Raw genomic sequence first — 57,671 nt, forward strand, 5'->3', positions numbered from 1 at the left:
CGTTGGTCGGCACTGAGGCTGGCCCAGCCATCCACGCATGGCGTGGATCTACTGCCGAGCGGCTTCTACTGCCCGGCCTGCTTTGGTGGGTGCCGACCGTTGGTCGGCACTGAGGCTGGCCCAGCCATCCACGCATGGCGCGGATCTACTGCCGAGCCTGCCGCCGGGTGCTCTCCTGCACCCGGCGGCGCCGTGTCGGTGGTCCTCACCGCTGATGGCCGCTCCCTGCCTTCGGTGCCGTCCTGGCTGGGGCCGCTGCCGTTCCGTGGCGGCTGGCCCGATGCTGTTCGTTCTTTCGGCCCGGTCGCATCCACGCATGGCGTGGATCTACTGCCGACCTTGGTGGGCAGCAACGTGTGCCGACCAAGGACGGCACCTACCGGCGCTGCGTGCCCTCGTCGCGACTTGCCTGCGGGAACTGGAAGGCACTGTTGGCGTCATAGCCGCTGTTGGCAGTGTTGCCACGCGCCGGCGGATTGATGGCGCTGGTGCCACTGCCGAAGCCGAGGATCTGCACGCTGATCACCGACGGCTGGTTGCGCCGTGCCTCGTCCTGGCTCTTGCGCATCACATCCTGTGCCGCCTGGCTGGCGCTGTTGGCTGCCGCACTGGCCGAGGCCAGCGCATTGACGTTCACCGATGCCAGCACCGGCAGGCCCTTGCTCTCGCCCTGTACCTGGATGTTGGCGGCATTGAGCACCTGCAGCGCCGCCAGGTTGATGTTGCCCGAGACGCGGATACCGGCCTCGCCCGCGTCGATGGTGCCAAGCGGTGCGATCAGGTCGACGTCGCCCGGTCGTACTTCGGCGATGGGGTTCAAGGTCGCGATGCCGGCGCCACTGGCGGGAGCCTGCGGCGACAGGATCACATTGCCCCAGCCGTCATAGACGCGACGCGGTGGCGTGTACAGCAGCGTCGTCTGCGAACCGCGACCGGCATTGATGTCACCCTGCTCCGACCACGCCAGGATGTCGCCGCCGAACGTGGTCATCACCCGCGACAGGCCCAGCAGCACGCTGTCCTGGCTGAACAGGCGGATATCGCCCTGCCCCTGGGTGACAAGGCCGGCGCTGGCAGGTGGCACCACGCCCTGCACACCGATCACGATCTGCCCACCCGGTGCCATCAGCTCGATGTTGCCGCCCGCCTCGGTACGCACGCCGGAGCCACCGTACATCACGATGTCGCCGGTACGGTCGATCGTCGCACCGGCCGCATTCCTGTCCGGCATCAGCGTGGCGATGGCTTCGCGCCCACGCAGGTAGGAGCCGAAGCGGGGCCCTTCTGCATCGGTATATTCCCTTCCACCTTCGCGCAGCTCGGCGTAGTAGACCTGGCGCAGGAAGATGCGCTGCTGTTCCTGCGGCAACGCATCGAACGCAGCCAGCGCCGCGTCGCCATCGGCGGCCATGCCGAAGCGTTGCTGCAGCCACTGCTTCAGCTCTTGGTTGTAGACCTTGACTGCCTTGCCCGGCTGCGATGAAAGCGATTGCGCGGGATCGGCAAGGTTGACTGGGTCCAGATAACGGGCACGCAGGGCCGCGAAGTCGATCTGCTGGTTGCCGGCCGTCAGCGCGATGCTGTTGCCGGGACGGGTGTCGCCCTGCACGATGCCACCGAGGCTGACGATGCTGCCCGCATCCTCCTGGCGCAGCTGGCGGCCGGCACTGATCTCGGTGTTGCCGGGGCCAGCGATGGTCGCGTTCAGATGCACGATGTCGCGGCCTGCCGCCGCCACCGTGATGTCGGTGGGCGCGGTGTTCAACGCGGTCATCGACACCCCGAGGATGTCCCCGCCTGCCCGCAGTTGCACGGCGCCGGCGGCCTCGAACCAGTTCAACTGCGTGCGCTGCCCCGCGTTGGGATTCAGCGTGCGCCGGGCGCCGGTGGCCAGGCCGATAATGTCGCCCTGCACCGCGTAGAAACGGCTCGGCGCCAGGGCCGCAGACACGGAGGACAGCGGAGTATTCGGACCGAACGCAAACAGCGGAAGCGACGCGTCCGGCGATGCAATGTTGCCGTCGACCGACAGGTTGTGCCGCGTGCGGGCCACATTGCCTGCGGAATCCCCCTGCTCGGCCATGAATGCCGGGTCGAAGGGTCCCGGCAGGCGCGCGTCACTGGCCGAGCGCGCGATCTGGGTCGCGCCAGGCTGGGCGAAGATGCCGCCACCGGCCAGGACGTCCAACCGTCCTGTCGCCGAGGGTGCCAGCAGGATCACATCCTGCGTCCCCGGCGTGGTGCTGATCCGGTCCAGCTTGATGTCACCCTGCGCAGCAATCGCGCTGAAGCGCGAAGGATAGAGCCAGTAATTCAGCAGATCATCACCGCCACGCACAACAAGCTGGACCTGCTCGCGCCACAGATTGCTGCCCGTCACGTTTTCCGGCCCGGCGAGGCCTGGCGCGAGGTCACCACCGGCACTGAACAGATCCACGGCCGTGTTGGCGGTCCACAGCGAGAACCACGTACTGCCTGCAGCGCGCGCGCCATCATCCAGCAGCACCGCGCTGTAGTTGGCCAGCGGAACCCGGCCGGCATCGGCGACGCCGCCGAGCACCACATCGCCCCGCGCCTGCAGCTGCGCGACCGCATCGCCCAGCACCAGCACCGGCCCGCCCATCGGGCGAGCGGCGTCGGCGGCGAACAGATCGGCCGCACGCAGCTGGCCCAGCGTCGCGTAGCTTTCCAGGGTGACGCCCATTGCACCGATGCGTCCCGCATCCAGCTGCAGGCTGCCACGCAGATTGCTGAAGGTACCGTTGAGGTCGAGATTCTGTCCCGCCCTGGAGGCATTGAGGCTGGAGAACGTCGCCCGCAGATTCGGATTCAGTGCGCCACCGATACGCAGTTGCAGGTCGCCGCCGCCGGTCAGGTGCAGCTGGCCATCGCTGACCCGGCCGGTCGATCCCACCGCCGCGATGATCGCTCCCGAGCGCGGTGCGATCGTCGAATCCAGCGCGTCACCTATCGCATCGCGCACGCCGGCGTCACGCCCGGCCTCCAGCGTCAGGTTGCCGCCGCCCAATGTGCCGAAACCGGTGAAGCCGACCATCCGCGGAGAGGCGCCAGCAGCAGCGGACACGTTGGTGTAGGCGCCAAAGTTCACCCACCAGCTGGTCGGCACCGGCTCCACGCCGGTGGTGCTGCCGGTTCCCTGCCGCCACAGCCAATTGCCGACCGCGGCACTGGAGTACAGCGCCCAGTCGCGCTCGCTGGTGCCCGACTCTGCGCGCGCGGTCCAGACGTCACCGACGATATCGCGCCCGGCTTCGACGCGCAGGTTGCCACCATGATCGGGATACCAGGCCCGGTAGCCGGCCAACGCAGCATCATAGCTGCCCGGCACCAGGTTCGGCCCCAGCAGTGCGGTGTTCCTGGGGGCTGCTGCACGGGGCGAATTGAAGGCAGCGTCGCGGCCCTCGCCCAGCGTGGTGGGAGTGCCCGCCGTGTACACACCGAAGCCGGACTTCATCACGACATCACCGGCAGCGAGCAGTTCCAGGTCACCCTTGCCGGTGCGCAGCACGCTCCACGCCGGCGTGCCCGCGCGCTTGCCGTAAGTGGTCACTTCGGTCTGCGTGCCGCCGCCGGCGCAGTAGGTGGGCGCGGTGCTGCAGAACTCGTCTTCGGTCATGCCAAACATCGCGGCGAAGTCCTTCGCAGGGGTGCCTACGTAGGACTCGTCGCCCCAGTAATCCAGCGAGCCCTGCGCGGCCACCTGGCGGGGGGCCGGGCCGCAGTAGTCGGCCGACATCGCGCAGAACTCGTCTTCGGTGAAGCCGAACATGTCGGCCAGCTCCGCGATCGGACGGCCTGCATAGGAGGTGTCGCCGATCCAGTCCAGCGATGCCCGCTCAGTCAACGCACGATCACCCACCCAGATGATTTCGGTCTTGACCGTACCGATCGAGCCCTGGTGGGTGTCGGCCAGCACCACGCTGCCTTCACTGCCCCAGCGCCGGCTGCGTGGGTCGGCTGCCCCGGTATCGGCACCGGCAACAACGGTCAGGTCCCAGGAGGTGGTGCCCTCGGCCAGCATCGGCGCCAGCGCCCAGTTGCGCCCCTGGTTGCCGCCGGCATCGGCCGGCCGCAGATTCACCGGCCCGTTGCCGGGCAACTCCACCTTGGTCAACGATGGGATGTACGCGCCCACCTTGAGCTCGACTTCCCGTGCCAGGCGCAACGCAACCGGCAGCGTCGCGCCGGCGGGCCATTCCTGTGCCGCCATCTGTACGGCACTGCGCAGGCGGAAGCCGGCCCCCAGGCGCGCACCGGCCGCCAACACCAGCGGCTCCTGCAGCACGGTGCCCGCCGCCAGCGTCTGCCCGGAGTCGGTGGTCACCGCCGCACCCAGCACCGTGCCCGCTGGCAGGCGCAGGTTCTGCGAGATCACCATCGGCGCGGGCAGCACGGTACCGACCGGAAGCGTTACCGATTCGACCGGCACGTCATAGTTCAGGCGGGTGCCGGCCTGGAACTCGGTGCCGGGCTGCAGCTTCACTCCGTCCACCGGCACCACCAGGCCGCCGCCAAAGGGGGTTTGCCCCGCGCTGCCATTGCGACCCTCATACAGCTGCCAGCCACCCTCATCCGGCGTGGACGGCGGCGGTGCGAACCCATCGTTGATGCTGCCGTAGACGTTGATGTTGCCTTCGGCCCGCAGCACCAGCGAGGCCGATTCGCCGAAGCCACGCCGCGATGGATCGCCGCGGTTGGCTTCGGGCCCGTAGCGGTAGCCGGACAGATCGATGTCGCCGGCAATGGTCAGGTCGCCGTCCGGGTTGGCGTCGCTGCGCCGCGCCAGCACCTGCACGCCGGGACGAAGGCGGACATCGCCCAGCGCCCGCGTGCGCTGCTGCAGATCCGCGTTGTCCAGCGCAGCATCGATCCAGGCCACGCTGTGCGGATCGACCACCTGGTCCAGCCACTGCTGGGTGACCAGCTGCGCGCGGTTGCCGCGCACGTCAGCGGTGGCTGCCAGGGGCGCATCGTCGTAGCGGCGAACACCATTGAGCTGGATGTCGGCCGCGCCATCGATGCGCAGGCCGGTGGCCGCGGCAATCGCCGCGTCGTTGCTGCCCAGCCGCGGCACATCGATCTTCAGCGTGCCGCGCGGGGTGCCATCGTTCTGGCCAGGACGTCCACCGACGGTAACATCGCTGCCCGCACGCAGGTCCAGCTGCGCCGCGCTGCCCAGGCCGACGGCACCTTCGGCGCTGCCCAGCGTGATGGTGGCCCGGTTTGGACTGTCGATGATCTTGCCATGGCTGTCCACGCGCAGGCCGGTACCGTGCGCGTCCAGCGTGCCGTCCACCTGCAACTGATCGCGGGCGTACAGGCGGATGCTGCCGACCTGCTCGCCGCTGGCATCGATGCGGCCGGCCACGGTCAGGCTGCCCGCATCGACGCTGATATCGACCCGGCGCGCCTTCACTTCGTCGCCGATCCGCAGATCGCCCTCACCGATCTGGAAGCTGCGACCGCCGACGACGCCGCCGGCGGTCAATCGCTGGTTGAGGCCGGCGAAGTCCTGCAGCTGGCGTGCCCGCACCACCAGTTCGCCACCGTCGTAGGGCACCAGCGTGCCACCGGCATCGTAGCGACCAGTGGCGGCACCCTGCAGAACACCGGCCAGATCGGCTCGGCCGGCCATTGCGGTGACCGTCAGGCGTCCGCCGCGGTTGTTGCGGGCGGAAACATCGATGCGGGAGGCCGCATCGGCGCGGATGTCACCCGTGTCGCTGGACAGCAGGACATCGCCGCCCCAGCTGAACTTGTCCACGTCGTACAGCGAGACCTTGCGTCCGGCCAGATCCAACGCGGCCCGGCTGCCAAGCGTGATGCCCTGGCGTGCGTTCGCCGACAGCCGTCCGGACGCCAGCGCGATCGTGCTGTCCAGCGTGATCCGGTTGGCGTCGATGCTCAGCTCACTGCCCAGTGCATCGCCACCCGCCTTGCCGGTGCCCCCCTGCAGGCGGAAGTCGCCGCCGGTGCGCACGCGCAGCCGCGCGGCGGGATCGGCCGTCAACAGCGGTGTATCGATACCCAGGCTGCCACCGCTGTACTGCCAGCCCTTGTCGGCCAGACAGTCGCCGCGCTGCTGGAACACGTCCAGCGTGCCCTGCGCGGAGAACGACAGCTGCTCCGAAGCACTCAGGTTCAGCGCACTGAATCCGAGCACCTGCCGGTTCGCAGGTACTTCAGAACTGGGACGGCTTAATGGCGCCCGCCCCAGCTGCAGCTGGCGGGTAAAGATGTCCAGCTGCCCGGCGCCGAGCCGGTCCACCATCGGATCGGCCGGCGGCACCGACGCGTCACTGCCCGGCGCTTGGCTCGCCGCCAATGAGCCGTCCCAGACCAGCGTGTCCACCAGGATGCGCGCCCGGTCAGTCGCAGCACCGTAGCCGCGGATGGCCTGCGCACCAAGCACGAGCGTCTGCAGGCCACTGCGGCCGGTGGCACTGTCGCGCGCGTCCAGGTCGACGCTGCCGAACACGTTGACAGAGTCCCGCGCGACCAGGCTGAGCGTGTCCAGCGCCGGCGCGCCGGTGGCATCATTGCCGCGCAGCAGTTGCTGCAGCACGGACTGGTTCATGGTCATGCCACTGGGCAGCGCCCCTGCCGCAGCGGCCAGGGCGATCGCTTCGGCACTGCCGAGGTTCAGCGCCGCCATGCTCAGGCCGAGCTGACGGGTGCCATAGCTGGCCGAGTCGCGCATCTGCAGCGCGCCATCGGTCGCTACCGCGATGCTGCCATCGGAAACCAGCCGGGTCTGGCCGTCGCACGCCGTCTGGCACCCCCCGATGTCGATCGCCACTGGACCGGCCTCCACCCCGGTGGTGCCGGTGATCAGGTTCAGGCGCTGGTTGGACACCGCCAGCAGGCCGCCGGAGACCTGGTAAGGCACGGTCGCGCTGGCATTCGCGTTGGCGGATGCGAACGACAGTGTATCGAGGGTCGCACCGGCCTCGACCAGCACGCCGCTGCCACCGGAGGCCGCTGCCACCAGCACTTCCGGTGCGTTCAAGGTGACGCCGGAACGGATCGCCACGCTGCGCGCCTGGCCGGTCACCGCCACCTGCGAGGCCTCCTGGTTGAACTGCCCGCCGATCATCATCCGCGCCGGCAGGAAGGCATTGAGCGCGTCGTCGCTGAAGGTGGCACCGCGATCACGCGCCTGCGATTGCGCACCGCCGTCGACGATCTCCAGTGAACCGACCGCCGGGCTGGCCAACGTGGCTGTCAGCGTGCCGCCTCGCCCATTGTCGGTGGCGGCGCCGAACCGCGCGGTGCCGGCGAAGCGGATGGCAGGCGTGTCTGCACGACCTGCGCCTTCGCCCAACGCAAGGGTCAACCCGAGCGCATCGATGGTCTGCCAGCCACGCGACTCGCCGCGGCGGTCGGCCACCGATTGCGCGAAGCTGTTGTAGGAGGTTTCGTTGTAGCCCGAGTGCCGGCGTACTACTGCGGCGGGGGTCAGCAGGATGTCGGTGAGCAACGGCGAGATTGCCGTGCCCAGCGCCGTGCGCTGCTGCCCGGACACACGCCAGGTGCCGGTACCGGTCGCGATGGGTTGCGCGATGCCCGAGGTGCCGGTGGCGCCCAGCTCAACCCGGAATGCACCGGGCTGCAGCGCATAGCTTGCCGGCATCAGCGTGTAGGTGCCTGCTGCCAGGCCGGGCACGCCCGCCGGCACGGTGATCTGCTGGCCCACGGCCGGTGCGGCGAATCCTTCCTCGCCGCTGGGGGCAAATGTCCCGGCGCGTCCCGGCACGATCGCATACACCGGGTTGCCCGACGCACTGAATCCATAGCGCGGATTGGCGTCGGCCAACGCCGTTCGCAGCACGTCGACAGAGCCACCGCGTCCTGACACAAAGGCGGCACCGGTCAACTCACCACCGCCGGACATGTCCAGCAGGGCCCCCGGCGCCACCTCGATCTCATTCGCCTTCAGGGTCACCCCCATCGAGGAGATGCCGGCCGGCGTCAGCGAACCCAGGCTGCGCGTACCGACCCGCCAGTCGACACCATCGACGGTGCCACCATAGGGCAGCGACAAGCCGGCGCCACTGGTCGAGGTGACGCTGCCTGGCAGCAGTTCCACCCGGCTGCCGACGGTTCCGTTCTGGATAAGGCCACCCAGCTGCAGCGTGCCCATCGGCGCCTGTACGTTGCCGCCCTGCTGCACCGTGGCGGCCACCAGGCGAAGCGTACCCAGCGCCGATTCCGGCGCCGGCTTCGTGTCCGCACCGGTGCCGTGGATGCGCAGCACGGCATCCGGATCGGTCCAGTAATCAGCGGTCTGCACGGTCTGCGCCGACGCGCCGGCCACCAGCGTGCCGATCGCGCCTGTGGTGGGGTACAGGCGCGCAGCGGTCACGTCCATCGAACCAGCCGTCATCAACGCGCTGGTGTTGCCACTGCTGGCAATGCCGTTGGTCAGGCGCACGTCACTGCGGCTTTCCAGCGCCACATGCTTGAAACCCGGCAGCCAGGTGACGTCGCGGATGTCGATCAGCTCGGCCTGCACCGCCAGCGCGTGATCTTCCGGCCCGGACGAAGCGACCGCGGCGGTGCCCTGCAGGTTCTCGCCCGGCATCTGGCGCCAGCGTGCCTGCGCCAGGCGAACGTAGGGCGCACTCAGTCGCAGCCCAGACGATAGCCCGGCATCCACGGCCATGCCCAGGCTCGAAGTGCCCTGGCCGTGGATGCGCAGGCTCTGGGCCAGGCGCAGGTCGACGTCGCCGACCGCGCGGATGTCACCGAACACGGACAGGTTGTCGAAACCGCCGGCCTGCAGCTGCTCGACCGACAACGCGGCGTGGCCATATTCCAATGTGGCCGGCAGTGGCTGCGCCGGTGCGCTGTGCTGGCTGAGGCTGATCGCACGCGCTCGCAGTACCTCGTCGCTGGCGCCACGTGCATGGATGCTCCCGCCAAAGGCCAGGCCAAGCGTGCCCCCGCGTGCGCCGGCACCACCGGCGGCCGCGTCCATCCCGCCGTCCAGGTACAGCGCGTTGGCCGAACGCAGCACGATCTGCCCGCCGTCGCTGTCCACGCGCACGCGGCCCTGGCCATCGATGTCCAGTTCGGCCGACGCGCCCCGCGCCTGCAGGCGCGCACCGCGTTCGACCACCACGAAGGCTTCCGGTGGTCGGTTGTCGACGAATGCGGTGGTCTCCCAGTCCAGCGCCCCGCCAATCTCGATGCGCCCACCTGCGCGCACCTGCCCGCGCAGGCGGCCGCTGGAATCGGGCAGCGACATCGCGTCTGCATCGGCATCCAGCAGCGCGCCTTCGGCGAAACGCCAGGTGCGTTCGGTGCGCTGCCCGGCGTACAGCGCGTTCTCCGGGCGCACATCGTCGATCAGGATGCGGCCGCCCTTCGCGCGCAGCGTGCCTTCAACATCGATGTTGCCTGCACCGAGCAGCGAGATCGTCTGCCCTGGATCGACCGCCACCAGTGCATCCTTGCCAACCCGAAGGTCACCGCCCACGCTGTTGCGCTCCGAACGCAGGCTGATGCTCGCACCCGCGCGCTGGCTGACGCGCCCGCTCGACGGATCAGCGCTGTACAGTGGCGCGTCCCACGCTGCCAGTGCGGACGCCCGGTCGGTCGCCATCCGCGCGTCCTGGGTCAGGCGCAGGCCTGGCAGGGCAGCGACCAGCCGCGCGCCATCGGCCACCTCCACACCCTGGTGGCCATTGATGTCGTACTGCGCGAAGCCACTGCCGAACAGGCCGGGGTCCAGTCGCAGCGATGTGCCCGCCAGGTCCGCATCGCCCAGCCGCACCTGGCCACCGGTCCCCAGCGAGAAGGAACCACCCCCCTGTCCTCGACCACTGAACCGGCTTCCGTCGCCCAGTTGCACCCGGCCACTGCCGTCGGTCGTCACCGTACTGCTGTTCGCCTGCAGGCTGACGCTGCCGCCTTTGCCGATATGGGCCTTGCCGCGCAGGTCCAGCGCAGCACCGGCCTCGACGTCAACCGTTGAGTCGGCGCCCACGGCCACGTCATGACTATTGCCCAGGCTCAGGCGGCCGCCATCCGTCCAGGCACCGCTCGCGTCGCGCGGCGTCGCCAGTGACGCATTGCTCCATTCACCGGAGAGATCGATCCGCGTGCCGTCGGCGATGGCGGTGCGCGCGCGGCCATCATGCAGCAGCGCCGTCGGCCGGCCCTGCACATCCAGCAGGTTGCCCGCCGACAGCTGGCCGCCGGCGATGCCGATGTCGCCTGCCAGTTCCACCTCGCTGCCGGTCAGGTTGAGCTGTCCGCCTGCCTGAAGCCGAAGGCTGCCGTCGATGCGGATGCGATCAGCGGTCGCCAGGTCGATCCGTCCCCACTGCTGGGCACTCAGCTCTGCGATATCCAGCCACACGGTGCCACGCCGCACTTCGTTGACCGGGGCCAGCAGCGACCACGCGGCCTTCGTCCGAGCCTTGTCATCCAGGCGCACATCCGAGCCGAACACACCGCTGCGGCCCTGGCCGTCGTAGCGCCCCAGGTACAGCTGCGCATTGCGCGCGACCGCCGTCTGCGCCTGCGCATAACCCTCCAGCGCGGTATCCGGCCTGCGGTTCTGCTGCGCGCCCTGGAAGGTAGCCGTCTCAACCTTTCCATCCAGCACCGCGGTCGGTGCGGAGATGATCAGGCGTCCTGCATCGCGGCCGACCGTGTATCCGTTATCGACACGCTGCGCCGCGAATACAATCGGATCACGGAAGGTCTCGGTGATGCCCCAGCGCTCCTGCTTTACTTCATGGCCGCTGTACAGGCCATCGAAGAGCATCTCCGCCGGCGCGTCATCAAGGCGGTAGACCTGGCCATCGACGCCGCGCACCCAGCTCTGCCGGATCACGCCGCTCTGCACATCCAGGCTGCCACCGGCAAGGTTGATGCGTGAGCCGCCATGCGTGATCACTTCCCTGCCGCCCAGCAGGACGGTGCCTCCCTGCGCGGCCCATTCGCCGATCGAGTGCCCCTGATTGTCAAGGTAGCCGCCCACTTCCAGCAGGCCACCCGCCGCGTACCAGCGCTCACCCGCGTAGCCCCCGGTACCGGCCGGAACGTGGACCAGCCTGCGGCGGTCGACCCAGACCTCGCTGCTGGTCAGCTTGCCGCTGTCGCGGTTGTCCAGGGCATCGCGCAGTTCGTTGCCCTGCACCTTGACCTGGACATTGTTGCTTTCCATCGACACCTGTACGCCCACTGCGCCGGAAACATCCACGCGTGCCGCGTCGTCTACGTAGCTGCGGGCTGCCGCGTCGGCGATGATCTGGCCGCCCGTGGCAACCGTCAGCGAATCCGCACTGAAATGGATGTTGCCACCCGAGACGATCTCCACCCGCGACTGGTCCCGGCGATCATTGTGCTGGGACAGATTGTCGAAGGTTGCCGAGCGCGCGCCGGCGCGGATCGCGTCCTGCTCTGCCGACTCCTTGATGAGGCTGTTGCGCTGCGTATCCAGCACCGTGGCCTTGCCATCGTCCTCGACCAGCACCGCCGTGGTGGCTCCATCGGCAAGCGTGACGCTGCTGCCGGCATCACTGGTCGAAGCCAGAAGATGCACGGTGCCGCGCTGCGCCAGCGTGGTGCTGGCCACGGCCACACCGGCCTGCTCGACGTTGCGCCCGGCCAGGGTCACGTCACCCTCGCGGGCGCGTAGCAGACCGGTGTTGCGCACGCTGCCCGCCGTGCTGCCAGCGACGAAGCGCGGCGCGATTTCATTGCCGCGGGTGGTGGAGCTGGTATTGGTCGCCGTACCCACGCCGCGCCGGATCACGAAACTGTCACCGGCAGCGAGTTGCACCTGGCCCTTGCGCGCCTCGATATGGCCAGCATTCTCCACGCTGTGCCCGGCCAGCAGCACGTAGCCACCGCCGCGCGTCGCGCTGGTCGGCTCATGGGTCGCGATGCGGGCACCCTGCTCCACCATCACCTTGCCAAATGCATCGCTGAGCGCGCTGCTGCTGGCGTCGGGGCTGTACAGGCCGTTGTCACGGAACTGCGCATCGCTGATCCGTGCTGCAGCCGCCAGCAGATTGCGTACATTGACCTGGCTGTTGTTGCCGAACACCACCCCGTTGCGGTTGGCCACGAACACCGTGCCATTGGCCTTCAGCTGGCCCAGGATATGGCTGGGCCGCGCCTGCGGATCATTGACGCGGTTCAGGACTGCCCAGTCAGGGTTCTGCAGGAAGTTCAGCGTGGTGTTGCCGCCGATATTGAACGTCTCCCAGTTCAGGATCGCCTTGTCCGCGGTCTGCTCGACCGTAACCTGCACCCGCCCGTCGCTGCCCTGCGACTGGATCGCGTCGCGCGCATTGAGCCAGCCGCGGGTCAGCGGGTTCTGGTCGACGCTCAGGCCATCCTTACCCAGGCCATCAGCAACGATGAAGCCAGCCTCGCGGCGCGCCTGCCGCGCCTGTTCCTGCAGGCGCTGCTGCAGGGCAATCGCCTGCGCAGCCGTACCGAGGTTGTCGATCGACTGCTGCAGCTTCTGCCGTGCTGCATCCTGCTGCTGGGCCGGCAACTGGAACTGGATCGGCACCCCGTTGGGCATCCGGCCGCTCTGTGCCGCGCTGCCCTGGGCCGCGCCCCGCTCGGCGAACCAGCCCGGGCTGAACGCCTGCTGCGCCTGGCTGACCGGGGCCACCATGCTGCCCAAGGCGACCGCGATGGCCCACGCCATCGGATGATTGCGGCGCATCGGCGCGGCCGGATGAACAGCGGACGGGAGCGGGTGCGACATCGGAACCTCATCAACCTGGTGGGCCGCGGCTGCGGCGACGATCGGGGAGGCACGCGCAACGCATGCCCTGCCACTGATAGACGGTTCACGTGACACGAAGCCGACAGCGAAACACTGCGGCGGCCGCACCGTCGCGGAAATGGCGACGCCGGCCCAGGGGCCGGCGTCGGGTCAAGCAGGATTCAACCCGTGCTGCGGATTACAGCGGACGACCGATGCCGGCGCAGGTGCTGGGATTGTTCAGGCCGGCAGTGCTGCTGGCCAGCACGAAACGGTTGCGGATCGCATCGCGCCAGGCCTTGGTCAGCGGGATGAAGCCGTGGTCGGTGATCGACTTCTCATACGCGACGGTGTAGGTCGCCGGATAGTGGCGGGCCAGGAAGCCGCGCAGGCTGGTGGCGACGCTCGAATCCTTGTAGCACTGGCCGATCACCAGGTTGGTGTAGCCGGCGATCGGATAGCCGGCCGACGGGTTGCCGAACACCGGCACCCAGTTGGCGGGGTCCTCGGCAGCGGTACCGGTCGGCGGAGCGACGGTGTCCAGGGTCGCCTGCACACTCACCTGATCCGGCGAGAAGCCCTTGACCTTGGCGACCTTGGTCGCGTCGGTCACGCTCGGGATCACGTCCGGGCCAACGTAACCGATACGGCCTTCAGCAGCGTAGACAGCGTTGTACAGCGAGGTGCCACCGGTGGCCGGCGCGGCCACCAGGAACGCCGGCAGGTTGCCGTTGGCATCGCGCTTGTACAGGTCGGCGAAGGTCGACTTGATGGCGAACTTGCCACCCACCAGGTTCGAGGTACCAGCGTTCTCAGCCGCACAGGCCGCAGTCAGGAAGCGGCTGAACATTTCGCTGGTGCCGCTGCTTTCCGGGCGGTACACCACCTGGATCGGGCCGCTGCGGTTGGCATCGATGGTCGACCAGTCGCTGATCGCACCCGAGAACACGCCGCAGATCTGCGCCACGCTCAGGTCCACCGCCGAACCGGCCTTGTTGAACGGAATGGTGACCGACGTGGCCACCGACGGCACCTGGATCAGCGCGCCGTAGCGGTTGGCGTTGGTCGGCTGGTTGAAGTTGGTGGTGTAGGTGCTCAGCTCGGTGCTGCTCAGCACCGAATCGCTGCCGGCGAAGTGCACGGTGCCGGTGGTCGAGAACAGCAGCGAGTTGTTTTCCAGGAAGGCCTTCTTGCCGGTGCCCGAACCGGTCACGGCGTAGGTGAAGTTCGCTGGCAGGATGCTGTCGGACGAACCCTTGTAGAGGTCGGCCGGCAGCGAAGCGCCGCCGCCGGTAACGGTCTGCGCGGAGGCGGCGCCAACGGTAGCGAGCAGCGCGGTGGCAACCAGCGCGGCCAGGGTCTTGTACTTGATCATGATCTTCTCCTGAAGGGTTTACTGCGAAGGGAAACGCCAAGGGAGGAACGGTCACTACACGCCTGCTGCCGCCGAGGGCCTCCCAGCCCACTCTGCGGCGACGTGTCCATGCTGGTCCGCGCCGATGACACGCCGCTTAAGAAACCTGTGGAAGATCGAAAAAAGGTGTGGAGGATTGTGTGGAGAATCGACCCATGCCACATTCCGACGACGCCGCCCGATCAACTGAATTGAATCGACTGAATTGAATCGACTGAATTGAATCGACTGAATTGAATCGACTGAATTGAATCGACTGAATTGAATCGACTGAATTGAATCGACTGAATTGAATCGACCTGATGGGATCGACCCGATGGGATCGGCTGGGTAGAGTCGACTGTTAGTCGACTGCTTTTCGCACGCGGAAACGATCTGAATGCACTCGATCTCCGCGCTGGTCGACTAACAGTCGACTCTACCTGTGATGCGCGTTGCGCATCACTGCACCAACTGGTTCATTTCCATGATCGGCATCAGCACCGCCAACACGATCGTCAGCACCACGCCGCCCATCACCAGGATCATGGTCGGCTCCAGCAACGCAGTCAGTGCCATCGCGCGACGCTCGATCTCGCGCGAGATGGTCTGCGCGGCGCGATCCAGCAGCGGCGCCAGCGAACCGGTCTTCTCGCCACTGGCCACCAGATGCACCAGGATCGGCGGATACACCTTCTGTACCTTCAACGCAGCACCCAGCGCGGCACCTTCGCGCACGCGCGCGGACACATCGTCGGCACAGCGCGCCAGCAGCGCATTGCCCAGGGTCTGCCGCGCCGCCTCCAGTGCACGCAGCAGCGGCACGCCGGCATCCAGCAGGATCGCCAGTGTCGAGGCGAAGCGCGCACTGTTCACACCCAGCACGAATCGCCCGACCATCGGCACCCGCATGAGCATCGCGTCCCAGCGCAGGCGCAGCTCGGGCCTGCGCTGGGCCAACCGCCAGGCCACCACCAGCGCAGCGATGCCGAGCCCTGCCCACACGCCCCAGCTGCGCACGAACGCGCTGGCGCCCAGCATCATCTGCGTGAGCATCGGCAGCGTCTGCCGCGCCTGCACGAACGCGGTCACCACCTGCGGCACCACGTAGCTGAGCAGGAAGATCACGATCGCCACCGATACCAGGCTGATCGCCGCTGGGTAGATGAAGGCGGTCAGTACCTTGGCCTGCAGCGCGTTGCGTTCTTCGATGTAGTCGGCCAGGCGCTCCATCACCCGTGCCAGATCGCCGGAGTCTTCGCCTGCTCCCACCAGCGCCCGATAGATCGGCGGAAAATCGCGTGGCCGCGCTGCCAGCGCCACGGTCAAGCGCTGACCGGCACGCACGTCGGCACGTACTGCGGTGAGCGCCTGGGCCACGTGCGGGCGTTCTGCCTGCTCGATCACCGCACTCAATGCGCCTTCCAGCGGCAGGCTGGCCGCCAACAGGCTGGCCAGCTGGCGCGTAGCCCAGGCCAGCTCGCTGGCTGACAACCGGCGAGCGCCCCAGCCACCGCCGGCACTGCGCGCGGCGCTTACCTGCACAGGGGTCAGCCCGCGCCCGCGCAGCAGCTGGCGAGCACCGCGCGGGCTGTCGGCATCCAACTGGCCCTTCTCGATGCGGCCCTGCGCGTTGGCAGCCTGGTAGTCGAACAGTGCCATGCAGGCCTCAATCGTCGCCGGTGACGCGCAGGATCTCTTCCAGCGTGGTCACCCCGCTGTCGACCCAGCGCTGGCCGTCCTGCCGCAGGGTCCGCATGCCGGCCCGCCGGGCCGCCTCGCGCAGCGCAGACTCGCCCTGCCCTTCATGGATCAGTGCGCGCACGCGGTCGTCGACCACGAACAGTTCATGGATGCCGGTTCGCCCCCGATAGCCGCTGTTGGCGCAGGCCGCGCAGCCCACCGCGCGCCATACGGTGCGACCCTCGCCGTCCACCTCGGCACGACGGCACTGCGTGCACAGCCGCCGCACCAACCGCTGCGCCAGCACGCCGCGCAGCGACGAGGCCAGCAGGAAGGGCTCCACGCCCATGTCAGCCAGGCGGGTCACCGCCGAGATCGCATCGTTGGTGTGCAGCGAGGCCAGCACGCCATGCCCGGTCAGCGACGACTGCACCGCAATCTGCGCGGTCTCCAGGTCGCGGATCTCACCGATCATGATGGTGTCCGGATCCTGGCGCAGGATCGCACGCAGCGCGGTGCCAAAGCTCATGCCGATGCGCGCGTTGACCTGGATCTGGCCGATGCCGGCGAAGTCGTACTCCACCGGGTCTTCCACAGTGAGGATGTTGCTGGTGCTGCTGTCGAGCTGGCCCAGTGCGGCGTACAGCGACGTGGTCTTGCCGCTGCCGGTCGGCCCGGTGACCAGCACGATGCCGTGCGGCTGACGGATCAACCCGGTGAACGTGGCCAGCGTGTCATCGGCCATGCCGAGGCGCTGCAGCTGCAGGCGACCGGCATCCTTTTCCAGCAGGCGCAGCACAGCACGCTCGCCATGACCGGTCGGCACCGTGGAGACACGGATATCCAGCGGCCGCCCGCCCACGCGGATGGCGATGCGCCCGTCCTGCGGCAGGCGCTTCTCGGCAATGTCCAGGTGCGCCATGATCTTGATGCGTGATACCAGCGCCGCATGCAGTGCGCGCCGTGGCTGCACCATGTCGCGCAGCGTGCCGTCCACGCGGTAGCGCACAACCGAATGGGTCTCGAACGGTTCGATATGCAGATCGCTGGCGCCATCGCGTGCGGCCTGTGCCAGCAGCGCGTTGATCATGCGGATCACCGGCGCATCGTCCTGAGCATCCAGCAGATCGGTGACCTCCGGCATGTCCTGCATCAGCCGGTCCAGATCGACTTCGCTTTCGGCGGCACCCACCACGGCAGCGGCATCGCCGCCGTCACGGTACTGCTCACCCAACCGCTGTTGCCACGTCGCAGCGTCCAGCGCCTGGAACGGCAGCGGGCCATGCCGGCGGCGCAGCTCGGCCACAGCCCACGCTGCGGTGTCGGCGGTGCCCAGCAACACGGGCTCGCCGCCAACTTCGGACAGCATCACGCCATGGCTGCGCACCCAGGCGTACGGCAGCGGCGCGGAAGCGCTCACGGCCCGATCACCAGTTCCGGCGTGTAGCCCAGCCCGCGCAGCTGCTGCAGCGCAGGGTCCAGCGTCGCCGGATCGCGCGGCAATCGCACGCGCAGGCGTTGCCCGCTCTCGCCGGGCGTCGCTTCGGCATAGGCCTGCAGGCCCAGTGCACGCACCTGCGCCACGCCCTGGCTGGCACGCGCCGGGTCCAGCCCCTGCGCGAACTGCACCAGCTGCGCATCGCCGTCACCGGACGGGTACAGCGCCGCCAGGCTGCTGTTCTGCAGCGGCTGGCCCTGGTCATCGCGTGCATTGCCCTGGCCGAGGACAGACAGGTCCTGCGGTGGCAGCTGCGGTGCCGACAGCGCCGGCAAGGCCCAGCTCTGTGCCGGCTGCGCGCCCGCCTGCGCGTTGCGCATGTAGTCGTAGCGGTCGCGGGTCAGGCGCTGGCCGGCGGCCGGGTCACGCACCACGTGCGGGCGCAGGAACACCATCAGGTTGGTCTTGGCGCGCTTGCGCGTGTCGCTGCGGAACAAGGCGCCCAGGACCGGGATCTTTCCCAGCCCCGGCACCGCATCACGGCCATGGCTGACGCTGTCTTCCAGCAGGCCACCCAGCACCATGATCTGGCCATCGTCCAGCAGCACGCTGGTATCCAGGGCGCGCTTGTTGGTGATGATGCCGGCCGTGCTGTTCGCGCTCTGCGCGTCGATGCTGCTGACTTCCTGGTAGATGTCCAGCTTCACCGTGCCGCCCTCGGAGATCTGCGGGCGCACCCGCAGCTTCAGGCCGACGTCCTCGCGCACGATGGTCTGGAACGGGTTGTTGCTGCCGCCGCCGCCGTCGGTCACGTAGCGGCCACTGACGAACGGCACGGTCTGGCCGACCATGATGCTGGCCGCTTCGTTGTCCAGCGTCATCAGGTTCGGCGTGGACAGGATGTTGGCACCGCCCTTGCTCTGCAGCGCGTTGGCCAACGCCTTCATGTTGAGGATCTGGCCGACGCCGGGCAGGTTGATGGTGCCGTCGATCACACCGATCTTCAGGCCATCCTTGGGCAGCACGTCCAGGGTGGTGCGTGCGTTGGTGTTCAACCCGCTGCCACCGGTGGTGCCGCCGAAGTGGGTGCCGCCGAAGGTGCGGCCATTGCCCAGCATCCACTGCACGCCCAGTTCGGCCGCGTCGGTCTGGTTGACCTCCACGATCAGGCTTTCCACCAGCACCTGTGCACGGCGCTGGTCGAGCTGGTCGATCACCCGGCGCAGGTTGCGGTACACCGGCTCGGGGGCGGAGATCAGCAGCGTGTTGGTGGCCACGTCCGCCTGTACCGAGATGCCGTTCTGGCTGAAGCCGGTGCTTCCTGCATCGATCGGGTCACGGCGGCTCGGATCCAGGCGCTGCGATTCCAGCGCATTGCCTCCGGGCTTGGCCTGCTGCGGCTGCGACGGCTGCGCGGGGGTGGAGTGGCTGGCGTCGCCGGGCAGTGGTGTGATGCCTTCGTTGCTGCCCATCGCCGGTGCATCGCTCTGCCCGGCCACCACGCCACGCAGCACACCCGCGAGCTGGTTGGCCTGGGCATTGCGCAGGTAGACCACATGCAGGTTGCCGGATTCATCCTGGGCACGGTCCAGCTTCTCCACCAGCTGCCTAGCCAGGCGGGTGCGCCCGGGACTGCTCGACCGCAGCAGCACGCTGTTGCTGCGCGGGTCGGCCATCACCACTACCTTCTGGGTGGGCTCGGCGCCCTGCGCATCCAGCAGCGGCGCGACCATCGCCGCGACGTCAACGGCAATGCCCTGCTGCAGCTTCACCACATCGGTGTCCATGCCGGCCGGTGTATCCACGCTGGCGATCACCCGCGCGATGCGCTCCAGGTTGTCGGCATAGTCGGTGATCACCAGCGTGTTGTTGCCCGGATTGGCAGTGATCGGATTGTCCGGGCTGATCATCGGCCGCAGCACCGCCACCAGCGCGGCCGCGTTCTCGTAGCGCAGCGCGAACGTGCGCGTGGCGATCTCACCCCCCGCACCGCCACTGCCAACGCGGCCACCGAGCAGCTTGGCATCGGCCTGCGGCACCACCCGGCTGACGCCGCCGTTCTCGACCACGGCGAAGCCGCGCATGCGCAGTGCGCCCAGCAGCAACTGGTAGGCCTGGGTACGGCTGACCGGGCCATCGGAAACCACTGTCATCTTGCCGGTCACCCGTGGATCGACCAGGAACTGGCGCCCGGTGAAGCGCGCTGCCATGCGCAGTACGCCACCGATATCGGTGTCGACCAGGTTCAACTGCACCGGCTCATCACGGGTGTCCTGCGCCAGTACCAGCGCCGGTGCGTGGGCCATGCACACGATCAGGGCCAGTGCGGTACTGCAGGCAAGGCTGCGCATCGCCCTCATGGATGGGCACCCGCGGTGGCCACCATCACGATGTTTCCGGAAATCCGTGCCGCCGGCATGTTCGCATCCCCTGTGCGTGTCAGTTGCAGCTGACGCAGCTCGATGGCCGGGTCGGCCAGTAGCGGCAGCAGCCAGTTCCATAGCGCATCCGCGGGCACCGCCTGCACCTGCAGGTGCCAGCGCCCGCCGCGCGCTTCGATATGCAGGCCGGCGGCAAGGCCGGCGGTCTTGATGCCATCGCGCAGCCCGGCCAGTGTCGGGTGCTGGCCCTGCGCCAGCTGCTGGCGCTCACGGGCGCGCAGCAGCGGTGCCAGTGCGCGGGACTGCGCCTGCAGCCGCGGCAGCTCGGCCTGCCAATACGTGCGCTGCTTCAGCAGTGGCTCCAGCCACAATGACCACAGGCCCGCCACCAGCAGCGCCACCACCATCACCCACAGCATCAGCCGGTCGCGCGGTGGCAGGCGTTGCCAGCGCTGCTGCAGGCCCACCAGCCCCTCGCCCAGCCGTAGGGTGCGGGTCGTCACTGCCCAGCTCCGCTCACTCGCAGGTGTCCACCGGCTTCGCGCGCCAGCTGCAGGCCCTGTGCCTGAACTGCTTGCTGCCAGTGCTCAAGCCGCTGCGGATCGTCGGCCAATGCCTGGGCATCGGCATCCAGCTCCATGTCCAGCTGCCCGGGTTGGTAATGCAGGCTGCGCACTTGCCCGGCCAGCTCCGGAACAGCCTGCAGCGTGCTGGCAACCTGACGCTGCAGCGCCGGCAACGGCGGCGCCGGCAGCGGCACCGCAAGTGCTCGCCTTGCCTGCAACACCGGGTCCACCACATCGGTGATCTCCGGGAAGCGCGCGCTGAACTGGCGCGCCATGTCCTGTTGCAGGGCCTCGCCCTCGATCCGCCAACGCGAGACCTGCAGCTGCAGGCCGAGTGCAGCCAGCAGCACTGCTGCCAGTGCCAGGCCGATCGCCAGTCGTGGTGCTTGCCGGCCTGCGCCGAGCAGCGGCAATGACCAGCCTGGCAAGGGGCCAGAGGTCTGCCGTTCATGCGTGACTGCGGTGGCCGGCAGGCTGTCCGGCCACGTCGGCGGCACACTATCGATCCACTGCACGGCCTGCACGCCGGCCTGTTGCAGGCGCACGGCCAGCGCCTGCATCACCGCACAGGCGTCACGTCCGCCATGCCATTGAACGAAACCCCGATCGCGCCCGCTGCGTACCAGCAGGTGCTCGCCGCTGACCTGCAGCGTGGCATGGCCGTCCTGCCAGGGCAGCAGCAGTGGCGTCGGATACAGCGCCTGCAGCTGCAGCGCACACGAGGCCAGCAGCTGCTGCACCTGCGCGATGGCCTGCTGGCCAAGCCAGGCCACCGGAACCGTGCCGTCTGCTGCCTGCGCACCGTGGGCCAGCGCCACCTCCTGCAGGTCATCCAGCAGCATCGCCTCCACCTCACCCTGCAGCGCCGACTGCAGGCGGCGCCCGGACAATGGCGGCAGCTGCAGCTCCAGCAGGATCAGGTCGTTCGGATCGAGGCAGGCATGCACCGCAGCCTGCGGATGCCGCAGGCCAAGCGCCGCCAGCGTGTCGCGACCGTGAGCAAGTACATCGCCCTTGTGCAGTTGCGCCCAGTCCACCGCGCTGTCCGCGTGCAGGCGCTCCAGCGCCGGCAGGCGCACCCGAAGCTGCACGTTCATGCGCCGATCCTCGTCCACACCCGTTGCACACGCACCCCATCGTCGCGGTATTCGCGCCACAACAGCGCGCGAAAATCGACCGCACTGCCGTCAGCCTGCACCTGGCCGACGGCCAGGAACCATTCGCTATGGATACCCAGGGGAAGCACGGCCATCTGTTCGTTGCTCAGTTGGAGTCGGTTGGCGATGTCGCCGCGATTGAGCAGCCAATGGCCAGCATCGCGCTCACCGAGCAGCGCCTGCAGCCGTGCCGGCTCGACCACGGGCGTCACCGCCTGCAGAACGCGCAGGTCGCTGGTGTTGGCGTTGACCAGGGTCTGCGCCGGCAACACCACGGTGCGCCGCGCCAGCGCCTGCAACGCCACCGGATCGGCACCAGGTAGCGCTTGTTCGATCAGTGATTCGCGCGGCAGCGGCGCCTGCGCCTGCATGTCGCCATCGCGCAGGCGCGCCTGGATGTGGTCGGCGGCGGATGCGCAGGCGCCCTGGCCCAGCCCCTGCCCGGCACACAACGCGATGAACGCGCGCCGCGCCTCGGGGTCCGGCCTGCCATGCGCAAGAAGGTTGCGCAGGTTGAACATCGACTGCGCATCGACCAGCTGCAGCTGCACCGGCAACGGCGCCTGCAGCTCCAATGGGCGCGCCCAGCGCCCGCTGCGCACCGTGGTCAGCTGTTCCTTTACATCCTCACGCAGCTGTTGCGCCGCACGCTCCAGCGTTGCGTCCACCGCCATGCGTACCTGTGCGCGCAGCTGGTCGCCACGCAGCGCACGCAGCTGGGCCGACTGCCGGGTCAGCAGTGCCGTGGCAATCACCGCCACCAGCGCCACCACCATCAGGGCGACGATCACCGCCATGCCACGTTGGCGGACACTCGAAACAGAACGCATCCGGGCTGACATCGGCCTGCCTCACAGCTGCCAGGAGCCGATGTCCGCGTTCCCGGCGTCGCCACCGGGCTTGCTGTCCGCGCCCAGCGAGAACACATCGATGTCGCCATGGGTTCCGGGAATCTGGTACTGGTACGGATGGCCCCATGGATCATTGGGCAGGCGATCCAGATAGGGCGTGACCGGCATCGCGCCACCACCCTGCGGTGGCTTCACCAGCGCCTGCAGCCCCTGCTCGGCACTGGGATAGCGCCCGTTGTCCAGCTTGAACAGTTTCAACGCCTGCATCAATGCAGCGATGTCCTGGCGCGCGGCCACTACGCGCGCCTGGTCGGGGCGGTCCATCAACCGCGGCACGATCAATGCGGCGAGGATGCCGATGATCACCACCACCACCATGATCTCGATCAGGCTGAAACCCTGCTGCCGAGCCCTGCGACCACGAACCTGCCTTGCCATTGTTCCGCCCTCGTCATCCTGGAAGAGACCGCTGCGCCATGGTCAGCGGTGCATGTGTCAGTACGATAAACATCCGCTGGAAATCCGCTGCGCGTGTCCCAGTGCAGGCGCAATACGTGCAGCCGGGGCACATGCGGACTCGAACAGGTGCTGCGGCACGCTGGCCAGCGCATCGTCGATGCAGCCGCGCAGCAACGGGTGCGCGCAGGCCTGCAGCAGGCGCACGCACTGCATCGGCGACCATGCCGTTCCATGATCGAGGCCGATGAACATCCGATAGGCCTGGTGATAGCGCAGGTCGTCGTACACGCGCTGGGCACTGTTCAGATCGCGCACGACCACCAGCAGAGCCGCGCGCTGCAGCAGCCGCGCATCGCCTGCATCAAGCGGTAGCGGGCTCATCGCCGCCTCGGGCCAGGGCCGCAGCCGCAGGTCGAGGGCTTTTCGCAGCGCCGCCAGTGGGTGCGCACTACCATCCAGTGCCGCCCAGCGCGCCGCATCCGCCCAGGCGTCGCTGGACAGCACCCAGACCCACGAGCGCCCATAGCGCTGCACGTTCAATGGTGCATGCCGTGCCTGCTCCAGTGACTGGCTCAGGTGACGATCCAGCTCCAGCATGCTGATCCTGCGACTGTCTGCCATCGGCGCCGCCCGTGCTCCACGACGCGCGGTGCGTCGTACTCTGGAGAAGACGTCAGCAAGGCAGGTGAAGCGACAGCGCGCATGCAGCTCTGTGCACTGCGTGGCGCTTCATCGACAACGTCATCGCAGCGTCATCTGCCTGCAGGCTTCGCGTTCCAGCCGCGGCGCTTCGCCTCCACAACGGCGCGCCAGTATCGCCACGTCGCTGCGCGCGGCGAATGTTGCCAGCGCATTGGACATGTCCACGTCATCGAACCATGACGCCATCGCAACGCGCAGCGCCGGCAGCTGCCAACCGTCCATCACACCATGGGTGCCTGCTACGAACCAATGCCAGAGGCGATGGTGAAGCACCTGGTCGTGCAGCTGTGCGAGATCCTCAATGCCATGCATGTCCATCAACAGCAGTGCGCGTGCAACCGCCGCGGGCGGCAACGCACCGGCTTCAGGCAGCGGAAGCGACTGCTGCTGCAGGCGCAGCAGCATCGCCAGCGGGTGCGACTGCGGATCAAAGTCCAGCAGCACCGCCTGTTGCTGCCACTGTGCATCGGACACCACGCACACCCAAGGTGAGCCATAGCGATGCACCATCAATGGCCGTCGCTGCGTGGTTTCCAGCAGCGCCGACAGATTGCGACGCAGATCCAGCACACCGATGGTCTCGTTGCGCATCCTTGGCCTCTCCTCGCTTGCAACAGCCCTGCGCGGCGCGCAGGGCCAGCGTCTTCATCTATCCAAGGACGGCAATGCCACCCGGAAAGCGACGCAGATCCAGCGACATCGTCAGTCGCAGCTGCTCCAGTGCCGCGTCTGGATCATCAATACGGAAGCGACCGCTGACCGGCGCGCGCGCCAACGCCGATTCTCCCAGCAGCACCTTGCCGCGGCGATAACGGTTGATCTCGTCCACCACCTCACGCAGCGGTGCGCGGCGGAACACCAGCATGCCTTCGGTCCAGGCGCTCACCTCAGAAGCCACGGCTTGGGCCACCACGCCACTGAGGCGCTCGTCGTACTGGGTCTGCTGACCCGCCTGTAGCTGCAGCCGGCCCTGCGGATGCTCGATGCGGGCGCTGCCCTGCAGGCAGGTCACCCGTACCTGACCTTGGGTGTTGCGCACATCCAGGCGCACCGCGCCTTCATCGGCAATCACGCAACCCGGGCCCGCGAACAGCGCCAGGCGCAGGCCAGCCCCGGTTTCGATCGCGGCCTGGCCCTGCATCAGCTCGAAGCCTTCGCCCCGCGCGTCCGCGCGGCGGCGCAGGCTGCTCTGCGTATCCAGTTCGATCTTCAGCTGCGGCAAGGGTGCGATCTGCAGCCGTTCACCGGTGCCGGTGTGGAAATCGGCCGTCATCGCCGTCACCGAGGGCCACAATCCCAGCGGAGGGCGGATCGCCGCCACCACCACCAGGCTGGCCGGGGCGGCAATCGCCGCGCCCAGGAAGGCGCGCCGGCTCCAGCGCTGGGCCGGCGTCGGCGCCACCGGTTGGCGGGCGGCGGCGGGCAGCTGCTCGCCGGCCAGCCGTACCTGCTCCCATTGCCGGCGCGCACGGCCGAACGCCTCACGATGACGCGGATCCGACTCGCACCACGCACGGAACCTGCGCCCGTCGGCGGCGGTTGCCTCGCCCGAGGTCAGCCGCACCACCCACGCGTGCGCCTGACGCTCGACGGCATCCAGCGGGCGTTGCGGGCGATCGTCAGGATCCATGGGGGCTCATGCCGGACCCGCACGCTGCGGGGTTCTGCTCGGCGTCAAAGTGTAGACGGATGCCGCCGTTCAGAACCGCACCTGGCGCCCCTGCCCGCTGCGCTCGGCCAGGTAGTCCTGGGCCGCCTTCAGCTCACGCTGCACCAGCCGCAGCGACACACCGAGGCGATCGGCCACGTCGCGCTGCTGCAGGCCATCGACGCGGATCGCCAGCAGGATGCGGCGACGGCGCTCGGGCATGCGCTGCAGCAGGCCGACCATGTCTTCCAGCGCGAAGTCCAGTTCGGCCGCCTGCGCCGGGCCGGGTGCAGGGTCGGCCATGTCCATCAGCGTATCCACCTCCTCCAGGCTCAGCAGGCGGTGGTCTGCACGCTGGCGGTCGATCACGGTATTCATTGCCATGCGCAGCAGGTAGGCCGCGGGGTTCTGCACGGCATCCAGGCGGTCACGCCGCGCGCTCAGGCGCATCCACGTGTCCTGCAGCGCGTCGCCGGCCAGCTCCTCCGAGCCCAGCTTGCGCACCAGCCGGCGCTTCAGCTCATCGTAGGCACCCAGAAGGTGGTCCATCAGGTCAATTGCCCCAGCCGTACCGTTGCTCATGTTCGAATCCTTGAAGTCATGGAAGGGGCGCGCGCCGGCCACAGTCGTGGTCGGTGCCGGAAGGACGGATCTGCAGCGTCACCGGCTGCGGCAGCGCAGCGGCATCGGGCGCCAGCACCAAGCCCTGCAGTGCCTGCAGCAGGCGCGCATCGCGGCGGGCGCTGCCACTGCCTGACAGCAGCTCGGGCTCGCTCACCTGGCCCGCGCCGTCGATGCGGAAGCGCAGCGTCGCGGCATAGCGGCCGGGCGCGATCTCCGGGTCGTCACAGAACGCCGCACGCAACCGCTGCTGCAGGCCGCCGTAGCGACGCCGACGCTCGGCCTCGGGAAGTTCGGCGCCAACACCCGATTCAGCGGCCGAGGGCGCGCCCCGGCGCAGCACCACGCGCTGCTCGCCGATCACCTCGGCCTCGATACCGGAGTCCTGCAACAGCACCTGCAAGGCAGGCAGCGGCGCCAGGCTGCCGCGCAGCGCATGGCTGCTGCGGCCGGCGGCCAGGTCACCCGGGTACATCACTGACCACCCACTGATGACGCTGAAGCGCTCGACCGCCTGTTCCAGCGGCTGCGCAGGGATGTCGTAGGCATGAACAGCGTCCTGCGCGGCAGCGGCAAAGGACAGCAGCAGCCATGCGGCGATGGCCACCTTCCAGATTCTGACCGCATGGTGTCCATTCAGCCCCCTGACGTAGAACACATGACCCTCGGCAGCGACAGCAGCTGCAATGGACGCGCGCCACCACCGGAACCCCGGCCCGCGCGCGACCCGCAAGCGGGCTCAAACCGTACCGGCGCCACATGTCATTGCGATGACCGCCGCCCACGGCCTGGCATCGAGCCAGGCTCCGTAAAGCCAGTCACGCATCAGGAATCAATGAATCGAACAGACCTGTTCATTTGCTCACAGGGTCAGAGCCCGTTGCGCAGCAACGGGATCCGACCCGGTACCGACCCAAACGTGTCGACCAAGGTCGACACCCACCAGGAGCAGCTCATGCCGTTCCGGCAGATCGTGGAAATCTGTCGAAGGCGGGGTGGGTCCGGTTGCGGGGGCGTGAGCCGCATGGGCCCGAGGCATGCCTCGGGCGGGTTGGGCAGGACGCCCAACCCCGGTCTTGCCGTGTGCGCAGGACAGCGCACACGAGCAAGCCGCGACCGAGCTTACATGGACGTACTTGCAGCGTCCCCCGCAACCGGACCCACCCCGCCATCCCTCAGCAGGCCCGCTGTTGCTGTTGCTGTTGCTGTTGCTTCTGAGGTTGCCGGCCAGCGGCCGGCACTACCCGCGGGTGCCGGGTGCAACCCGGCCGCAAACCCCATCCCTCAAAGCGGCAGCTGGGTCGTCTGCTTGATCCGCTGCATCGGAATCTCGGTCTTGGTGTTCTGCACCCCGGCAATCCGGTTCAGGTGCTGCATCTGGAACTGCCGGTAGGCATCCAGGTCGGCCACCGCCACCCGCAGCAGGAAATCGCAGTCACCGGCCATCAGATGGCATTCAAGCACTTCCGGGAAAGACTTGATGCTGTTGATGAAATGATTGGTGGTGTCCTCGTCCTGCCCGCGCAGCCACACCCGCACGAACACCGTGAAGCCACGGCCCACCTTGGCCTCGTTCAACAAGGCCACATAGCGGTCGATGTAGCCGCCCTCCTCCAGCAGACGCACCCGGCGCAGGCAGGCCGACGGCGACAGCCCGACCAGGCGTGCCAGCTCCAGGTTCTGCAGGCGGCCGTCGCGCTGCAGGGCGTCGAGGATGCGCCGATCGAGGTTGTCCAGCTGGTACTGCATGGAATTTCACCTCTTCCACTTTTGACCGCATGAAATATCAATCATCCAGAATCAAGTGGTATCAACGCAACCCGATTTCGCGATTGGACCGCTAGCATGGGCCACCCCCACCTTGTTGTGCCGTTCGATGGACGCCCGTACCACCCTCCCCCTGCCCGATACCTGCGATACCGCGCCGCGTGCCGAGTTCCTGCGCGGCCTGCGCGCTGCCGTGCCGGTGATGATCGGCTTCATTCCGTTCGCCCTGGTGCTCGGTGCGCAGGCGGCCCAGAAGGGCCTGAGCGCACTGGAAGTACCGCTGATGACCGGCCTCAACTTCGCTGGCGGCTCGGAGTTCGCCGCCGTCGAACTGTGGACTTCGCCACCGCACATTGCACTGATCGTGGCCATCACCGCGCTGGTCAACAGCCGTCACCTGCTGATGGGCGCCAGCCTGGCCCCGCTGCTGCAGCACCTGCCGCGCCGCCGGGTGCTGCCGGCCCTGTTCTTCATGTGCGACGAAAGCTGGGCGATGGGCGTGGCCGATGCGCGCAGACGCGCGCTTGGCTTCAGCCTGGCCTACTACCTGGGCGTATCGGCAGGCCTGTACACGGTCTGGGTGGCCTGCACCACGCTCGGCGCGATCGTTGGCCCGATGCTGGGCGACATCCACGCCTATGGTTTCGACATGGCCTTCCCCGCCGTGTTCCTGGTGCTGCTGCGCGGCATGTGGCAGGGCATGAAGGCCGCGCGACCGTGGCTGGTCAGCCTGGCTGTAGCCGCTGCTACCTACCTGCTGGTGCCAGGTGCGTGGTACGTGGCCAGCGGCGCACTGGCCGGCCTGGCCGCAGCCTGGCTGCTGGCGGAGGACGCAGCATGATCTTCAATGGCCTGATCCACTGGACCTCGGTACTGACCATCGTGCTGATGGCCGCCGCCACCTACCTGACCCGCATCGTCGGCTTCCTCGCGCTGCGCAACCGCACACTGAGCAAACGCGCAGTGACGGTGATGGAAGCCGCGCCGGGCTGCGTGCTGATCTCGGTGATCGCCCCGGACTTCGTCGCCGACAAGCCGGCCGACCTGGCCGCGCTGGCGATCACCCTGCTGGCCGCCACGCGGCTGTCGATGCTGCCGACCGTGCTGATCGGCGTGGTCTCGGCGGGTGTGTTGCGCTATCTGATGGGGTAGCTACCGGTACGCCGGGCAATGCCCGGCGTACCGTAGTGGCGCAGCAGTGCAATCACGCGCTGCTGCTTGCCGCCAGCAGGCACAGGCTGCGCGGCGGCAGCGTCCAGGCGCCTTCCTCATCCGGCTCCAACGGCGTTTCGTCGGTCTGCAGGAGCACGCGCCGGAACGACAGGGCGTCGTCTGACACACAGAACCGCTGCGGCTGCTCCCCGGCGTTCAACAGCAGGGCCAGGCTGACATGCCGCCCGGGCTCGCGCAGGCCACTGTCCGGACTGCGACCGTCCAGCACGATCAGCAGCGCACGCAGCCCTGCGTCATGCCAGTCCGCTTCCTCCATGCCGCGACCATCGGGATGCCGCCAGTCGATATCGCGCAGGCCCAGCGCCTCATCGTACTCGCCGCGCAGGAACCGGTTCCGGCGCAGCAGGCCGTAGCGCCGGCGCAGCGACAGCGCCCGCCGCACGAACGCCACCTGCGCCTGTGCAGCCGGCAATGCTGCGCGCTCCCAGTCGATCCAGCTCAGTGGATTGTCCTGGCAGTAGGCGTTGTTGTTGCCCTGCTGCGAATGGCCGAACTCATCGCCCGCCAGCAGCATCGGCGTCCCCTGCGCCAGCAGCAGCGTGGCCAGCAGGTTGCGCATCTGCCGCGCACGCAACGAAAGGATCGCCGCATCATCGGTGTCTCCCTCCACGCCGTGGTTGCTGGAGAGGTTGTGCGAGTGGCCGTCACGGTTGTCCTCGCCGTTGGCCTCGTTGTGGCGATCGTTGTAGCTGACCAGATCGTGCAGGGTGAATCCATCATGCGCCGTCACCAGATTGATGCTGGCCGACGGTCGCCTGCCGTGGTGTTCGAACAGGTCGGCCGAGCCGGTGAAGCGCGTGGCAAACTCCGCCAGCTGCCCGCCATCGCCACGCCACAGCGCGCGCACCGTGTCGCGGAAGCGGTCGTTCCACTCGGCCCAGCCCGGCGGAAACTGGCCCAGCTGGTAGCCGCCCGGGCCGATGTCCCATGGCTCGGCAATCAGCTTCACCTGGCTCAGGATCGGGTCCTGGCGTACCGCATCGAGGAAGCTGCCCGAGGCGTCAAAGCCATGCCGTTCGCGGCCGAGGATGGTTGCCAGGTCGAAGCGGAACCCATCCACCCGCATCTCGGTCACCCAATACCGCAGGGAGTCCATGACCATGCGCAGCGCACCGGCATTGGTCAGGTCGAACGTATTGCCGGTACCCGTATCGTTGATGTAATAGCGGCGATCATCGGCCAAACGGTAGTAGCTGGCGTTGTCGATGCCCTTGAACGACAGCGTAGGGCCCAGCTCGTTGCCTTCGGCCGTGTGGTTGTAGACCACGTCCAGGATGACCTCGATGCCCGCGTTGTGCAGGCGCGCGACCATCTGCTTGAACTCGGCCACGGTGCCCAGCGACAGATAGCGTGCCTGCGGCGCGAAGAAGCCGATGGTGTTGTATCCCCAGTAGTTGCGTAGCCCGCGCTCGAGCAGCTGCTGGTCATCCACGTAGGCATGCACCGGCAGCAGCTCGATGGCGGTCACCCCCAGATGGCTGAGGTGGTCGACCACCGCATCGTGCCGCAACGCGGAGAAGGTACCGCGCTCGGCCTGCGGGACGTCGGGATGCTGCATGGTCAGTCCGCGCACGTGGGCTTCGTAGATCACGGTCCGGTCCCAGGGCGTGGCAGGTGCACGCTCGACGCCCCAGCTGAAGGCCGGATCGATCACGGCACAGCGTGGCATGTAACCGGCGCTGTCGCGGCGGTCGAAACTGAGATCGCCATCGCGGTGACCCAGGGTGTAGCCGAACAGGTGTGGGGCCCACTTCAGTTCGCCGACGATCTGCTTGGCGTAGGGGTCCAGCAGCAGCTTGTTGGGATTGAAGCGATGGCCCTCTTCCGGGGCATACGGGCCGTGCACCCGGTAGCCGTAACGTTGCCCGGGCCGCACGTCCGGCAGGTAGCCGTGCCAGATCTCGTTGGTGTACTCGGGCAGCGCGATACGCTCGACTTCACGGTTGCGCGCGTCGAACAGGCAGAGTTCCACCCGGGTGGCGTGCCGAGAGTACAGCGCGAAGTTCACACCCAAGCCGTCCCAGGTCGCCCCCAGCGGGAACGGCCGGCCTTCGCGCACCCGCGAGGTCTGCGTCCACTTACGGCTGGCCATGGGTTCCCTCCTCGTCGCGGGCAGCGGCAATCTCGGCTTCCACCAGGCGCTCGGCCATGTGCCAATGCCGCTGCTGCTGGTCGTCCGGCCGTCCTTCCGCTTCCCATATCTGGTGGGCCAATGCCTCAATCCGCTGCCGTCGTTCCCTGCTGTCCATTCCTGTCCGTCTCCTCGTTGATCCATACCGCCAACGGGCTGCCAGCCAGAAGCCGTGCCGCGTCCTCGGTTGCCTTGAAATGTTCGATGCGCCCGTCCAGCAGGTTGCGCATGGGGCCTGTCGGCAGCCCGTGCAGCATCACGCCAGTGCCGACGTCGTGTGCTGCGTGCAGGCCGGGCCCGGGCACGGCGGTGGGCGAACCACGCCGCACGATCATCAGCAGCACCTGCGCCTGATGCCTGCGCGCGAATGCCAGCCAGGGCGAACGGGCCGGTGAGGACAGCGCCTGCAGTTGGCCGTGCAGGAACAGCTGCGGGTGCCTGCGGCGGCACTCCAGCAAGCGCCTGAGCAGAAATGCCTTGATGCCACCGTCCCGCCAGTCCTCCAGCAGGGCGGGCCAACCGCGCGTATCGCGCAGCCACGCCTGCCGCACTGGATAGTCCACGGCACGCCGGTTGTCCGGGTCCACCAGGCTCAGGTCCCAGCCTTCTCCGCCCTGGTAGAGGTCGGGCACGCCGGGCAGGCAGTGCTGCAGGCACAGCTGTGCCAGGCCGTTGCAGGCGCCGGCCGGCGCAATGCGCGCCACGAACGTCGCCAGCGCCTCCCGCACCGGCTGCAATGGCGCTCCATCCAGCAGTGCGTGCAGCCACTGCGCGGCGGCCTCCTCCACCGCCACGTTGGGATCGGACCAGCTGCTGACCCGTTTGCCCTCGCGCAACGCCTTGGTCAGCCATTGCACCATCCTCGATGCGAAGTCGGCGCCCGGGTTACCGTGCATCGGCCACGCGGCCACGAGCGCCTGCCACAGCGCATAGGCCTCGGCACCCGGCAACGGCATCGACGCGCCCGCGCGGGTCGACATCCGGCTCCAGCGCCGCACGGCCTCCCGCCACTCGACCGTGCAGGTGCTGAGAACCGCCAGCCGCACCCGGCTGTCGGCCCCGCGCTTGTGATCGTGGGTCGCCAGCGCAAGCAATGCCCGCGGATGGCGCTGCAGGCGTCCCATTGCGTGTTCCAGCAGCTCGCGTCCCTCCATGCCCAGCCGCTGCGGATCACTTCCGACTTCGTTGCGCGACAGCAGCCTGAAGTAACGATAGAAGCCTGTGTCCTCCACCGACTTGGCATTCAACGGCGCGGCCAATTGCCCGAATCTCACCCGCAGCGCGCGCTCGGCCTCCGCCTCGCCGGGAAGTGCCCGCAGCAGCAGATCCAGTGCCGCGTGTGCCGTACCGTCCAGTGCCTCGCGTGCTGCCACGGCAGCGTCCACCAAGGCCTTCCGTTCACCCGCATCCTGCAGCGAATAGGGGCGGTAGGTACGGTAGTGCCGCAGCAGCGCGGCCAATGCACGGGCCAGCGCAGCGGCTCCGATATCGGCTTCGGCCAGCCGGGGCTGCAGGACCCGCTGCGCGCTGCGCAGCAGTCGCTGGAAGTCGGCGTGAAGCGACGTGCGCAGCAGCATGCCGCGGGCATCCTGCTGCAAGTCGTCAAAGCTGCGCGCGTCGCCACTCGCTGCTTGCCAGGTGCGGGAGAGCGCGGGTGCAGCAGCCGGATCATGCAGCCAGGCGCCAACCTGGTCCATGAAGTCATAGCCCGTCGTGCCGGCGCAGGCCCAGCCATCGGGCAGCTGTTCGTCCTCCGCCAGTATCTTCTCCACATGCACGCTCACTGCCTGTGGGTCGCGACCGCCTGCCGCGCAGGCCGCGTCGAGCGCCGCACGCAGGTGTTGCAGGTACGGCCCGGGTGACGACAGGCCATCCACATGGTCAATGCGCAGGCCGTCAACCCACCCCGCACGCACCAGCCGCAACGGCAGCGCATGCACCGCCGCGAACACATCGTCGCGCTCCACCCGCAGTGCAGCCAGTTCGTTGATGTCGAAGAAGCGCCGGTAGTTCACCTGATCGCCCGCCGTGCGCCACCAAGCCAGCCGGTAGTGCTGCCGCTGCAGCAGCGTGTGCAACCGTTCGACGCTGCGGTTGCAGCGTGCCGCCCATGCCGGCCACTGCGCGGGTGCCAGCGGATGGCTGCGCGGAGACAACGGCAATGCCAGCCCGTGATGACGCAGCGTCGGCCGCTCATCGTCCACTGCTACGCGCAACACGCCATCGCGCACGGCGTCGTGCAGTGGCCGGTCCAGCACAGGCAGCCAGAGCCGGCCCTCGCAGCCCGGTGCCTCCCAGTCAATGTCGAACCATCCGGCATGGGGACTTCTGCACCCGTGCAGCAGCACATCGTTCCACCAGGGCGTCTGCGGGGATGCCGCAAGATGGTTGGGTACGATGTCCAGGATCAGGCCCATGCCATGCGCACGCGCCGCTGTCGCCAGCCGCTGGAAGGCTTCTTCGCCGCCCAGTTCCGGATTGATGCGGGCCGGGTCGATGCCATCGTAGCCATGCATGGACCCTGGCATCGCAGCGCTGATCGGCGACAGGTAAAGGTGGCTGACGCCCAGCGCGGCGTAGTACGGCAGCTGCGCCGCAGCGGCCTCGAAGTTGAAGCCTGCATGCAGCTGCAGGCGTGCGGTGGCACGCAACCGGGTCATCGTCCCGCCTTGCGTCGCGTGGCGCTGAATCGGGCAATGCGCGCGTCGGCCGCGTCCGGATCCCACGCAAGCGGCAAGCGTCGGCGCCAGTTCGGGTGACCGTTGACGGTACCCGGCAGGTTCACCTGCGCGCGGCTGCCCAGCGCATCTTCCAGCGGGAGCAGCGCCAGCCGTGAAGGTGCGTGCGCCACCAGTGACAGCGCACGCGCTTCCAGCGTCGCGCCCTCGCCCCGGGCGACTGCGGACAGCGCCTGTACCTCGCTGGCACGCGCGTGCAGCGCCGCGGCAAGCTCGGTCAGCTCACCCAGGCGTGCACGCCAGCGCAGGTCGCGCCCACGCAGCCAGCCGGCCAGCGGCGGCAGATCATGGGTGGAGGGCATGGCCACCGCATCGCGGCGCCACCGTGGCGCCGGCAGGAAGCGCTCACCGTTGCGGGCGAACGGCAGCACCTCCAGCCCCAGCACGCCACGGGCTGCCAGTCGCTGGCGGATACCCGGAGGAACCACCCCAAGGTCCTCACCGATCAGCACGCAGCGATGGCGCCACGATTCCAGCACCAGCAGGTTGATCAGATCATCGAACGGATAGCGCAGGTACACCCCCTGCCCGGCGCCTGCGCCACGAGGCAGCACCCACAGCCGCTGCAGGCCCAGGATGTGGTCGATGCGCAATCCACCGCGACCCGCCATCACGGCGCGCAACACGCGGATGAACGGTTCAAACCCCTCACGCTGCAACGCAGAGGGTGACCAGCTGGTGATACCCCAGGCCTGGCCCAGCGGATTGAACGCATCCGGCGGCGCGCCCAGCTCGAGGCCCTGCAGCAGGCGGTCGCCGCCGGTCCGGGCCTCGACGCCCTGCGGTGCGCAACCCACTGCCAGATCCGCGATCAGTCCGATCGACGCGCCGTCGCTGCGCAGTCCCGCCTGCACCTGCGCCCAGCCTTGCCGCGCCAACCACTGCGCAAACGCATGGTCGTCGGCGCTTCCAGTGAAGCGGTCGGCGGCGTGCTCGCAATACTGCAGCAGGGGTTCGCCCTGCGCATCGCACCACGTCTGCAACTGTTCGTACTGTGCCGGCGCCTGCTGCCGCAGCCATTGGCGCCCTTGGCGCAGCCAGCGCCACTTCACTGCCGCCGAGTGCGGCCAGTCGATGCGGCGTGTTGCGGTAGCCGCTTCAACGGCCATCGCCAGTGCTTCGTCCTCGCGCAACACGCTGCTGGCGGCCTCCGGCAAAACCTGCGGCAGCGACACCTGCAGCGGGTCAAGCCAGCGCCGGTCGCTGGGTGAGTAAGGACTGTAGCCCGGACCCGGTGGCAGGCCGGCGTGCAGCGGACTCAACGCCAGTGCATCGCCGCCGTGACGGTGCAGCAGCTCGCGCCACCGCGCACAGCCGGCGCTGTCACCGATGCCGGCATCATCGGGCGCGCGCAGGCTGTAGACCTGCGCCGACAGACCCCAACCGCGCAGCAGGCCCTGCGGCCACCAGGCACGCTGCGGTGCCACCGCAACCGCCTGTTGCTGCCCGCCCTGGCGCCACTGCCAATAGCCTGGCTGATCCGGAACCCGCCAGCGCCCTTGCGCATCCGCACGTGCAGGCAACGCTGTGCCCTGCTCGTCCACCCAGCACGCCGCGCCCGTTGCCTCAGGCATGGCCAGGAGCTGACCACAGCAGGCGGTGAGCAACGGGTGGGCCACCGGCACACCGTCGCACGCGAACTCCGACAGCACGGCGCGCAGCACGTCGGGCGCAACCTCGCGCTCTGCTCCGGCCACGTCGGTCCAGCGGACCAGCAGGCCCGCACGGCGAGCCGCCTCCCGCACCGCCACATCCGTATTCATGCGGCGATCCAGCGCGCAAGCGCACCGCCGCCTGCCGGCAGCATCGCGGCCGCATCCGGCCCCACGACGCACTCGCCGGCCGGCATCGCGTGGGCCACCGGCGACGGACCCACGTTGATCGCGATCCACCACTGGCCCGATGGCAACTGCCAGCCCGCCTGCACCGCGCCCTGGCCCAGCACGCGCGCGCCCAGCGACCGCGCCTGCAGCAGGCCCGGCTGCAGATAGCGCCTGCGCAGGCCGAGGAACTCACCCGTGCAGCGCAGCCAGTGCTGCGACCAGGGATCATCGCCGGGTGGCAGTGTGTACGAGGCCTGCAGGGTCGCCGCATCGTTCGGGTCCGGAATGCGCGCGCGCGAGGCGACATCGGCAAAGGCGCTGAAACCCGCGAATTCGCGGCGACGTCCCTCGCGCACGGCGTCGTCCAGCGGTGGCGCGTAGTCGGTGAAGAACAGGAAGGGCGATTGCGCCTGCCACGGTTCGCCCATGAACAGCAGCGGGATCATCGGCGTCAGCAGGGTCAGGGCCAGCGCCGCGCGCAGCGGGGCAGGATCGGTCAGCATCGACAGGCGCTCGCCGAAAGCGCGGTTGCCCACCTGGTCGTGGTTCTGCGCGAATACCACAAAACGCGCGGGCGACAGGTCGGCGCTGGGTTCGCCGCGGGGATCGCCGCGCAGGTCCGGTTCGCCCTGCCAGGCGAATCCCTCGGCCAGGCAGCGCGCCAGGAGTGCTTCGGCGCGCCCGGCATAGGCCGCGTAATAGCCTTCCTGCTCGCCGGTCAGCATTACATGCAGCGCGTTGTGGAAGTCGTCGTTCCACTGCCCCTGGTAAGCGCCGCGCAGCCACCGCGCCTGGTTGCGCTCGTTCTCCAGCACCAGGTGCGCGTGCGGGGCCACCGCACGTACCTCATCGGCCAGCTGCTGCAGGAAACGGTCATCGTCAATGGCGTGCACCGCGTCCAGGCGCAGGCCATCGAAGCCGTAGTCGCGCAACCACATCAGCGCGTTGTCGATGAAGAAGCGCCGCACCCAGGGCTGGCGGAAGTCGATGGCCTCGCCCCACGGCGTGCTGCGATCGTCACGGAAGAACCCGCGCGCGTAGTCGCGCAGGTGGTTGCCCTGCGGTCCGAAGTGGTTGTAGACCACATCCAGCAGCACCGACAGCCCTGCATCGTGCGCCGCCTCGATGAAGGTCCTCAGCGCTGCCGGCCCGCCGTAGGCATGGGCCGGCGCATACGGGAACACGCCGTCGTAGCCCCAGTTGCGGCCACCGGGAAACTGCGCGACCGGCATCAGTTCAATGGCGGTGATGCCCAGGGCCGCCAGCATCGGCAGCTGCGCGGTCAACGCCGCGAACCCGCCGCCGGCCTCGATGTGCACTTCATAGATCACCAGGTCCTGCCAGGCATGCCCGTGCCAGGCAGGCCGCGCTGCCTCCGTATCCAGCACCACCGCGCTGTCGCCGTCGATGCCGTCCGGCTGCCAGCGCGAGGCCGGGTCGGGCACGTCCTGGCCGGACGGCAGGCGGAACCGGTAGCGGTCACCATGCGACGCCTGTGTCCGCAGCCAGTGGCAGCCGTCCGGGTCGCGGTGCATCGGCCGCAGCACGCCCTGCAGGCACAGCGCCACGGTGCTTGCGTCCGGTGCCCACACGCGGAACTCGACACCTTCACCGGCCACCGGCCATGCGCCCAGGCGCGGCGCCACTGCGGTCATGCATCAACCTGCAGGTACAGCGTGGACAGCGGCGGCAGTGTGAGCCGCAGCGACTGCGCGTGACCATGCATCGGCCTCGGCTCGGTATGCACTGCGCCGAGGTTTCCCGCGTTGCCGCCACCGTAGTAACCGCTGTCGGTGTTGAGCCGTTCGCTCCAACACCCCGGTTGCGGCACACCGACCCGGTAGCCGTCGCGACGTACCGGAGTGAAGTTGCTCACTACCAGAAGGGTGCGGCCGCTACCGGCCGGATCCCGGCGGATGAAGGCGTAGACGCTGTTGCGGCTGTCGTCGGCCACGCTCCAGTCGAAACCGCGTTCGTCGCGTTCGTCGCGGTGCAACGCGGGTTCGGAGCGCAGCACGGCATTGAGGTCGCCCACCAGGCGCGACAGGCCCTGGCCCTCGTTGCTGGCCGCCCGTGCCCAGTCCAGTGCCGCATCGTGCGACCACTCCTGTCCCTGGCCGAACTCGCCGCCCATGAACAGCAGTTTGCTGCCCGGGTGCGCCCACATGAAACCGTAGTACGCGCGGAGCTGGGCCAGCCGCTGCGCCGGCTCGCCCGCCATCTTGGCCAGCAGCGCTCCCTTGCCGTGCACCACCTCGTCATGCGAAAGCGGAAGCACGAACCGTTCGGAGAAGGCGTAGACCAGGCCGAAGCTGATCTCACTATGGTGATGCTGGCGATGAACCGGATCGCGCCCGAGGTACTGCAGGGTGTCATGCATCCAGCCCATGTTCCATTTGTGGGTGAAACCAAGCCCGCCCTGCTCCACCGGCGCGGTCACCCCTGGCCATGCGGTGGATTCCTCGGCGATCACCAGCACGTCCGGGAAGCGCTCCCTCAGCGTCTGGTTCATCCGCCGTAGAAAAGCGACCGCCTGCAGGTTCTCGCGTCCGCCCTGCTCGTTGGGTATCCACTCCCCCTCGGCACGGCTGTAGTCCCGGTACAGCATCGACGCCACGGCGTCCACGCGTAGGCCGTCGATATGGAAGCGCTCCACCCACTCCAGCGCACTGCCGATCAGGTAGGCAGCCACTTCGTTGCGGCCATAGTTGTAGATCAGCGTGTCCCAGTCGGCGTGCACCCCTTCACGCGGGTCGGCATGCTCGTACAGCGCGGTGCTATCGAACCCGGCCAGCCCATGCGCATCGTTCGGGAAGTGCGCGCTCACCCAGTCCACGATCACCCCGATGCCGGCCTGATGGCAGCGGTCCACGAAGCGCGCGAAGGCCTGTGGCGTGCCATGGCGCGCCGTCGGCGCGTAGATCCCCAGTGGCTGATAGCCCCAGGAACCGCCAAAGGGATGCTCGCTGACTGGCAGCAGCTCGATGTGGGTGAAGCCAAGCGCTGCCACGTACGGAATCAACCGGTCGGCCAGGGCATCCCAGTCCAGCGGCGAACCATCGTCGCTGCGCTGCCAGGAGCCCGCATGCACTTCGTAGATGGACAGCGGCGTGCAGGTTCCGGCCTGCCGCCGCGCCGCCAACCATGCGTCATCGTGCCACTGCATCGGCGCTGCCGAAGGCACCCGCGAGGCGGTGGCCGGTGGCAGCTCGGCCCAGCGCGCCATCGGATCGAACTTGTCGGGCATCACCCGGCCGTCGGCGCCGACGATGCGGAATTTGTAGCGGGCACCGGCCTGCACGCCAGGCAGGAACAGCTCCCACACGCCAGCGGTATGGCGCAGCCGCATCGGATGGCGCCGGCCATCCCACCCGTTGAAATCGCCGACCACGGCAACCCTTCGTGCGTTGGGGGCCCACACCGCGAAGCGCACGCCGTCGATACCCTGTACCTGCATCGCTACTGCGCCCAACTGGCGCGCTGCGTCAGCGTCACCGGCATGGAAATGCTGCAGCAGCGCCTCATCCAGCAGCGGACCGAAGGAATAGGCATCGTGCACCTGCTCCACACCCTGCTCGAAATGCAGGGCGAGCAGCGGCACGGGCGCTTCACCTGCTGCACCTTCGAACAGGCCGGGCAAGGGGCCCGGTTGCAGATCCCAGCGCCGCTCCGGGCCCGCAATCACCTCCACGCGACGCGCGTGGGGCACCAGAACGCGCAGCTGGCGCTGGCCATCGGGCTGTTGGTGCGGCCCGAGCCAGGCAAACGCATCGGCCGGCCGTGCATGAACCAGGTCGTCCAGGACCGGAGCCACCACGCCCTCCTCCCGTCCGGCAGTTGCCATGGAGTCGTCCTCGAGGGCGACCGGCTGCAGGCTGTCGTGGCTCATGCGGCCACCTGGCAGGTCTGCTGGTACAGGGCCAGATACGCGCGTCCGGCCGCGTCCCAGCCACCCGGCCGCAGCATGGCGGCGCGGCGCATGGCCTGCAGCAGGCCGGGCAGGCGGAAGGTGCGCATCGCCCGTTCCACGCAGCGGCGCAGGCCATCGGCATTGGCGCCGTGGAACAGGAATCCGGTCACGCCATCCTCGACGGTATCGACCAGCCCGCCGGTCGCGTGTGCGATGGGCAGGCAGCCGAAGCGCTGCGCGTACATCTGGCTCAACCCACAGGGTTCGAAACGCGAAGGCATCAGCAGGAAGTCGGCGCCGGCAAACATCTGGCGGGCCAGCGCCTCTTCGAAGCCGATGAATGCGCCCACCCGTCCGGGGTAGCGCCGGGCCAGCGCCTGCACCTGCGCTTCCACCTGCGGCTCGCCGCCACCGATGATGACCAGCTGGCCGCCGGCCGCCACGATCTGCGGCGCCACGTCGCATGTGATGTCCAGGCCTTTCTGGTGCACCAGGCGGGAGACCACCGCGAACAGCGGGCCGGCCGAGGGCGCCAGGCCGAATGCACTGCGCACCGCGTGCGCATTGGTGGCGCGCCCGGTCCATTCGCCGATGCCGAAATGGGCCTTGAGGTGGATGTCGCGGCGTGGATCCCAACTGGCGTCGATGCCGTTGACGATGCCACTCAGGTGTCCGCCGGCCGCCCGGCGCGCCAACAGGTCATGCAGCCCGCAGCCGTCATCCGGGGCGGTGATCTGCTGCGCGTAGCGCAGGCTGACCGTGTTCAGCCGCGTGGCATTGGTGATGCCACCCTGCAGGAACGACATCTGCCCGTGGAAGTGCAGTTCATCCAGGTGTTCGACCGGCACGCCCAGCACAGGTGCAAGCGCATACGGAAACAGCCCCTGGTAAGCCAGGTTGTGGATGGTCAGCAGGGTCGGCACGGTGGTCCGGTCCCAACGCACGTAGGCTGCCGCCATGGCCACAGGCCAATCATTCAGGTGCAGCAGCTGCGGCGACCAGTCCAGCCCGGCACGCCCGGCCGCAATCTCCGCCGCCGCGTGTGAGAGCGTGGCGAAGCGAACCGCGTTGTCCTTCCACTCCTGGCCCTGCCCATCGACGTATGGCGAACCTTCGCGCTCGTACAGCTCTGGCGAGAGCAGCACGTAGATCGGAAGGCCGTCTGCCTGCACTGCCATGCCGATCCCGCACGCAGGCAGGCCCGCCCTCGCGCTGACCTGTCCCACCCGCTGCAGCTGTGGCAGGCGCTGCAGTACCTCCGGGTAGCCGGGCAGCAGCACGCGCGAATCACAGGCGCCGCGTACCGCACGCGGCAGGGCTGCGGCCACGTCGCCCAGGCCCCCGGCCTTGATGAAGTCGGCCATCTCGGTCGCGACGAACAACACACGCTGTACCAGCTCCGGCAGCTGCAGTGGCTGCGAGTGGCCACGCCGGGTGCCGATCGGCACGAGCGAACCGGGAGAGGTCACAACAGATGAAGCGGACTGGACAGCGCGGGCCATGGGAGGGTCTCTCGGGTATTTCAGGCAGACGGACGCCAGCGGCGCCCGGACGGGCGCTGATGGTGGGAAGGAAGTCGACGCAGGACGTGGGGGACGTCAGCGAGAGGCTCAGGACGACAATAGCCCTGCATGCGATCAATCAACCGTGAAGCCATGGCGATTTCTTTGTGACAACACGTCATGAGCTCAGTACACATGACATGCGCCCGCCTCCTGCCCGTGTCTCCTGCGATGGGGCCGAGCCCACGCCCGGCTGTTGGCAATCCCACGTGCCGCCTGAGCCGAGCTGGATTGGTCTTTAAGAGACTCACCCTGCGACACCCGGTCGCAGGCCTTCGCGCTACGCGCTTGACCAATGTCAAACCGCCCGCCGCCGCGCGGGCGTATTCCTATGCAGGACCCGAACACGCCGGCGCGGCCGGCATCCACAAGGACCCTGCGATGAGCTACACCCCCGACAACGCCCAGCTGCTGAACGCCATGCAGAACGTCATGGTGATCTCCACCACCGACCTGCAGGGCAACATCACCTACGCCAATGACCTGTTCTGCACGCTCACCGGCTTCGCCCGCGAGGAACTGATCGGCCAGCCGCACAGCATCGTGCGCCACCCGGACGTGCCCAAGGCCGTCTACAAGGACATGTGGGACACGATCAAGGCCGGCAAAACCTGGACCGGCATCGTGCCCAACCTTGGCAAAGGCGGCGTGCTCTACGTGGTCGACACCACCGTGCAGCCGCTGTTCGACGCCGATGGCAACATCACTTCGTACATCAGCATCCGCCGCGTGGTGAACGACCTGATGCAGAACTATGACCTGGTCGAGTTCAGCAAGGAAAAGTTCGACGACTTCTACGAGGCCGCGTGAACGCTCTCCCGACCAGTACGCCCTTCAGCCGTCTGCTGGTGGGTTTCGCGTCCGAGTCGGGCAACGCCCGCGCCCTGGCCCAGCGCCTGGGCGCGGAGCTGCAGCCGCATGGGCCGCAGGTGCTCCCGTTCAACGACATCGACGTAGCCAGTCTCGGCCAAGGCGATGTGCTGCTGGCGATCTCCAGTTCCTTCGGTGACGGCGAGCCGCCAGCCAATGGCGAGCAGTTCTTCGAAACGCTGCGCCGGATCCCGACGCTGAGCGGCCTGCGCTATGCAGTGTTCGGGCTCGGTGATACCGGCTACCCGAGCTTCTGCGGCTTCACCAAGGCGCTGGATGCCGCGCTGAGCGAGCGCCAGGCGCAGCCACTGCTGCGCCGCGTGGATGCCGACCTGGGCTACGAGCAGTTCTTCCAGCAATGGCAGCCGGTGCTTGGCCAGGTGCTGAACGGCAACCTCAGCGCTGGCCAGGATCTGCACCTGCAGGTCACCGCTTATGGCGAAGACAATGCCTTTGCCGCTCCCATCCTCGAACGCCGCCGTTTGAACAGCAGCGACCCGGCCGCCTGGCACCTGCAACTGGACATTGCCGGCAGTGGCATGGCCTACCGCGCGGGGGACACCCTGCACGTGGTACCCGAGAACGACCCTGCCTTGCTGCAGGCATTGGCTACCTGGTACGGCGACACCGCCGCCGTGGCCGCCCTGCACGACCGCGAGCTGCGCCTGCTGAGCAAGGGCGTGCTGCGCGAACTGGCCAAGCTCGGCGGCAGCGAGGTACTGAAGGGCCTGTTGAAGGTCAGCCAGAAGCGCGAGCTGGAAGCCTACCTGCACGGCCTGGACCTGCTGGACGTGCTGCAGGACCACGCCACGCCGGACAGCGTGCCGCTGGCCCGGCTGCGCGAACTGCTGTCACCGCAGCTGCCGCGTGCCTATTCGATCGCCTCACACCCGTGCGACGACCAGCTGAGCCTGTGCGTGCGCGAAGTGCGCTACCCCCTGCGCGGCCGCGAGCGCTTCGGCACCGCCACCGGCAGCCTGCTGCATGGCGGCGAGCACGCCCGTGTGTACTGCCGCTCCAACCCTGGCTTCCACCTGCCCGATACCGGCCAGGCGCCGCTGCTGCTGGTCGGCACCGGCACCGGCATCGCACCGCTGATGGGCCTGATGCAGGAGCTGCAGGCCAACGGCTGCGAACGCGAGGTGCACCTGGTGTTTGGCGAGAAGCACCGCCAGCACGATTACCTGTATCGAGACCAGCTGCAGGACTGGCACGCGCGTGGCGTGCTGGCCGGCCTGCATACCGCGTTCTCACGCGATGGCGCTGAAAAGGTCTATGTGCAGCATGTACTGCAGAAGCGCGCCAGCGAAGTGCGCGACGTCCTGGCCCGCGGTGGGCATCTTTACCTGTGCGGCAACAAGCACCATCTGGAAGGCGCGGTGCGCGAGGCCATCGATGCCATCGGTGGCGAAGGACACTGGGACGCGCTGCGCGGTGAAGGCCGGACGCACTGTGAGTTGTATTGATCCCTCCCACTGGACCGCACGAATCCTGGACCGGTAGAGCCGGCCGCTGGCCGGCTGCTCAGTACTCCTTGGTTGCCGGCCAGCGGCCGGCACTAACAGAACATGTAGCCAATCATCGCCTGTGCATCACGGTAGAGCCGGCCGCCGGCCGGCATTACCAGAATATGTAGCCAACCATCGCCCGTGCATCACGGTAGAGCCGGCCGCTGGCCGGCTGCTCAGGATACCGAGGTTGCCGGCCAGCGGCCGGCACTACCATCAGATGTGACCCACCGTCGCCGGTGCGTCCATCACGGGTCAACCGCCGACGATGCGACCATCCACCATGCGCGCCACCTGCTGGCCGAACATGGCCACGTCCTGTGGATCGTGGCTGATCAACAGCAGCGGAATGCCGGTCTTGTCCAGCACGGTCTCCAGCTCCTGGCGCAGATGCTGGCGCAGGTCATGGTCCAGTGCGGAGAACGGCTCATCCAGCAGCAGCGCTTGCGGCTGCGTCACCAGGGCGCGCGCCAATGCAGTGCGCTGGCGCTGGCCACCGGAGACCTGCGACGGCAGCAGATCGCCCACCGTGTCGATGCGGAATGCGTGCAGCCACTGCTCCACCGCATCGAAACGCTGGCCGACCCGCGGATTCAACCAGCCCTTCTGCAGCCCGAACGCCACGTTCTGGCGCACGCTCAGGTGCGGGAACAACGCGTAATCCTGGAACACGTAGCCCAGCCGGCGGCGCTGCGGCGGCAGATCCACAGCGGTGGCCGCGTCGAACAGGGTCTGCCCCTGCAGGCGCACATGGCCCTGGCCCGGCCGCAGCAGCCCGGCGACCGCCTTCAGGGTCAGGCTCTTGCCGGCGCCTGAAGGCCCGAACAGCACCACCTGCCGCTGCGTGCACTGCAGCGATACATCCAACACGAAATCCTGGCCGGCCGCCTGCAGGCGGCGCTGCACCTGCAGGTCAAGCCACATCACGCAGCTCCCGGCGACGTCCGCCCACCAGCCGCGCTGCCAGCAACAGGATCACGATGCACACCACCGAAGTCAGGATCACCAGCGCATTGGCCTTGCCATCCTGACCGGCCTGCACCGCCTCGTAGATGGCGATCGACAGCGTCTGCGTCCGGCCCGGAATGCTGCCGGCCACCATCAGCGTCGCGCCGAATTCACCCATCGCGCGCGCAAACGCCAGCAACAGGCCGGCCAGGATGCCGCGCCATGCCAGCGGCAGTGTGACGCGGAAGAACACCGCTGCTTCGGACACACCCAGCGTGCGTGCAGCCTGTTCCAGCTGCCCGTCCACTTCTTCGAACGCCGCGCGTGCCGGCTTGAACACCAGCGGCAGCGAAGCCACCGCCGCGGCGATCACCGCGGCCTGCCAGGTGAACACCAGGTTGATGCCGAACCACGACTGCAGCCACGCGCCGATCGGGCCGTTGCGGCCGATCAGCACCAGCAGGTAATAGCCCAGCACCGTCGGTGGCAGCACCATCGGCAGGGTCAGCAGCGAATCCAGCAGCTCGCGGCCGGGAAAGCGCCGCCGCGCCAACAGCGCGCCCAGTGCCACGCCCAGCACCAGATTGATCGCGGTGGCCCAGCCGGCCACCTTCAGCGACAACCCCAGTGCGCTCCAGTCCAGATCCATGCGTCAGGGCTTGCCGAACCCGTGCTTGGCCAGGATCGCCTGGCCCTGCGCCGAACGCACGAAGGCGGTGAAGCGCCTGGCTTCGGCCGGCTGCGCGCTGGCCCTGGTCACCGCCAGCGGATAGGCAATGCGCCCCGCCACCGGAACCGCGAAGGCGCGGCGCACGCGGTCGGGCATCGCCTGTGCATCGGTGGCATAGACGAAGCCGGCATCCACTTCACCGCGCGCCACGTAATCCAGCGACTGGCGCACGTTCTGCGTCGTGATGATCCTGCCCTGTACCAACGGCCACAGGCCGGCCGCTTCCAACGCACGCTTGGCATAGCGACCGACCGGCACGCTGTCCGGGTTGCCCAGCGCAACGCGCTGCACACCGGCACCGGCCAGGTCCTTCAAGGTGCGCGGCGCGGCCCTGGCCTGCGGCGGTACCACCACCCACAGCGCGTTCACCGCGAACACCTCGCGGGTACCGGCCGCCAGCAGGTCCTGCTGCTGGGCCTGGTCCATCGTGGTTTCATCGGCCGACGCGAACACATCCACCGGTGCGCCACGGCTGATCTGCTGCAGCAGCACGCCGGATGCGGCAAAGTTGAAATCGACCTTGGTTCCCGGGTGCGCCCTCTCATACGCCGCGCCCAGCTCGCGGAAGCTCTCGGTCAGGCTCGATGCCGCAGACACCGTCAGCTCGGCCGCCCAGGCCGGCACCGTAGCCAGCAGTCCCAGCAACAACAGTCCAGCTCGCTTCATCGTCGGCTCCCGGCCAGGTTCAGTTCGGATCGGATTCGTCGGCCACCGCCAGCGCTGCCAGGCGCTCGGGCTGCAGCAACAGGATCTCGCGCTGCTTCACCGCAATGATCCCATCATCGCTCAGGCGGCGCAGCACGCGGCTGGCGGTTTCCGGCGCCATCCGCAGGTAATTGGCGATCTCGGTACGCGCCATCGTCAGGTTGAAGCGCGTGGCGGAGAAACCGCGCCGCGCGTAGCGCTCGGACATGTCCAGCAGGAACGCGGCCATGCGTTCTTCGGTACGGTGGTTGGCGGCCAGGGTCGCGACCTTGCCGATCTCCGCACTGAGCAGGCTGAACAGCTTGGCCTGCAGCCCCGGCATGCGGGTCGCCAACAGGCTGAGCTTGGGGAACGAGATGCGGCACAGGTGCACGGTGTCCAGCGCCACCGCATTGCAGGGGAAGCGCGAACCGTGGATCGCGTTGAGGCCGATCACTTCGCCCGGCAGGCTGAAGCCCAGCACCTGCTCGTTGCCCTGGCTGTCATCGACGAAGGTCTTGACCATGCCCGCGCGCACCGCAGCAATCGAATCGAACGATTCGCCGGCGCGGAAGATGTAGTCACCTGCATGGAACGGACCGACATGGTCGACCAGCACGTGCAGGTCGCCCAGTGCGGTCTTGTCGTAACCCTGCGACATGCATGCGTCGGAGAACGCGCAGGTGCTGCAGAAGTGCAGTGCGTCGCCATCATCGGCGGCGGCGGGGTTGGGTGTGGCCCGGCCGAGACGGCCCTGCGAAGGCGGAATTGAAGACATCGGGGCAAGACTCAAGCGATGGCGGCCGCCGGCCGGAAGCATGCGGCCATCATACGCCACAGCAGGCGCCCTTCTTCGGCCAGGCGCAGCACGCGCGCATCCCACTGCGCCCAGCCGCGTGCCAGCAGCGGCGACAACGCGGGCAGCTGTTCGGCGAAACATTCCTCGAACGGTTCATCGTTGCGCCACTCGAAGGCAGCCGCATCGAGGGCGTGGTCACAGGCGATGCTCTGCGCCACTTCGGCCACCAACCGCTCGTCCTCGGACAGGATCAGCCCGGCGGAGACTCCCATGTGACCCGCCAGCAGCCGCGCACGCCATTCGCCCAGTTCGTCCTCCAGCCGGTAGAACACCTCGCCGATCTGGCTGCAGGCAGACAGGCCAAGCCCGATGAAATCACTGCGGTCGCGGCGTGGCACGCTGGCAAGATCGCAATGGCGCTGGCCATCGCCCGGACCGTGCGGGTTCGGCAGATCGCCGCGCTGATAGTGATCGCCACCAATCGGTTCGTAACCCGCAGCGCGCAGCAGGCGCCAGGCCTGCAGCCAATGGACGGCCGAGGGGTATTCTGGCAGCGCACACGGCGCCGGCAGCAGGATGCGCTCCGGTGCCTCGGCCAGCACCTCGTGCAGCCGTTCAATGAAGCCAGCGTCCTCGCTGCCGGGTACCCGCAACTGGTAGTAGCGCGCGGTGAAGCCCACCTGTCGCGCCTGTGCCAGCAGGGTCGGCCCCGGTGCATCGGCGCGATCGATCACGTTCAAACGGGTGCAGCCCACCGCACGCAGCTGCGCCGGCGCCAGCGCGCTGCCTGCGTCCAGCCGCACCTCCACCTGGGGCCGCGCCACGGTGCGCAGGTGCTGCGGCACCGCATCCAGCAGCTGGCCGAGCTGCGGCGGCGGCAACGTCTCGGCCAGCCCCAGCTGCAGTACCATCGCCACCACTTCACGGTCCTCGGCCAGCACGTCGGCCTGCAGCCGCAGCGCCAGCAGCAAGGTGTCCAGATAGGCCTGCGGCGGCACACCGCGCCCGCCACGACCGACCTGGAAGCCGAGCGTCAAGCCGCGTGGGATCAGGTGCTCATTGCTGGCGCGCATGGCAGCGCGCCAGCCGCTTTCGCCAAAACCAGTACTGAACTGGTCAGCCGGCGGAAACAGCACGTGCCGCGGTTGCCGCAGCAATGCAGCCTGCAGCGCAGTGTCCTCGCTCTCGTCAACGTGGAAGCTCATGGCAGACATCTTCGGGCGTTCCTCTTCGCGTGGCCCTGATTGAAATCAAGCGTGGCGCATCTGGCGGTTGCTGCCGGCCAGCGTCCGGCACTACCCCTTCACCCACCATTTGGTAGTGCCGGCCGCTGGCCGGCAGCACCCTCCACCCATCGCGCACCGTTCTGGTAGTGCCGGCCGCTGGCCGGCAAACACCTTCACCCACCGCGCACCCGCTCGGCGGCGGCCGCATCGATGGCTTCGGGCAGGTCGGTTTCGCGGTCGATCTGCGGGAAGTGGCGGCGTTCCATACGGCGGATCGCGAAGTGCATCCAGGCCAGTGCAGCGGCCACCAGCACGAACAGCAGCATGAAGCAGCTGCTCCAGATGCCCACCGCATCGTTCAATGCACCGAACACGATCGGCAGGATGAAGCCACCCAGGCCACCGATCATGCCAACCACGCCGCCCACGGCACCCACGTGCTTGGGGTAGTACACCGGGATGTGCTTGTAGACCGCGGCCTTGCCCAGCGACATGAAGAAGCCCAGCACGAACACCAGCACGGTGAACATCACCACGCCGATGGCCAGATGGAAGTGGATCGGGCCATGGATGCCCTTCACCACATACTCGGTATCCGGGTAGGCCAGCAGGAAGGTGCAGATGGCCGACACGCCGAAGGTCCAGTACATCACCCGGCGCGCCCCCATCCGGTCCGACATCCAGCCACCGACCACGCGGAACAGGCTGGCCGGGATCGAATAGCACGCCGCCAGCATGCCGGCGTGGCCCACGTCCATGCCATAGGCGCCCACCAGGTAGTGCGGCAGCCACAGCGCCAGCGCCACGAAGCCACCGAACACGAAGAAGTAGTACAGCGAGAACCGCCACACCTGCAGGTTCTTCAGTGGCGCCATCTGCTCGGCGAACGGCACCGGCTTCACGCCTTCGCGACGGCGCTGCTCCAGCGACGGATCTTCCTTGCTGAAGAGGAAGAACAGCACCGCCGTGACGGCCAGCGCGACGGCCCAGACCTTGGCGACCATGGTCCAGCCGGCCGCCACCATCACCAGCGGCGCCAGCAGCTTGGTCACCGCCGAGCCGATGTTGCCAGCACCGAAGATGCCCAGTGCGGTGCCCTGCTTGCTGGCCGGGAACCACTTCGAGACGTAGGCCACGCCCACCGAGAAGTTGCCGCCGGCGATACCCACGCACAGCGCGGCAATCAGGAACTGGGTGTAGGTCTGGGCATAGGTCAGCATCCAGGTGGCCACTGCGCCACACAGCATCACCAGCACCATCACCTTGCGGCCACCGAACTGGTCGGACCATATGCCGAGGAAGACCCGGCTGACCGAACCGGTCAGCACCGGCGTGGCGATCAACAGGCCGAACTGGGTGTCATTCAAGCCGAGCTGTTGACTGATCTGGATGCCGATGATCGAAAAGATCATCCACACCGCAAAGCACACGGTGAAGGCGAACGTGCTCAGCCACAGCGCACGTTGCTGCTGCCCGGCACTGGCGGGGGCAAGGGCCTGGTTCATGAATTCTCCTCGTTCAAGGGGGTTCAGCCGATATCCGCTTCGGCTTCGATCTCATCCAGCCCGCGCACCGGGTAGCGTTCCTGCAGCTGCAGCAGGTAGGCCTGCACTTCACGCTGGCGTACCTGCAGCTCCAGGTAGTCACGCAGCTGCGGCAGCACCGCCTCGAACGGCTGCGGCTGGCCTTCCTCGCGTGCATCGACGCAGACCACGTGGTAGCCCCAGCGCGATTCCACCGGGAAACCGGCCAGGCCCTCGCGCAGGCGGAACACCTGGCGGTCGAACTCCGGCGTGGTCTGCCCACGCTGCAGCCAGCCCAGGTCGCCGCCCTCGCTGCTGGATGGGCAACGCGAATGGCGCAGGGCGAAATCGGCGAACAGGTGCGGCGACTCTTTCAGCAGCCCGACCAGCCGCTCGCCCTCGGTACGTGCGGCGAAGCGCCCAGCCACGTCGTCGGCCGGCGCGGCCAGCAGGATATGGCGCAGACGCACGCGGTCGGGGGAGCGGAAGCGCTCCGGGTTCTGCTCGAAGTACCGGCGGCAGTCTTCATCACTCGGTACGCGGTCTTTGATCGCATCTTCCAGCAGCTGTTGGATCAGCACTTCCTCGTCGCTTACTCGGTTGCCCTCCGGCGCCTGCAGCCCAAGCCGCTGCGCTTCCAGGCGCAGCAGCTCGCGCACCACCAGTGCACGTGCCGCTTCGGCACGAGACTGCTCCGGGCGCATCGCCCGGTGGTGCTGCATCTCGCGGGCGATGTCGGCCTCGCTGATCGCGGTCTCGTCCACGAACAGCCGGCACGGTGCCGGCTGCCCGAGCGAGCGCGGCCCCTGCGCTGCCGCGTCATGGTGGTGCGAATGCGCCTCGGCGGGAACCGGCGCAGCGGAGTCGATCACGGTGATCGGCAGGAATTTCGGCAGGCTGCCCATGACTTACTCCCGCGGACCGTAGCGCAGCGTGGCCTGGCGGCGGCGCACCACCTGGTACGGCCTCCACAGGTAGCTGATCGGAATGCTCCACACGTGCACCAGACGGGTGAACGGCGCGATCAGGAACAGGGTCAGGCCCAGGAAGATATGCATCTTGTAGACCCAGCTGACGCCCTCGATGTAATCAGCGGCACCGGCACGGAAGGTCACGATGTGCTGTGCCCACTCGGCCAGCTGCACCATCACCCCGCCGTCCAGGTGGCCGGACGAGACGCGGATGCTGTACAGGCCCAGGCACAGCTGGGCGAACAGCAGCACCAGTACCAGGGTGTCACCGAAGCTGCCGGTAGCCCGAACACGCGCATTGAACAGGCGGCGCACCAGCAGGATGCTGATGCCGATGAAGCACAGTGCGCCGAACACACCACCGACCACCATCGCCAGCATCTGCTTCTGCGACGAGGTGATGAAGTGCTCGTACACCGCGTGCGGGGTCAGCAGGCCGACCAGGTGGCCGCCGAGGATGGCCAGGATGCCGATGTGGAAGCAGTTGCTGCCGAGCCGCATGCCCTTGTCCGACAGCATCTGGCTGGAGCCGGTGCGCCAGGTGTACATGGCCTTGTCATAGCGGGCCCAGCTGCCGATCAGCAGCACCGCTACGGCGATGTACGGGTAGTACTGGAAGGCGAATTGATGCAGGGAGTAACTCATGGCTGGACCTCTCGATGCGAAGGACGGGCCGGCGAACGCACGGGCGGCTTGCAGTCTTCGGCGGGGGCTTCGGCGCCGAAGCGCACCGCCTCCTCCTCCCACAAGCGGTCCATGGCCTCGGCGGTATCGTCGCGGACTTCCTCGCTGGCACGCTGGCGCAGCGCCTGCAGATCGGCCTTGCCGTCACCGGCTTCGACCAGGATCTCGAACAGCACCCGGTGCGGCAGCTCACGCTCGGCGGCACGCGCCGCCAGCATCCCGGCGATATGGCCGATGTGGTGCAGCCACTCGCGGGCCTCGCTGCCGGGGCGATGGGCCAGGAATTCCAGCAGCAACGGCAGGTAATCCGGCAGCTCGCGGGCATCCAGTTCAAAGCCGTTGCGGCGGTAGGTTTCGACCAGATCGACCATGGCCTGGCCACGGTCGCGCGACTCGCCATGGATGTGTTCGAACAGCAGCAGGCTCATCGAACGGCCGCGGTCGAAACTGGCCAGCCACGCCGCCTGCGCATCCAGCGCATCGGTGGCCAGCAGCTGCTGCACGAAGCTGCGCAGCTGCTGGCGGCGGGTGGCGTTCAGCGCCGGGTCGTCACAGGCGGCGAGCAGTTCCTCGCCGTGCTCCCACAGTTCTTCGCGGGGGTAGTCCAGCAACACCCCGACCAGCTTGAGCACGCTCATCACACCACCTCCTTGCGGCGGTGGTTCGGGCCCTTGTCCACCACGAAGGTGGTGGTCTTGCGCTGGCCGAACAGGTCGGCCGGGCTGTCACCATTGCAGCCGTTGCCGAAGGTGAAGCCGCAGCCACCGCGCTCGCCGAAGGCGTCGTTGGCGTACTCGCGGTGGCCGGTCGGAATCACGAAACGGTCCTCGTAGTTGGCGATGGCCAGGTAGCGGTACATCTCTTCCACCTGGGCGATGCTCAGCCCGGTCTGTTCCAGCACGGCGGTATCTTCCACGCCGTCCACGTTCTTGGCCCGGCGCCAGGCACGCATCGCCATCAGCCGCTCCAGCGCGCGTACCACCGGCGCCTCGTCACCGGCCGTCAGCAGGTTGGCCAGGTAGCGCATCGGAATGCGCAGCGACGCCACGTCCGGCAGTTCCCCGCTCATGCCCACGCGGCCACGCTCGGCGGCAGACTGGATCGGCGACAGCGGCGGCACGTACCAGACCATCGGCAGCGTGCGGTATTCCGGGTGCAGCGGCAGCGCCAGCTTCCAGTCGATCGCCAGCTTGTACACCGGCGACTGCTTGGCAGACTCCAGCCAGCTGTCCGGGATGCCCTCCTTGCGCGCGGCGGCGATCACCGCCGGATCGTTCGGGTCCAGGAAGATATCCAGGTGGGCCTGGTACAGGTCCTTCTCGGCGGCCACCGAAGCGGCCTCGGCGATGCGGTCGGCGTCGTACAGCATCACGCCCAGGTAGCGGATGCGGCCCACGCAGGTTTCCGAGCACACGGTCGGCTCACCCATCTCGATGCGCGGGTAGCAGAAGATGCACTTCTCCGACTTGCCGCTCTTCCAGTTGTAGTAGATCTTCTTGTACGGGCAGGCCGACACGCACATGCGCCAGCCGCGGCACTTGTCCTGGTCGATCAGCACGATGCCATCTTCCTCGCGCTTGTAGATCGCGCCCGAGGGGCACGCCGACACGCACGCCGGGTTCAGGCAGTGCTCGCACAGGCGCGGCAGGTACATCATGAAAGTCTTCTCGAAGGCGCCGTAGATCTCCTTCTGCACCTGGTCGAAGTTGTAGTCGCGCGATCGCTTGCTGAACTCCGAACCGAGGATCTCCTCCCAGTTCGGGCCCCACTCGATCTTCTGCATGCGCTCGCCACTGATCAGCGAACGCGGCCGCGCGGTGGGCTGGTGCTGGCTGTCCTTGGCGGTGTGCAGGTTCTGGTAGTCGAAATCGAACGGCTCGTAGTAGTCGTCGATCTGCGGCAGGTCCGGGTTGGCGAAGATCTTGGCCAGCATGCGCCAGCGGCCACCCGCGCGTGGCACCAGCTTGCCGCTGCCGGTGCGCACCCAGCCACCGTTCCACTTCTCCTGGTTTTCCCATTCCTTCGGGTAGCCGATGCCCGGCTTGGTTTCCACGTTGTTGAACCAGGCGTACTCGACGCCCTCGCGCGAAGTCCAGACGTTCTTGCAGGTGATCGAGCAGGTATGGCAGCCGATGCACTTGTCCAGGTTAAGCACCATCGCGATCTGTGCACGGACCTTCATCACACCACCTCCTTGCTGGCCGATGCCGAAGCACCAGCGGGCTGCTCATCGGTCGCTCCTGCGCGTCCTGCGCCCGCGACACTCGAACTTCCTTGTTCATCGTCCAACCAATCGATCTTGTCCATCTTGCGCACGATCACGAACTCATCGCGGTTGGTTCCGCAGGTGCCGTAGTAGTTGAAGCCGTAGGCCAGCTGCGCGTAGCCACCGATCATGTGGGTGGGCTTGAGCACGATGCGGGTCACCGAGTTGTGGATGCCGCCGCGGGTGCCGGAAATCTCCGAGCCCGGCACGTTGATGATGCGTTCCTGGGCGTGGTACATCATCGCCATGCCCGGCATCACGCGCTGGCTGACCACCGCACGCGCGGCGATCGCACCGTTGACGTTGAACAGCTCGATCCAGTCGTTGTCGACGATGCCGGCGCTGCGCGCGTCGTCCTCGCTGATCCACACGATCGGGCCACCGCGCGACAGTGTCTGCATGATCAGGTTGTCGCTGTAGGTACTGTGGATGCCCCACTTCTGGTGCGGGGTGATCCAGTTCAGCACGATCTCCTTGTTGCCGTTCGGGCGCTGGTTCAGCAGCGGCTCCACCGTGCGCGTGTTGACCGGCGGCCGGTAGCCCATGAACGCCTCGCCGAAATCGATCATCCACTCATGGTCCTGGTAGAACTGCTGGCGACCGGTCACCGTGCGCCACGGAATCAGCTCGTGCACGTTGGTATAGCCGGCGTTGTAGCTGACGTTGTCGTCTTCCAGGCCCGACCAGATCGGCGAAGAGATGATCTTGCGCGGCTGCGCCTGGATGTCACGGAAGCGGATCGCCTCGTGCTCCTTGCCCACGGCCAGGTGGGTGTGCTCGCGGCCGGTGAAGGTGCCCAGCGATTCCCAGGCCTTAACCGCCACGTGGCCGTTGGTTTCCGGCGCCAGGTGCAGGATCACTTCGGCCGCGTCGATCGCGGTCGAGATGGCCGGGCGGCCCTGGCTTACGCCTTCTTCGTGCACGGTGTGGTTCAACTTGCCGAGGAACTCGACCTCGTGCTTCGTGTCCCAGCTCATTCCCTTGCCGCCGTTGCCCTGCTTGTCCAGCAGTGGGCCGAGCGAGGTGAACTTGCGGTACAGGTTCGGGTAGTCACGCTCCACCACCGTCATCGACGGCATGGTCTGGCCCGGGATGGCCTCGCACTCACCCTTCTTCCAGTCGGCCACGCCGAACGGCATGCCCAGCTCGTTGGGGGTGTCGTGCAGGGTCGGCACCAGCACCAGGTCCTTTTCCACGCCCAGCACGCCGGGCGCCATCTCGCTCACGGTGCGGGCCACCTCCTTGAAGATGTCCCAGTCGCTGCGCGATTCCCACGCAGGGTCCACCGCCTTCGACAGCGGGTGGATGAACGGGTGCATGTCCGAGGTGTTGAGGTCGTCCTTCTCGTACCAGGTGGCGGTCGGCAGCACGATGTCCGAGTACAGCGCGGTGGTGCACATGCGGAAGTCGAGCGTGACCAGCAGGTCCAGCTTGCCTTCCGGCGCCTCGTCGCGCCACTTCACCTCCTGCGGCTTCACTGCGCCCATTTCGCCCAGGTCCTTGCCCTGCAGCCCGTGGCGCGTACCCAGCAGGTGTCGCAGCATGTACTCATGGCCCTTGCCCGAGGAACCGAGCAGGTTCGAGCGCCAGATGAACATCATGCGCGGGTGGTTCTGGCTGGCGTCCGGATCGGCGAAGGCGAAGTCCAGCGAGCCGTCCTTGAATTTGCCCAGCGCGTAGTCCGCCGGGGCCACGCCGGCCGCTTCGGCCTCGCGTACCAGCTGCAGCGGGTTACGGTCCAGCTGCGGGGTGCTCGGCAGCCAGCCCATGCGCACCGCGCGCAGGTTCAGGTCGGCCAGGCTGCCGCTGTACTTGCTGGCATCGGCCAGCGGCGACAGCAGCTCGTCCACCTGCAGCTTCTCGTAACGCCACTGCCCGGTGTTGAAATAGAAGAACGAGGTGCCGTTCATGTGGCGCGGCGGCTTGCTCCAGTCCAGCCCGAACGCGAGCGGCTGCCAGCCGGTCTGCGGGCGCAGCTTTTCCTGGCCCACGTAATGCGCCCAGCCGCCACCGGTCTGGCCCACGCAACCGCACATGATCAGCATGTTGATCAGGCCGCGGTAGTTCATGTCGTTGTGGAACCAGTGGTTCATGCCCGCGCCGACGATGATCATCGATCGGCCGTGGGTCTTGTCGGCGGTACGCGCGAACTCGCGGGCGATCTCGATCACCTCGGCGCGCGACACGCCGGTGATGCGCTCCTGCCACGCCGGTGTGCCCGGCACCATGTCGTCGAAGCTCGATGCCACGTTGCCGCCGCCAAAGCCACGGTCCACGCCGTACTGGGCCAGCAGAAGATCGTAGACCGTGGCCACCAGCGTCTCGCCGCCATCGGCCGTGGCCAGCCGGCGCACCGGAATGTTGCGATCCAGAACTTCTTCGGCCGGCGCGGCGGTCCAGCCGTCGCTTTCAATGCCACCGAAGTACGGGAAGCTCACTGCCTCGATGCCGTCGTTGGCCTCGGACAAACTCAGGCGCAGGCGTGTGTCAGCGCCGTTGCTGGCCTTCTCTTCGATGTTCCAACGACCCTTCTCGCCCCAGCGGAAACCGATTGAGCCATTGGGCACCACGATCTGGCCGCTGTTCTCGTCGTAGGCCAGGGTCTTCCAATCCGGGTTGTTGGTTTCACCCAGCCCGCCCAGCTCACTGGCACGCAGGAAGCGGCCCGCCACCAGGCGGCCATCGTCACGGCGCTCCAGGCGCACCAGCATCGGCATGTCCGAGTACTGGCGGCAGTAGTCCTGGAAATACTGCGAGGGCGAATCGACATGGAACTCGCGCAGGATCACATGGCCGAAGGCGAACGCCAGCGCCGCGTCGGTGCCCTGCTTGGGGTGCAGCCAGTGGTCGGTCAGCTTGGCCAGCTCGGAATAGTCCGGGCAGATCGCCACCGTCTTGGTGCCGTTGTAGCGCGCCTCGGTGAAGAAATGTGCATCGGGCGTACGCGTCTGCGGCACGTTCGAGCCCCAGGCGATGATGTAGCGACTGTTGTACCAGTCGGCCGATTCGGGCACGTCGGTCTGCTCGCCCCAGATCTGCGGCGAGGCCGGCGGCAGGTCGCAGTACCAGTCGTAGAAGGACAGGCAGGCGCCACCCAGCAGCGACAAATATCGCGCACCGGCGGCGTAGGACACCATCGACATCGCCGGAATCGGCGAGAACCCGACCACGCGGTCCGGGCCGTACTGCTTCACCGTATACAGGTTGGAGGCGGCGATGATCTCGTTGGCCTCTTCCCACTGCAGGCGCACGAAGCCACCCATGCCGCGGCGGGTCTTGTACGAACGCGCCTTCTCCTTGTCCTCCACGATGCTGGCCCAGGCATCGACCGGGGCCTTGCTCTTGCGTGCTTCGCGCCACAGGCGCAGCAGCGTGCCGCGGATCAGCGGGTACTTCAGCCGGTTGGCGCTGTACAGGTACCAGGAATAGCTGGCGCCACGCGGGCAGCCACGCGGTTCATGGTTGGGCAGGTCCGGGCGTGTGCGCGGGTAGTCGGTCTGCTGGGTTTCCCAGGTGACCAGGCCGTTCTTGACGTAGATCTTCCAGCTGCAGGAGCCGGTGCAGTTCACGCCGTGGGTGGATCGTACGATCTTGTCGTACTGCCAGCGGGCGCGGTAACTGTTTTCCCAGTCGCGGCCCTCGCTCTTGGCAAAACCATGGCCATCGGCAAAGGTCTGGGGGTCACGCTTGAAGAACTGCAAGCGATCGAGGAAATAACTCATCGGGGATCTCCCTTTGCGGACATCGGCATCGTGGCTGTGTGTGTCATCTGGCTGCGGTGCGTTTTCATGTCGTCAGCAGGGTGTCTCGGCACCGCGCCGGTAGTACCACCACCAGGTCACGGCCAGGCAGGTGACATAGAAAACAACGAATCCGTACAGCGCCATGTCGGGGCTGCCGGTCAACGTAATGGACGAGCCGTAGCTCTTGGGAATGAAGAAACCGCCGTAGGCACCGATCGCACCGGAGAAACCGACCACTGCGGCCGACTCGATGCTGGCCTGGTGTGCGGCCGTGGCCTTGCCCTCGGCGTTGTCGTTGGCCGACCAGCGCTCATGCAGGGTGCGGAAAATCACCGGGATCATGCGGAAGGTGGTGCCGTTGCCGATGCCACTGAGCACGAACAGCGCCATGAAGCTGAGCAGGAAGCCGTAGAAGTTGCCGCCCTGGCCATCGCTGGGCAGGAAGTGCAGCACGCCGAACACTGCCGCGATCATCAGCGCGAACACCCAGAAGGTCAGGCGTGCACCACCCCAGCGGTCGGCCATGCTGCCACCCACCGAGCGCATCAGCGCGCCCAGCAGCGGGCCGATGAAGGCGTAGGCCAGCGGGTTCACGTCCGGGAACTGGCTCTTCACCAGCATCGGGAAGCCGGCCGAGAAACCGATGTAGGAACCGAAGGTGCCGATGTACAGCCAGCACATCAGCCAGTTGTGCTTGCGGCGGAAGATCACCGCCTGCTCGGAGAACGACGAGCGGGCGCTGGTCAGGTCGTTCATGCCGAACCAGGCCGCGATGGCGCACAGCGCGATGGCCGGCACCCAGATGAAACCGGCGTTCTGCAGGAACAGCGGTGCCCCACCCTCCACCGCGGGCTGCGGTGCACCACCCAGCGCACCGAATACGCCCACGGTGATGA

General features: G+C 67.8%; 38 protein-coding genes (1 of these 38 running past the window's edge). 4 read left to right on the top strand and 34 right to left on the bottom strand.

From position 1 onward, the window contains the following. Positions 1–376 precede the first annotated feature (376 nt). The 15 genes from AC5P5S_RS11005 to AC5P5S_RS11075 form a co-directional block, all read right to left on the bottom strand. A complete protein-coding gene (locus AC5P5S_RS11005) occupies positions 377–12,760 on the bottom strand; it encodes a filamentous hemagglutinin family protein (protein ID WP_231336839.1) in 12,384 nt (4,127 codons plus the stop codon). A 199-nt stretch (positions 12,761–12,959) separates the two neighbouring features. Next, a complete protein-coding gene (locus AC5P5S_RS11010) occupies positions 12,960–14,135 on the bottom strand; it encodes a substrate-binding domain-containing protein (protein ID WP_005409883.1) in 1,176 nt (391 codons plus the stop codon). Between the two features lie 480 nt (positions 14,136–14,615). Beyond that, positions 14,616–15,815 (bottom strand): type II secretion system inner membrane protein GspF, encoded by a 1,200-nt coding sequence (gene gspF, locus AC5P5S_RS11015; protein ID WP_062606522.1) that lies wholly within the window; start codon positions 15,813–15,815, stop codon positions 14,616–14,618. Positions 15,816–15,822: 7 nt separating this feature from the next. Beyond that, a complete protein-coding gene (gene gspE / locus AC5P5S_RS11020) occupies positions 15,823–17,256 on the bottom strand; it encodes a type II secretion system ATPase GspE (protein WP_081113752.1) in 1,434 nt (477 codons plus the stop codon). Beyond that, a complete protein-coding gene (gene gspD, locus AC5P5S_RS11025; protein WP_062606523.1) occupies positions 17,253–19,634 on the bottom strand; it encodes a type II secretion system secretin GspD in 2,382 nt (793 codons plus the stop codon). Before gspD ends, gspE begins: the two co-directional genes overlap by 4 nt. Further along, positions 19,631–20,158, bottom strand: coding sequence for a type II secretion system protein M (locus AC5P5S_RS11030; protein WP_062606526.1), 528 nt, complete (start codon positions 20,156–20,158; stop codon positions 19,631–19,633). The genes gspD and AC5P5S_RS11030 overlap by 4 nt, the downstream gene beginning before the upstream one ends. Further along, complete coding sequence (gspL, locus tag AC5P5S_RS11035; protein WP_062606527.1) at positions 20,155–21,318, bottom strand: type II secretion system protein GspL; 1,164 nt, start codon at positions 21,316–21,318, stop codon at positions 20,155–20,157. Before gspL ends, AC5P5S_RS11030 begins: the two co-directional genes overlap by 4 nt. Then, the gene (gene gspK / locus AC5P5S_RS11040; RefSeq protein ID WP_062606530.1) at positions 21,315–22,220 is read right to left on the bottom strand and encodes a type II secretion system minor pseudopilin GspK; all 906 of its coding nucleotides are present in this window, start codon (positions 22,218–22,220) and stop codon (positions 21,315–21,317) included. The genes gspL and gspK overlap by 4 nt, the downstream gene beginning before the upstream one ends. A 9-nt stretch (positions 22,221–22,229) precedes the next feature. Further along, positions 22,230–22,667: a type II secretion system major pseudopilin GspG gene (gene gspG, locus AC5P5S_RS11045; protein WP_005409890.1), complete on the bottom strand. Its 438-nt coding sequence runs from the start codon at positions 22,665–22,667 to the stop codon at positions 22,230–22,232. A gap of 57 nt (positions 22,668–22,724) precedes the next feature. Next, positions 22,725–23,309: a hypothetical protein gene (locus AC5P5S_RS11050; protein ID WP_062606532.1), complete on the bottom strand. Its 585-nt coding sequence runs from the start codon at positions 23,307–23,309 to the stop codon at positions 22,725–22,727. A 120-nt stretch (positions 23,310–23,429) separates the two neighbouring features. Continuing rightward, the gene (locus AC5P5S_RS11055) at positions 23,430–23,981 is read right to left on the bottom strand and encodes a hypothetical protein (RefSeq protein ID WP_005413650.1); all 552 of its coding nucleotides are present in this window, start codon (positions 23,979–23,981) and stop codon (positions 23,430–23,432) included. A gap of 58 nt (positions 23,982–24,039) precedes the next feature. Further along, positions 24,040–25,020 (bottom strand): FecR family protein, encoded by a 981-nt coding sequence (locus AC5P5S_RS11060; RefSeq protein ID WP_062606534.1) that lies wholly within the window; start codon positions 25,018–25,020, stop codon positions 24,040–24,042. Positions 25,021–25,089: 69 nt separating this feature from the next. Beyond that, a complete protein-coding gene (locus tag AC5P5S_RS11065) occupies positions 25,090–25,620 on the bottom strand; it encodes an RNA polymerase sigma factor (protein ID WP_062606577.1) in 531 nt (176 codons plus the stop codon). A gap of 16 nt (positions 25,621–25,636) precedes the next feature. After that, positions 25,637–26,317, bottom strand: coding sequence for a TonB C-terminal domain-containing protein (locus AC5P5S_RS11070; RefSeq protein WP_062606536.1), 681 nt, complete (start codon positions 26,315–26,317; stop codon positions 25,637–25,639). Positions 26,318–26,943: 626 nt separating this feature from the next. Further along, positions 26,944–27,408: an Lrp/AsnC family transcriptional regulator gene (locus AC5P5S_RS11075; RefSeq protein WP_005413654.1), complete on the bottom strand. Its 465-nt coding sequence runs from the start codon at positions 27,406–27,408 to the stop codon at positions 26,944–26,946. Between the two features lie 127 nt (positions 27,409–27,535). On the opposite strand from AC5P5S_RS11075, the gene AC5P5S_RS11080 reads away from it, so the two are divergent. Further along, entirely contained in the window at positions 27,536–28,267 is a 732-nt protein-coding gene (locus tag AC5P5S_RS11080) for an AzlC family ABC transporter permease (protein WP_005409897.1), read from the top strand. Next, positions 28,264–28,578: an AzlD family protein gene (locus AC5P5S_RS11085; RefSeq protein WP_005409898.1), complete on the top strand. Its 315-nt coding sequence runs from the start codon at positions 28,264–28,266 to the stop codon at positions 28,576–28,578. The genes AC5P5S_RS11080 and AC5P5S_RS11085 overlap by 4 nt, the downstream gene beginning before the upstream one ends. Positions 28,579–28,630: 52 nt before the next feature. Here AC5P5S_RS11085 and glgX read toward each other — a convergent pair whose 3' ends face one another. From glgX to glgA, 7 genes are read right to left on the bottom strand one after another with little or no spacing between them, the layout of a single operon-like run. After that, positions 28,631–30,751 (bottom strand): glycogen debranching protein GlgX, encoded by a 2,121-nt coding sequence (gene glgX, locus AC5P5S_RS11090; protein ID WP_049407224.1) that lies wholly within the window; start codon positions 30,749–30,751, stop codon positions 28,631–28,633. Next, positions 30,738–30,908 (bottom strand): DUF2934 domain-containing protein, encoded by a 171-nt coding sequence (locus tag AC5P5S_RS11095; protein WP_081113754.1) that lies wholly within the window; start codon positions 30,906–30,908, stop codon positions 30,738–30,740. The genes glgX and AC5P5S_RS11095 overlap by 14 nt, the downstream gene beginning before the upstream one ends. Continuing rightward, the gene (treY, locus tag AC5P5S_RS11100) at positions 30,877–33,450 is read right to left on the bottom strand and encodes a malto-oligosyltrehalose synthase (RefSeq protein ID WP_062606538.1); all 2,574 of its coding nucleotides are present in this window, start codon (positions 33,448–33,450) and stop codon (positions 30,877–30,879) included. The genes AC5P5S_RS11095 and treY overlap by 32 nt, the downstream gene beginning before the upstream one ends. Then, complete coding sequence (locus AC5P5S_RS11105; RefSeq protein WP_062606540.1) at positions 33,447–35,291, bottom strand: 4-alpha-glucanotransferase; 1,845 nt, start codon at positions 35,289–35,291, stop codon at positions 33,447–33,449. The genes treY and AC5P5S_RS11105 overlap by 4 nt, the downstream gene beginning before the upstream one ends. Beyond that, positions 35,288–37,006 (bottom strand): malto-oligosyltrehalose trehalohydrolase, encoded by a 1,719-nt coding sequence (gene treZ, locus AC5P5S_RS11110; RefSeq protein WP_062606541.1) that lies wholly within the window; start codon positions 37,004–37,006, stop codon positions 35,288–35,290. Before treZ ends, AC5P5S_RS11105 begins: the two co-directional genes overlap by 4 nt. Then, positions 37,003–39,240 carry a 1,4-alpha-glucan branching enzyme gene (locus AC5P5S_RS11115; protein WP_062606543.1) on the bottom strand — a complete coding sequence of 746 codons (2,238 nt, stop codon included), beginning with the start codon at positions 39,238–39,240 and terminating at the stop codon, positions 37,003–37,005. Before AC5P5S_RS11115 ends, treZ begins: the two co-directional genes overlap by 4 nt. Then, on the bottom strand, positions 39,237–40,763 hold the full coding sequence (gene glgA / locus AC5P5S_RS11120) for a glycogen synthase GlgA (RefSeq protein WP_080354138.1): 1,527 nt from the start codon (positions 40,761–40,763) through the stop codon (positions 39,237–39,239). The genes AC5P5S_RS11115 and glgA overlap by 4 nt, the downstream gene beginning before the upstream one ends. 441 nt (positions 40,764–41,204) lie before the next feature. Here glgA and AC5P5S_RS11125 point away from each other — a divergent pair, with 441 nt between their 5' ends. After that, the gene (locus AC5P5S_RS11125; RefSeq protein ID WP_005409905.1) at positions 41,205–41,633 is read left to right on the top strand and encodes a PAS domain-containing protein; all 429 of its coding nucleotides are present in this window, start codon (positions 41,205–41,207) and stop codon (positions 41,631–41,633) included. Further along, entirely contained in the window at positions 41,630–43,159 is a 1,530-nt protein-coding gene (locus tag AC5P5S_RS11130; RefSeq protein ID WP_062606545.1) for a diflavin oxidoreductase, read from the top strand. The genes AC5P5S_RS11125 and AC5P5S_RS11130 overlap by 4 nt, the downstream gene beginning before the upstream one ends. Positions 43,160–43,456: 297 nt before the next feature. Here AC5P5S_RS11130 and AC5P5S_RS11135 read toward each other — a convergent pair whose 3' ends face one another. The 12 genes from AC5P5S_RS11135 to AC5P5S_RS11190 form a co-directional block, all read right to left on the bottom strand. After that, positions 43,457–44,125, bottom strand: a complete 669-nt coding sequence (locus tag AC5P5S_RS11135) for a sulfate/molybdate ABC transporter ATP-binding protein (RefSeq protein WP_059034611.1) — start codon at positions 44,123–44,125, stop codon at positions 43,457–43,459. After that, complete coding sequence (gene modB, locus AC5P5S_RS11140; RefSeq protein ID WP_005409908.1) at positions 44,115–44,798, bottom strand: molybdate ABC transporter permease subunit; 684 nt, start codon at positions 44,796–44,798, stop codon at positions 44,115–44,117. The genes AC5P5S_RS11135 and modB overlap by 11 nt, the downstream gene beginning before the upstream one ends. A gap of 3 nt (positions 44,799–44,801) precedes the next feature. Continuing rightward, positions 44,802–45,545 (bottom strand): molybdate ABC transporter substrate-binding protein, encoded by a 744-nt coding sequence (gene modA, locus AC5P5S_RS11145; protein WP_049397975.1) that lies wholly within the window; start codon positions 45,543–45,545, stop codon positions 44,802–44,804. Positions 45,546–45,564: 19 nt separating this feature from the next. Then, positions 45,565–46,341, bottom strand: a complete 777-nt coding sequence (locus tag AC5P5S_RS11150; protein WP_010485317.1) for a helix-turn-helix domain-containing protein — start codon at positions 46,339–46,341, stop codon at positions 45,565–45,567. 11 nt (positions 46,342–46,352) lie between these two features. Next, positions 46,353–47,567, bottom strand: a complete 1,215-nt coding sequence (locus tag AC5P5S_RS11155) for an oxygen-independent coproporphyrinogen III oxidase (protein WP_044570336.1) — start codon at positions 47,565–47,567, stop codon at positions 46,353–46,355. A gap of 194 nt (positions 47,568–47,761) precedes the next feature. Beyond that, a complete protein-coding gene (locus AC5P5S_RS11160; protein ID WP_012480466.1) occupies positions 47,762–49,093 on the bottom strand; it encodes an MFS transporter in 1,332 nt (443 codons plus the stop codon). Between the two features lie 23 nt (positions 49,094–49,116). Further along, positions 49,117–50,016, bottom strand: a complete 900-nt coding sequence (locus tag AC5P5S_RS11165; protein ID WP_012480467.1) for a peptidylprolyl isomerase — start codon at positions 50,014–50,016, stop codon at positions 49,117–49,119. Positions 50,017–50,019: 3 nt separating this feature from the next. Further along, a complete protein-coding gene (gene narI, locus AC5P5S_RS11170; protein ID WP_005416840.1) occupies positions 50,020–50,727 on the bottom strand; it encodes a respiratory nitrate reductase subunit gamma in 708 nt (235 codons plus the stop codon). After that, positions 50,724–51,404 (bottom strand): nitrate reductase molybdenum cofactor assembly chaperone, encoded by a 681-nt coding sequence (gene narJ, locus AC5P5S_RS11175; protein ID WP_043396264.1) that lies wholly within the window; start codon positions 51,402–51,404, stop codon positions 50,724–50,726. Before narJ ends, narI begins: the two co-directional genes overlap by 4 nt. Further along, positions 51,404–52,948: a nitrate reductase subunit beta gene (gene narH / locus AC5P5S_RS11180; RefSeq protein ID WP_043396267.1), complete on the bottom strand. Its 1,545-nt coding sequence runs from the start codon at positions 52,946–52,948 to the stop codon at positions 51,404–51,406. Before narH ends, narJ begins: the two co-directional genes overlap by 1 nt. Continuing rightward, positions 52,948–56,754, bottom strand: a complete 3,807-nt coding sequence (locus tag AC5P5S_RS11185; protein ID WP_062606549.1) for a nitrate reductase subunit alpha — start codon at positions 56,752–56,754, stop codon at positions 52,948–52,950. The genes narH and AC5P5S_RS11185 overlap by 1 nt, the downstream gene beginning before the upstream one ends. Positions 56,755–56,826: 72 nt before the next feature. Beyond that, positions 56,827–57,671: the 3' portion of a NarK family nitrate/nitrite MFS transporter gene (locus AC5P5S_RS11190; protein ID WP_012480472.1), read on the bottom strand. It continues 574 nt past the right edge of the window; only the last 845 of its 1,419 coding nucleotides appear in the window; its start codon lies beyond the right edge, outside the window; the stop codon is at positions 56,827–56,829.

Source organism: Stenotrophomonas sp. YJH_SMC_54 (assembly GCF_059368435.1).

What these genes read in the sequence shown, in the direction of transcription:
- gspG (WP_005409890.1), bottom strand. Translation starts at nt 22,667, where the DNA reads ATGGCAAGGCAGGTTCGTGGTCGCAGGGCTCGGCAGCAGGGTTTCAGC.
- AC5P5S_RS11135 (WP_059034611.1), bottom strand. Translation starts at nt 44,125, where the DNA reads ATGTGGCTTGACCTGCAGGTGCAGCGCCGCCTGCAGGCGGCCGGCCAG.
- glgX (WP_049407224.1), bottom strand. Translation starts at nt 30,751, where the DNA reads ATGGCCAGCCGTAAGTGGACGCAGACCTCGCGGGTGCGCGAAGGCCGG.
- AC5P5S_RS11155 (WP_044570336.1), bottom strand. Translation starts at nt 47,567, where the DNA reads ATGAGCTTCCACGTTGACGAGAGCGAGGACACTGCGCTGCAGGCTGCA.
- AC5P5S_RS11085 (WP_005409898.1), top strand. Translation starts at nt 28,264, where the DNA reads ATGATCTTCAATGGCCTGATCCACTGGACCTCGGTACTGACCATCGTG.
- AC5P5S_RS11075 (WP_005413654.1), bottom strand. Translation starts at nt 27,408, where the DNA reads ATGCAGTACCAGCTGGACAACCTCGATCGGCGCATCCTCGACGCCCTG.
- glgA (WP_080354138.1), bottom strand. Translation starts at nt 40,763, where the DNA reads ATGGCCCGCGCTGTCCAGTCCGCTTCATCTGTTGTGACCTCTCCCGGT.
- modB (WP_005409908.1), bottom strand. Translation starts at nt 44,798, where the DNA reads ATGGATCTGGACTGGAGCGCACTGGGGTTGTCGCTGAAGGTGGCCGGC.
- AC5P5S_RS11165 (WP_012480467.1), bottom strand. Translation starts at nt 50,016, where the DNA reads ATGGGCAGCCTGCCGAAATTCCTGCCGATCACCGTGATCGACTCCGCT.
- AC5P5S_RS11010 (WP_005409883.1), bottom strand. Translation starts at nt 14,135, where the DNA reads ATGATCAAGTACAAGACCCTGGCCGCGCTGGTTGCCACCGCGCTGCTC.
- gspD (WP_062606523.1), bottom strand. Translation starts at nt 19,634, where the DNA reads ATGAGGGCGATGCGCAGCCTTGCCTGCAGTACCGCACTGGCCCTGATC.
- gspK (WP_062606530.1), bottom strand. Translation starts at nt 22,220, where the DNA reads ATGTCAGCCCGGATGCGTTCTGTTTCGAGTGTCCGCCAACGTGGCATG.
- narI (WP_005416840.1), bottom strand. Translation starts at nt 50,727, where the DNA reads ATGAGTTACTCCCTGCATCAATTCGCCTTCCAGTACTACCCGTACATC.
- narH (WP_043396267.1), bottom strand. Translation starts at nt 52,948, where the DNA reads ATGAAGGTCCGTGCACAGATCGCGATGGTGCTTAACCTGGACAAGTGC.
- treY (WP_062606538.1), bottom strand. Translation starts at nt 33,450, where the DNA reads ATGACCCGGTTGCGTGCCACCGCACGCCTGCAGCTGCATGCAGGCTTC.
- AC5P5S_RS11105 (WP_062606540.1), bottom strand. Translation starts at nt 35,291, where the DNA reads ATGAATACGGATGTGGCGGTGCGGGAGGCGGCTCGCCGTGCGGGCCTG.
- gspL (WP_062606527.1), bottom strand. Translation starts at nt 21,318, where the DNA reads ATGAACGTGCAGCTTCGGGTGCGCCTGCCGGCGCTGGAGCGCCTGCAC.
- AC5P5S_RS11160 (WP_012480466.1), bottom strand. Translation starts at nt 49,093, where the DNA reads ATGAACCAGGCCCTTGCCCCCGCCAGTGCCGGGCAGCAGCAACGTGCG.
- AC5P5S_RS11185 (WP_062606549.1), bottom strand. Translation starts at nt 56,754, where the DNA reads ATGAGTTATTTCCTCGATCGCTTGCAGTTCTTCAAGCGTGACCCCCAG.
- AC5P5S_RS11115 (WP_062606543.1), bottom strand. Translation starts at nt 39,240, where the DNA reads ATGAGCCACGACAGCCTGCAGCCGGTCGCCCTCGAGGACGACTCCATG.
- treZ (WP_062606541.1), bottom strand. Translation starts at nt 37,006, where the DNA reads ATGACCGCAGTGGCGCCGCGCCTGGGCGCATGGCCGGTGGCCGGTGAA.
- AC5P5S_RS11060 (WP_062606534.1), bottom strand. Translation starts at nt 25,020, where the DNA reads ATGGATCCTGACGATCGCCCGCAACGCCCGCTGGATGCCGTCGAGCGT.
- modA (WP_049397975.1), bottom strand. Translation starts at nt 45,545, where the DNA reads ATGAAGCGAGCTGGACTGTTGTTGCTGGGACTGCTGGCTACGGTGCCG.
- AC5P5S_RS11005 (WP_231336839.1), bottom strand. Translation starts at nt 12,760, where the DNA reads ATGTCGCACCCGCTCCCGTCCGCTGTTCATCCGGCCGCGCCGATGCGC.
- narJ (WP_043396264.1), bottom strand. Translation starts at nt 51,404, where the DNA reads ATGAGCGTGCTCAAGCTGGTCGGGGTGTTGCTGGACTACCCCCGCGAA.
- AC5P5S_RS11050 (WP_062606532.1), bottom strand. Translation starts at nt 23,309, where the DNA reads ATGGCAGACAGTCGCAGGATCAGCATGCTGGAGCTGGATCGTCACCTG.
- AC5P5S_RS11150 (WP_010485317.1), bottom strand. Translation starts at nt 46,341, where the DNA reads ATGTCTTCAATTCCGCCTTCGCAGGGCCGTCTCGGCCGGGCCACACCC.
- AC5P5S_RS11080 (WP_005409897.1), top strand. Translation starts at nt 27,536, where the DNA reads ATGGACGCCCGTACCACCCTCCCCCTGCCCGATACCTGCGATACCGCG.
- AC5P5S_RS11125 (WP_005409905.1), top strand. Translation starts at nt 41,205, where the DNA reads ATGAGCTACACCCCCGACAACGCCCAGCTGCTGAACGCCATGCAGAAC.
- AC5P5S_RS11065 (WP_062606577.1), bottom strand. Translation starts at nt 25,620, where the DNA reads ATGAGCAACGGTACGGCTGGGGCAATTGACCTGATGGACCACCTTCTG.
- AC5P5S_RS11055 (WP_005413650.1), bottom strand. Translation starts at nt 23,981, where the DNA reads ATGCGCAACGAGACCATCGGTGTGCTGGATCTGCGTCGCAATCTGTCG.
- AC5P5S_RS11095 (WP_081113754.1), bottom strand. Translation starts at nt 30,908, where the DNA reads ATGGACAGCAGGGAACGACGGCAGCGGATTGAGGCATTGGCCCACCAG.
- gspF (WP_062606522.1), bottom strand. Translation starts at nt 15,815, where the DNA reads ATGGCACTGTTCGACTACCAGGCTGCCAACGCGCAGGGCCGCATCGAG.